Source organism: Primorskyibacter flagellatus (assembly GCF_048268605.1).
GTDB lineage: Bacteria > Pseudomonadota > Alphaproteobacteria > Rhodobacterales > Rhodobacteraceae > Primorskyibacter > Primorskyibacter flagellatus.
Window position 1 is genome coordinate 1 of sequence record NZ_JBLWVF010000001.1, and the last position, 55,676, is coordinate 55,676.

56 protein-coding genes, 2 tRNA genes and 1 riboswitch (1 of these 59 running past the window's edge) are annotated in these 55,676 nt (G+C 60.8%); of the genes, 32 read left to right on the forward strand and 26 right to left on the reverse strand.

Translation table 11 applies throughout. From position 1 onward, the window contains the following. Positions 1-753 precede the first annotated feature (753 nt). Positions 754-1,212, reverse strand: a complete 459-nt coding sequence (locus ACN0WV_RS00005; RefSeq protein WP_417602799.1) for a hypothetical protein — start codon at positions 1,210-1,212, stop codon at positions 754-756. 160 nt (positions 1,213-1,372) lie between these two features. Between ACN0WV_RS00005 and ACN0WV_RS00010 the strand changes: the two genes are divergently transcribed. Continuing rightward, a complete protein-coding gene (locus ACN0WV_RS00010) occupies positions 1,373-1,945 on the forward strand; it encodes an HdeD family acid-resistance protein (protein ID WP_417602801.1) in 573 nt (190 codons plus the stop codon). Positions 1,946-2,023: 78 nt separating this feature from the next. On the opposite strand, the gene ACN0WV_RS00015 is transcribed toward ACN0WV_RS00010, so the two are convergent. After that, entirely contained in the window at positions 2,024-2,200 is a 177-nt protein-coding gene (locus ACN0WV_RS00015; RefSeq protein ID WP_417602803.1) for a hypothetical protein, read from the reverse strand. Between ACN0WV_RS00015 and ACN0WV_RS00020 the strand changes: the two genes are divergently transcribed. From ACN0WV_RS00020 to ACN0WV_RS00070, 11 genes are all read left to right on the forward strand, one after another. After that, the gene (locus ACN0WV_RS00020; RefSeq protein ID WP_417602804.1) at positions 2,190-2,450 is read left to right on the forward strand and encodes an SDR family oxidoreductase; all 261 of its coding nucleotides are present in this window, start codon (positions 2,190-2,192) and stop codon (positions 2,448-2,450) included. The genes ACN0WV_RS00015 and ACN0WV_RS00020 overlap by 11 nt on opposite strands. A 62-nt stretch (positions 2,451-2,512) precedes the next feature. Next, on the forward strand, positions 2,513-2,818 hold the full coding sequence (locus ACN0WV_RS00025; RefSeq protein ID WP_417602806.1) for a hypothetical protein: 306 nt from the start codon (positions 2,513-2,515) through the stop codon (positions 2,816-2,818). Positions 2,819-2,965: 147 nt separating this feature from the next. Then, the gene (locus ACN0WV_RS00030; RefSeq protein WP_417602808.1) at positions 2,966-3,430 is read left to right on the forward strand and encodes a hypothetical protein; all 465 of its coding nucleotides are present in this window, start codon (positions 2,966-2,968) and stop codon (positions 3,428-3,430) included. A 106-nt stretch (positions 3,431-3,536) separates the two neighbouring features. Further along, positions 3,537-5,126, forward strand: coding sequence for a serine hydrolase (locus tag ACN0WV_RS00035; protein WP_417602810.1), 1,590 nt, complete (start codon positions 3,537-3,539; stop codon positions 5,124-5,126). 510 nt (positions 5,127-5,636) lie between these two features. Beyond that, positions 5,637-6,056 (forward strand): hypothetical protein, encoded by a 420-nt coding sequence (locus ACN0WV_RS00040; protein WP_417602812.1) that lies wholly within the window; start codon positions 5,637-5,639, stop codon positions 6,054-6,056. 56 nt (positions 6,057-6,112) lie between these two features. Further along, positions 6,113-6,583 carry a cupredoxin domain-containing protein gene (locus ACN0WV_RS00045; protein ID WP_417602814.1) on the forward strand — a complete coding sequence of 157 codons (471 nt, stop codon included), beginning with the start codon at positions 6,113-6,115 and terminating at the stop codon, positions 6,581-6,583. Beyond that, positions 6,580-7,278 carry an RNA polymerase sigma factor gene (locus tag ACN0WV_RS00050; protein ID WP_417602816.1) on the forward strand — a complete coding sequence of 233 codons (699 nt, stop codon included), beginning with the start codon at positions 6,580-6,582 and terminating at the stop codon, positions 7,276-7,278. The genes ACN0WV_RS00045 and ACN0WV_RS00050 overlap by 4 nt, the downstream gene beginning before the upstream one ends. 239 nt (positions 7,279-7,517) lie before the next feature. Continuing rightward, positions 7,518-7,592 (forward strand) — tRNA-Gly (locus ACN0WV_RS00055). A gap of 18 nt (positions 7,593-7,610) precedes the next feature. Beyond that, positions 7,611-7,685: transfer RNA gene (locus ACN0WV_RS00060), tRNA-Gly, on the forward strand. A gap of 646 nt (positions 7,686-8,331) precedes the next feature. Then, a complete protein-coding gene (locus ACN0WV_RS00065) occupies positions 8,332-10,635 on the forward strand; it encodes a sensor histidine kinase (protein ID WP_417602818.1) in 2,304 nt (767 codons plus the stop codon). After that, entirely contained in the window at positions 10,632-11,273 is a 642-nt protein-coding gene (locus ACN0WV_RS00070) for a response regulator transcription factor (RefSeq protein WP_417602820.1), read from the forward strand. The genes ACN0WV_RS00065 and ACN0WV_RS00070 overlap by 4 nt, the downstream gene beginning before the upstream one ends. 198 nt (positions 11,274-11,471) lie before the next feature. Here the strand turns inward: ACN0WV_RS00070 and ACN0WV_RS00075 are convergent, their stop codons facing one another. Continuing rightward, complete coding sequence (locus ACN0WV_RS00075; protein ID WP_417602822.1) at positions 11,472-12,800, reverse strand: NAD(P)/FAD-dependent oxidoreductase; 1,329 nt, start codon at positions 12,798-12,800, stop codon at positions 11,472-11,474. A 175-nt stretch (positions 12,801-12,975) separates the two neighbouring features. Next, positions 12,976-14,634, reverse strand: a complete 1,659-nt coding sequence (locus tag ACN0WV_RS00080; RefSeq protein WP_417602824.1) for an NAD+ synthase — start codon at positions 14,632-14,634, stop codon at positions 12,976-12,978. Positions 14,635-14,790: 156 nt separating this feature from the next. Between ACN0WV_RS00080 and ACN0WV_RS00085 the strand changes: the two genes are divergently transcribed. Continuing rightward, entirely contained in the window at positions 14,791-16,248 is a 1,458-nt protein-coding gene (locus ACN0WV_RS00085; protein WP_417602826.1) for an MORN repeat-containing protein, read from the forward strand. 75 nt (positions 16,249-16,323) lie between these two features. On the opposite strand, the gene ACN0WV_RS00090 is transcribed toward ACN0WV_RS00085, so the two are convergent. After that, positions 16,324-16,575 carry a hypothetical protein gene (locus ACN0WV_RS00090; protein ID WP_417602828.1) on the reverse strand — a complete coding sequence of 84 codons (252 nt, stop codon included), beginning with the start codon at positions 16,573-16,575 and terminating at the stop codon, positions 16,324-16,326. A 142-nt stretch (positions 16,576-16,717) separates the two neighbouring features. On the opposite strand from ACN0WV_RS00090, the gene ACN0WV_RS00095 reads away from it, so the two are divergent. Together ACN0WV_RS00095 and gltX are read left to right on the forward strand one after the other, a co-directional pair. Further along, a complete protein-coding gene (locus tag ACN0WV_RS00095; protein ID WP_417602830.1) occupies positions 16,718-18,289 on the forward strand; it encodes a 2-isopropylmalate synthase in 1,572 nt (523 codons plus the stop codon). Positions 18,290-18,572: 283 nt separating this feature from the next. After that, positions 18,573-19,901, forward strand: coding sequence for a glutamate--tRNA ligase (gene gltX / locus ACN0WV_RS00100; protein WP_417602832.1), 1,329 nt, complete (start codon positions 18,573-18,575; stop codon positions 19,899-19,901). A gap of 175 nt (positions 19,902-20,076) precedes the next feature. Here gltX and ACN0WV_RS00105 read toward each other — a convergent pair whose 3' ends face one another. Then, complete coding sequence (locus ACN0WV_RS00105) at positions 20,077-20,655, reverse strand: gamma-glutamylcyclotransferase family protein (RefSeq protein ID WP_417602834.1); 579 nt, start codon at positions 20,653-20,655, stop codon at positions 20,077-20,079. A 97-nt stretch (positions 20,656-20,752) separates the two neighbouring features. On the opposite strand from ACN0WV_RS00105, the gene ACN0WV_RS00110 reads away from it, so the two are divergent. From ACN0WV_RS00110 to ACN0WV_RS00130, 5 genes are all read left to right on the forward strand, one after another. After that, positions 20,753-21,238, forward strand: a complete 486-nt coding sequence (locus tag ACN0WV_RS00110; protein WP_417602836.1) for an RrF2 family transcriptional regulator — start codon at positions 20,753-20,755, stop codon at positions 21,236-21,238. 9 nt (positions 21,239-21,247) lie between these two features. Beyond that, positions 21,248-21,334, forward strand: a riboswitch (glycine riboswitch). A gap of 105 nt (positions 21,335-21,439) precedes the next feature. Then, the gene (gene gcvT / locus ACN0WV_RS00115) at positions 21,440-22,627 is read left to right on the forward strand and encodes a glycine cleavage system aminomethyltransferase GcvT (protein ID WP_417602838.1); all 1,188 of its coding nucleotides are present in this window, start codon (positions 21,440-21,442) and stop codon (positions 22,625-22,627) included. Positions 22,628-22,646: 19 nt separating this feature from the next. After that, the gene (gene gcvH, locus ACN0WV_RS00120) at positions 22,647-23,009 is read left to right on the forward strand and encodes a glycine cleavage system protein GcvH (protein ID WP_084352693.1); all 363 of its coding nucleotides are present in this window, start codon (positions 22,647-22,649) and stop codon (positions 23,007-23,009) included. A gap of 130 nt (positions 23,010-23,139) precedes the next feature. Further along, a complete protein-coding gene (gene gcvP / locus ACN0WV_RS00125; RefSeq protein WP_417602841.1) occupies positions 23,140-25,989 on the forward strand; it encodes an aminomethyl-transferring glycine dehydrogenase in 2,850 nt (949 codons plus the stop codon). A 58-nt stretch (positions 25,990-26,047) separates the two neighbouring features. Further along, positions 26,048-27,286 carry a lytic murein transglycosylase gene (locus tag ACN0WV_RS00130; protein ID WP_417602843.1) on the forward strand — a complete coding sequence of 413 codons (1,239 nt, stop codon included), beginning with the start codon at positions 26,048-26,050 and terminating at the stop codon, positions 27,284-27,286. A gap of 127 nt (positions 27,287-27,413) precedes the next feature. Here ACN0WV_RS00130 and ACN0WV_RS00135 read toward each other — a convergent pair whose 3' ends face one another. The 3 genes from ACN0WV_RS00135 to ACN0WV_RS00145 form a co-directional block, all read right to left on the reverse strand. Continuing rightward, positions 27,414-28,304 carry an inositol monophosphatase family protein gene (locus ACN0WV_RS00135; RefSeq protein ID WP_417602845.1) on the reverse strand — a complete coding sequence of 297 codons (891 nt, stop codon included), beginning with the start codon at positions 28,302-28,304 and terminating at the stop codon, positions 27,414-27,416. A 69-nt stretch (positions 28,305-28,373) separates the two neighbouring features. Then, positions 28,374-30,902 carry an ABC transporter permease gene (locus tag ACN0WV_RS00140; protein ID WP_417602847.1) on the reverse strand — a complete coding sequence of 843 codons (2,529 nt, stop codon included), beginning with the start codon at positions 30,900-30,902 and terminating at the stop codon, positions 28,374-28,376. Then, entirely contained in the window at positions 30,899-31,603 is a 705-nt protein-coding gene (locus ACN0WV_RS00145; protein WP_417602849.1) for an ABC transporter ATP-binding protein, read from the reverse strand. Before ACN0WV_RS00145 ends, ACN0WV_RS00140 begins: the two co-directional genes overlap by 4 nt. Positions 31,604-31,621: 18 nt before the next feature. Between ACN0WV_RS00145 and ACN0WV_RS00150 the strand changes: the two genes are divergently transcribed. Continuing rightward, on the forward strand, positions 31,622-32,293 hold the full coding sequence (locus ACN0WV_RS00150; RefSeq protein ID WP_084352687.1) for an arylesterase: 672 nt from the start codon (positions 31,622-31,624) through the stop codon (positions 32,291-32,293). A 151-nt stretch (positions 32,294-32,444) separates the two neighbouring features. On the opposite strand, the gene ACN0WV_RS00155 is transcribed toward ACN0WV_RS00150, so the two are convergent. From ACN0WV_RS00155 to ACN0WV_RS00165, 3 genes are all read right to left on the reverse strand, one after another. Further along, positions 32,445-32,651, reverse strand: a complete 207-nt coding sequence (locus tag ACN0WV_RS00155) for a cold-shock protein (RefSeq protein ID WP_084352686.1) — start codon at positions 32,649-32,651, stop codon at positions 32,445-32,447. A gap of 466 nt (positions 32,652-33,117) precedes the next feature. Continuing rightward, entirely contained in the window at positions 33,118-34,260 is a 1,143-nt protein-coding gene (locus ACN0WV_RS00160) for an NAD(P)/FAD-dependent oxidoreductase (protein WP_417602852.1), read from the reverse strand. A 27-nt stretch (positions 34,261-34,287) separates the two neighbouring features. Further along, entirely contained in the window at positions 34,288-34,845 is a 558-nt protein-coding gene (locus ACN0WV_RS00165; protein WP_084352744.1) for a L,D-transpeptidase, read from the reverse strand. Positions 34,846-35,088: 243 nt separating this feature from the next. Between ACN0WV_RS00165 and ACN0WV_RS00170 the strand changes: the two genes are divergently transcribed. Further along, entirely contained in the window at positions 35,089-35,565 is a 477-nt protein-coding gene (locus tag ACN0WV_RS00170; protein ID WP_084352684.1) for a DUF2938 domain-containing protein, read from the forward strand. A 50-nt stretch (positions 35,566-35,615) separates the two neighbouring features. On the opposite strand, the gene ACN0WV_RS00175 is transcribed toward ACN0WV_RS00170, so the two are convergent. Beyond that, positions 35,616-35,822 carry a cold-shock protein gene (locus ACN0WV_RS00175; protein ID WP_084352683.1) on the reverse strand — a complete coding sequence of 69 codons (207 nt, stop codon included), beginning with the start codon at positions 35,820-35,822 and terminating at the stop codon, positions 35,616-35,618. 632 nt (positions 35,823-36,454) lie between these two features. Here ACN0WV_RS00175 and ACN0WV_RS00180 point away from each other — a divergent pair. Further along, a complete protein-coding gene (locus ACN0WV_RS00180; RefSeq protein WP_417602855.1) occupies positions 36,455-36,832 on the forward strand; it encodes an acyl-CoA thioesterase in 378 nt (125 codons plus the stop codon). A gap of 188 nt (positions 36,833-37,020) precedes the next feature. Here ACN0WV_RS00180 and ACN0WV_RS00185 read toward each other — a convergent pair whose 3' ends face one another. From ACN0WV_RS00185 to ACN0WV_RS00195, 3 genes are all read right to left on the reverse strand, one after another. After that, positions 37,021-38,049 (reverse strand): glycosyltransferase family 2 protein, encoded by a 1,029-nt coding sequence (locus ACN0WV_RS00185; protein WP_084352681.1) that lies wholly within the window; start codon positions 38,047-38,049, stop codon positions 37,021-37,023. A gap of 3 nt (positions 38,050-38,052) precedes the next feature. Next, a complete protein-coding gene (gene guaA, locus ACN0WV_RS00190) occupies positions 38,053-39,621 on the reverse strand; it encodes a glutamine-hydrolyzing GMP synthase (RefSeq protein ID WP_417602857.1) in 1,569 nt (522 codons plus the stop codon). Between the two features lie 81 nt (positions 39,622-39,702). Continuing rightward, on the reverse strand, positions 39,703-40,338 hold the full coding sequence (locus tag ACN0WV_RS00195; protein ID WP_084352679.1) for a DUF2270 domain-containing protein: 636 nt from the start codon (positions 40,336-40,338) through the stop codon (positions 39,703-39,705). Between the two features lie 281 nt (positions 40,339-40,619). Here ACN0WV_RS00195 and ACN0WV_RS00200 point away from each other — a divergent pair, with 281 nt between their 5' ends. Continuing rightward, entirely contained in the window at positions 40,620-42,164 is a 1,545-nt protein-coding gene (locus ACN0WV_RS00200; RefSeq protein ID WP_417602859.1) for a trimethylamine methyltransferase family protein, read from the forward strand. A 6-nt stretch (positions 42,165-42,170) separates the two neighbouring features. Here the strand turns inward: ACN0WV_RS00200 and ACN0WV_RS00205 are convergent, their stop codons facing one another. Continuing rightward, positions 42,171-42,461, reverse strand: coding sequence for a DUF6477 family protein (locus ACN0WV_RS00205; RefSeq protein WP_417602861.1), 291 nt, complete (start codon positions 42,459-42,461; stop codon positions 42,171-42,173). A 246-nt stretch (positions 42,462-42,707) separates the two neighbouring features. On the opposite strand from ACN0WV_RS00205, the gene ACN0WV_RS00210 reads away from it, so the two are divergent. Continuing rightward, positions 42,708-43,823 (forward strand): DUF6456 domain-containing protein, encoded by a 1,116-nt coding sequence (locus ACN0WV_RS00210; protein ID WP_417603806.1) that lies wholly within the window; start codon positions 42,708-42,710, stop codon positions 43,821-43,823. A gap of 67 nt (positions 43,824-43,890) precedes the next feature. Here ACN0WV_RS00210 and ACN0WV_RS00215 read toward each other — a convergent pair whose 3' ends face one another. Next, on the reverse strand, positions 43,891-44,442 hold the full coding sequence (locus ACN0WV_RS00215) for a peroxiredoxin (RefSeq protein ID WP_417602863.1): 552 nt from the start codon (positions 44,440-44,442) through the stop codon (positions 43,891-43,893). A gap of 64 nt (positions 44,443-44,506) precedes the next feature. Further along, complete coding sequence (locus ACN0WV_RS00220; RefSeq protein ID WP_417602865.1) at positions 44,507-44,635, reverse strand: hypothetical protein; 129 nt, start codon at positions 44,633-44,635, stop codon at positions 44,507-44,509. Positions 44,636-44,762: 127 nt separating this feature from the next. Here ACN0WV_RS00220 and lipA point away from each other — a divergent pair, with 127 nt between their 5' ends. Further along, positions 44,763-45,713 carry a lipoyl synthase gene (gene lipA, locus ACN0WV_RS00225; protein WP_417602867.1) on the forward strand — a complete coding sequence of 317 codons (951 nt, stop codon included), beginning with the start codon at positions 44,763-44,765 and terminating at the stop codon, positions 45,711-45,713. A 71-nt stretch (positions 45,714-45,784) separates the two neighbouring features. Here lipA and ACN0WV_RS00230 read toward each other — a convergent pair whose 3' ends face one another. From ACN0WV_RS00230 to hpt, 4 genes are all read right to left on the reverse strand, one after another. Beyond that, positions 45,785-46,681, reverse strand: a complete 897-nt coding sequence (locus tag ACN0WV_RS00230) for a c-type cytochrome (RefSeq protein WP_417603807.1) — start codon at positions 46,679-46,681, stop codon at positions 45,785-45,787. An 11-nt stretch (positions 46,682-46,692) separates the two neighbouring features. Next, on the reverse strand, positions 46,693-47,154 hold the full coding sequence (locus tag ACN0WV_RS00235; RefSeq protein ID WP_417602869.1) for a c-type cytochrome: 462 nt from the start codon (positions 47,152-47,154) through the stop codon (positions 46,693-46,695). A gap of 203 nt (positions 47,155-47,357) precedes the next feature. Continuing rightward, positions 47,358-47,537: a hypothetical protein gene (locus ACN0WV_RS00240; RefSeq protein ID WP_417602871.1), complete on the reverse strand. Its 180-nt coding sequence runs from the start codon at positions 47,535-47,537 to the stop codon at positions 47,358-47,360. Position 47,538: 1 nt separating this feature from the next. After that, positions 47,539-48,087, reverse strand: coding sequence for a hypoxanthine phosphoribosyltransferase (gene hpt, locus ACN0WV_RS00245; protein ID WP_084352674.1), 549 nt, complete (start codon positions 48,085-48,087; stop codon positions 47,539-47,541). A 71-nt stretch (positions 48,088-48,158) separates the two neighbouring features. On the opposite strand from hpt, the gene ACN0WV_RS00250 reads away from it, so the two are divergent. Next, entirely contained in the window at positions 48,159-48,605 is a 447-nt protein-coding gene (locus ACN0WV_RS00250) for a type II toxin-antitoxin system RatA family toxin (RefSeq protein WP_417602874.1), read from the forward strand. A gap of 448 nt (positions 48,606-49,053) precedes the next feature. Next, entirely contained in the window at positions 49,054-49,305 is a 252-nt protein-coding gene (locus tag ACN0WV_RS00255) for a hypothetical protein (protein WP_417602876.1), read from the forward strand. Positions 49,306-49,414: 109 nt separating this feature from the next. Here the strand turns inward: ACN0WV_RS00255 and ACN0WV_RS00260 are convergent, their stop codons facing one another. From ACN0WV_RS00260 to ACN0WV_RS00270, 3 genes are read right to left on the reverse strand one after another with little or no spacing between them, the layout of a single operon-like run. Further along, a complete protein-coding gene (locus ACN0WV_RS00260) occupies positions 49,415-49,888 on the reverse strand; it encodes a CinA family protein (protein WP_417602878.1) in 474 nt (157 codons plus the stop codon). After that, on the reverse strand, positions 49,885-50,373 hold the full coding sequence (locus ACN0WV_RS00265; RefSeq protein ID WP_084352670.1) for a phosphatidylglycerophosphatase A family protein: 489 nt from the start codon (positions 50,371-50,373) through the stop codon (positions 49,885-49,887). The genes ACN0WV_RS00260 and ACN0WV_RS00265 overlap by 4 nt, the downstream gene beginning before the upstream one ends. Then, positions 50,370-51,509 carry a bifunctional 2-C-methyl-D-erythritol 4-phosphate cytidylyltransferase/2-C-methyl-D-erythritol 2,4-cyclodiphosphate synthase gene (locus tag ACN0WV_RS00270; protein ID WP_084352669.1) on the reverse strand — a complete coding sequence of 380 codons (1,140 nt, stop codon included), beginning with the start codon at positions 51,507-51,509 and terminating at the stop codon, positions 50,370-50,372. Before ACN0WV_RS00270 ends, ACN0WV_RS00265 begins: the two co-directional genes overlap by 4 nt. 180 nt (positions 51,510-51,689) lie before the next feature. Between ACN0WV_RS00270 and dusB the strand changes: the two genes are divergently transcribed. The 4 genes from dusB to ACN0WV_RS00290 all read left to right on the forward strand — a co-directional run. Next, on the forward strand, positions 51,690-52,676 hold the full coding sequence (gene dusB, locus ACN0WV_RS00275; protein WP_417602880.1) for a tRNA dihydrouridine synthase DusB: 987 nt from the start codon (positions 51,690-51,692) through the stop codon (positions 52,674-52,676). Next, entirely contained in the window at positions 52,673-53,755 is a 1,083-nt protein-coding gene (locus tag ACN0WV_RS00280) for a two-component system sensor histidine kinase NtrB (RefSeq protein ID WP_084352668.1), read from the forward strand. Before dusB ends, ACN0WV_RS00280 begins: the two co-directional genes overlap by 4 nt. Next, positions 53,755-55,128, forward strand: a complete 1,374-nt coding sequence (locus ACN0WV_RS00285) for a response regulator (protein ID WP_084352667.1) — start codon at positions 53,755-53,757, stop codon at positions 55,126-55,128. The genes ACN0WV_RS00280 and ACN0WV_RS00285 overlap by 1 nt, the downstream gene beginning before the upstream one ends. Before the next feature lie 121 nt (positions 55,129-55,249). Further along, on the forward strand, positions 55,250-55,676 hold the 5' portion of the coding sequence (locus ACN0WV_RS00290) for a sensor histidine kinase NtrY-like (protein WP_417602883.1). It continues 1,826 nt past the right edge of the window; 427 of the gene's 2,253 nt are visible here — the first part of the coding sequence; it begins with the start codon at positions 55,250-55,252; its stop codon lies off the right edge, out of view.

A 55,676-nucleotide genomic window follows, 5' to 3' on the forward strand; every position in this document is an offset into this window, starting at 1 on the left:
GACCCCGTAAAAAACCGCGACGCGCACTTGAGCCCGCCGCTCGGGCTACGCCCTCCCGGCGGGCTCAAGTGCGCGCATAAACGTGGCCTGCTTTTACGCCGCCCCGTGGCTGGTTTTTGCTCCGCCATTGACAGTCAATGCCCGTGAAACGCCCTGCGCATTTGTTGCAGCTACTTGCGGCGCGCGGTTTCTGATCTAGCGCTGAATAGCGCTGGTCCTGACCGAGGCAGCAAAGGGAAACTTCTAAGCAAGCTTTTTGTGCTTCCCTCGGTGGGGGCGATTTATGGCGCAGTTTGCGGAGGTCTTGGCTTGGTTGCACCGCGCTGTCTTGCAATTTGAGTTCGGCACAGATTTTCAAAACCGTGTCCGACTCGAGCACTCGCAACAAACTTTATAAACGATATCAGAGGAATGAACCCCAGGCCAATCAGTCGAAATTTTGCCCGTGTGTTCTACATCAACGCCACCTCAACGTTTGACGAGCCCTTCAGAGAATCGAAGGCTATCTGCTTCTGGCTATGGCAAGAGCCTTGTGGCTTTCGCTGGATCCACAAAACCCATCAACAACTGTTACGCCGCATAAGTGCGGCCCAGTTGGCCCAATACCGCCCAGTCCACCAGCGTCCCGTGCCGCCCGTGATACTCTTACTTGTCGGTGCGGGGGGTGTCGTGTCGAGAGCAGCTGTTTGAACCCCCCAATGAAGATTTTTCTGCGTTCGGACGACGATCCTGAAAATCGAACTTGATGTCTGACTAGTTGCCTTGCGTGATCGCACCGAGATACTTCAAGGTCGCGGCAGTGCCTTTTGCCAGATCGCTTGCCGCTTGCGGCGCGGGCGTGAGGTTTCCTTGTCCATCGCAGGTCACCCAACCTTTCTCGACAAGCTTTGCGACTTTTCTGCGCACGGTTTCACGGGGAATTTCTGCGTAGAGCGCAACCGAATGGGTATTGATAGCGGGTGTCGGGAGCGTCCCGGCAGGTGCTGCGGAGGCAGAGGTCGGGGCCTTGGGCTGGGGAAAACCGGCATAGTGGCGCTCTGCAATGACCGCCATTATCAACACCAGATCCAGATCGTTGCCCAGTTCGGCCCGAAGTTTGATCAGCAGTTCTGAAAAAGCCCGCACATGGGTCGGTATTTTATCAGCCTCGCCGCCCATTCCTGCCCCGAAACCTGTTGAAAAATCGCCCCGAATGGCATCGCCGTTGCTCACATTACCCGATCTGGGGAACGCTGTCACCGGCAGCGGTTGTATTTATCGCCTGGCAGGGCGACCTATCGAACAGAACGACGCATGTGCGCCCCTTGCGGTCCGGTTCGCGTATCAGCGACCGGGAATGGCAAGGGGTCGGACAGGTCAGATGGAGCAAGAGATGCAAGACTACATGAGTTTTCCGGAGCGCAATTGGTGGCTGCTTCTGGTTCGGGGCAGTGCGGCGCTTCTGTTCGGTGTCGCCGCGTTTGCATGGCCGGGGCTGACCGTGGCCGTTCTGGTTCTGATTTTCGGAGCCTATGTGCTGATCGACGGAATATTGGGTGTCGTGGACTCGATCCGGTATCGGGACCGGCTTGACCGTTGGTGGCTGTGGCTGCTGGACGGTATGCTTGGCGTTGCCGTCGGGGCGATGATGCTGTTCATGCCGGGGATCAGCGTCTTTGTGCTGCTGATGTTCATCGCTGGCTGGGCCATCGCGGGGGGCGTTCTTCGCATTATCGCAGTGATCCAGCTGCGCCGCGAGATCGAGGGCGAATGGCTGCTCGGTCTGGGCGGCGTCCTGTCGATCCTGTTTGGCGGTCTGCTGATTGCGATGCCGGGAGCAGGACTGGTGTCGCTCGTCTGGCTGATCGGCATTTGGGCGCTCGTATTCGGGGGGCTGTTCATCATGCTGGCTTTCCGGTTGCGCACACTCGGCGAGGATCGGCCTGCTCCGGCGGAGACCAAGTGAAGATCCCGCAACACATTACAACGTCACGACAATCAGCCCAAAGGAGCAATCGAAATGTATGACCCAGCGAATTTCACCCTAGAAGGGCAGGTTGCCATCGTCACCGGTGCGGGGGCAGGCATAGGCCGCGCCATCGTCTAGACATTCGCCGCAGCCGGGGCCGCTGTGATGGTAAGCGACCTGAAGGCCGAGACCGCGCAGGCGGTGATTGACCAGATCAGGTCCAGGGGCGACCAGCCATTTGGTGCGCAACATTGCCTTTGATCTGGGACCGATGGGCATCCGTGTGAACGGTGTCGCCCCCGGTGCCACGCGCACCGATGCGCTGAAATCCGTGCTGAACGACGAGATTGAAAAGACGATGCTGGCACACACGCCGGTCAACCGTCTGGGCGAACGCGATGACATGGCCAATGCCGCGCTGTTCCTGTGCTCGCCGGCTGCAAGCTGGATCAGCGGTCAGATCCTGACTGTCTCTGGCGGCGGGGTCCAGGAACTGGACTGACCCGAGCCACATCACCCGCTCTGCGAGGGCAAGCCACACAGGACTCACCGGGAGTGAAAACAATGACCGACAAGTTTGACGCATGCGCCGATTTCCACATGGACGACCACCATGTTGTCCTGACGGGCGGCGCACAAAATATTGGCGCGGGCATTGCGAGAACGCTGCCCGCTGCCGGCTGGGTGAGTGGCCAGATCGTCAAGATCCATGGCGGCGGCTCGACCGTTCGCCTGTTCGGCGAAGACGAGGCGCTTGGACGATGCGCGGTACAAGACATATCGGTGGGCACCTCACCGTGGCGCTCGCTTGCTGTGGTGCGGGCGTGCCTTCGCTTGCCTGAACCGGGGCGCACAAAGCACCCGGCATAAATCTTGCATCCCAGACCGAGGGACGCCCGATCGCCGGGATCAATGTGGTCCTTTCGCGCTCCAGCGGCAAAATCTGCGGCATCGATGTCTTCGGTGCGCATTTGATCCCCGTGTGGAGAGGCAGAGGCATTAATCAAGGGAAAAAGCATGACACAATTTCATCCAACCCCAACCCTCACGAACGAAAAGATCCTGCAAGGTGCCATATTGACCGGTGTCATAAACGCAGTCATCAACGGCGCGATCCAGATTTACTTTCTTTGGGGCAACACGACCATTCTGCTTTCGGTGGATGGAATCACGAATGACAGTCACACGGTTTTCGGCTCGGCCGTACCGCTGGCTGTTTCCCTGGCAATGATCCTGACTGTCGTCGCCTACATAACGATGAAAGTACCCAAGCAACCTTTCTTCCCTTCGGTTTTGTGGCTGACATTCAAGCATGGCATGTTTGCGCTGGGCCTGTGCGTCACGGGGGCGGTGATCTGGCAAAGGGCAATGGGAACGATGACGGTGTCGCTGCCGGCGGCGGTGATTGTCCTTGGCGTCCTCGCGGGACTGGTGGCGGGCATCGTCAATTACATGACAATTCGCGCCAGCCGACTAATTTGAACTGCAAATGAACCTGTCGGGAACACGACGGAAAAATAAGGATACGATGATGAATCCCATTATGAGCGCATGTCTCACGCTGTCCCTGACCTTGGGAGGAGCCGCAATGGCGCAGGACAAAACCCCACTTTCGGCGCAGGACTCCACGCCTGAGGCGCTTGGCTGGATGCAGGGGTTTCCCCCGGCTGCGGACAAGGCGATCCGCTTCACCGATCCCGATTATTTTGCGTTCCCGAAACTGCGATGGACGGTCTGCCATTTCCGCGAGATGATGCCGACCGTCGCGGTCCGCAATGGAAATGGCGGTGTCAGCAACCTGCCTGTCGATCTCGACGCAGGTCTGGATGCCGTCGAGTTCACGCCGCTGGGCGGTGGTGATCCGATGACATGGGATGCCGCCTTCGATGCCAACTACACCGACGGCATTCTGGTCTTGCACAAAGGCCGGATTGTCTACGAGCGTTACGATGGATGCCTGAATGACGACACGCTGCATGGGGCGATGTCGGTCACGAAAAGCCTGACCGGCCTGATGGCCGAAGTACTGGTGGCGGAAGGCAAGCTGGATGAAACCGCATTGCTGGGTGACATAATTCTCCAACTGGAACAAAGCGCGTTCGGTGATGCCACCGTGCGGCAGGTATTGGAAATGACCACGGCGCTGGATTACTCCGAAGATTATTCCGATCCCGAGGCCGAGGTCTGGACCTATGCAGAAGCGGGAAGTCCTCTGCCAAAGCCGGAAGGCTACGATGGACCGCGCAGCTATTTTGAATACCTCCAGACCGTTCAGAAAGACGGCGAGCATGGCAAAGCGTTTGGCTACAAAACCGTGAACTCGGACGCGGCAGGCTGGCTGATCGCGCGGACCACAGGCGTCTCTGCCGCCGACTATCTGTCCAACCGGATCTGGTCGAAGATCGGCGCGGAGCGTGAGGCGTTCTATACCGTCGATTCCATCGGCACGCCCTTCGCCGGTGGCGGGTTCAACGCGACCCTGCGCGACATGGCGCGTTTCGGCCAACTCGTGCTGAAAGAGGGTGAATGGGATGGCGAGCAGATCATCCCGGCCGAGGCCATCGCCCGTATCCGTCAGGGGGGCGACACGGACGCTTTTGCGAAAGCCGGATACGATCTGCTGGACGGGTGGAGCTATCGCGGCATGTGGTGGGTCAGCCATGACGATCACGGGGCCTTCGCTGCGCGCGGGGTGCATGGCCAGACGGTCTGGGTCGATCCGACCGCCGAGATGGTGATCGTGCGTTTCGCTTCAAACCCTGTCGCGGGTAACGCGGCAAACGATCCGACTTCTTTGCCAGCCTACCGGGCTGTCGCCGACTACCTCATGGCGCAAGAGGATTCGGCCCAGCTGGTGGGCCGCGAATGGTACATCGAGGACATTGCCGGCAAGGGCGTGATCGACAATAGCCCGGCAAATCTGCTGTTCATGCCGGATGGCCGCCTGGCCGGGAATGCGGGCTGCAACCGTCTGATCGCAAGCTACACGCAGGACGGCGATGCACTGGCGATAGACCAGGCTGGCACCACGATGATGGCCTGTCCTGAGGCACTTATGAACCAGGAGCGTAGCTTGCTGGATTTCCTGTCCATGGTGGAAAGCTATTCAATGGATGAAACCGGCGCATTGGTTCTCACTACATCAAACGGTGCGACAATCACCGCGCGCAGACGGTGACCTGATGGGGGAGGGGCTATGAAACATGGTAAGTAGGGACCGTTTGTGAACCGGCCCCCCCCCCAAGGCTGACACCGGTACGGTTGCGACTAAATCTCGCCTGGGGCCATCTTCGCGCTGTACAACTTTTTCTTGGTCACACGAAGGTGCGATAGCACCGTGCGTTACCTCGGGGATGACCTCGAAGATGCTCTAGGTGTCGCTGGGCGCATCGGCATCAGGAGCCTGTTGGCGGACGGTACCTGCCGTTCGCCGACCTGGAAAACACCTATGACCAAGTAGCAACGAAAGCGAAGTGCGAGCCCTCATTGCCGGCTTGGTCCGCCGTCGCGAAGGACCGCTTTGCAAGTTGTGCTTTCTGACGACACATCGTGCGCCGTCGTGCCGCCGTGCGATCGAACGAATGAAATAGAATTTCCACAAAATGCCGGGAACCTTTTCAAGCGCGCTGCATCCAAGGAGTTGAGCGCCCCAGAGATGGGACTGCTCATGACACTGAAAGGAAAAGAAATGTTAAGATCCTGTATGCTCAGCGCGACCTTGTTGACCATGTCCGCAGGCTTCGCGCTTGCGCACGATACCGAAGCCCTTATGCAATCTCCGCCGGGCGAACCTTATGTGCAGGTCAGCGATGTGTTGCCGCTTCCGGAATTTCTGCCGGGTCTTGGTACGCTCTTCGTAGTGCCGGACACGCTGCCGGCTGGTCCGTTCCTGGCCTATGACCACGACGGCAAGTTATCCGCGACGGTTTACATGACGCCGCTGGAAGCACTCTCAAGCGGCACGGCCTACAATGACCTGCACGTCGGATCGCATGAGGTCACATCGGTCGATGTCTATTACAATGCCGGCCATCCCGGCGTGGACGAACCGCACGCTCATGTTGTGCTTTATCACGATGCCGACGCCAAGGGACGTTTGGCGCAATGAGGCTCGCGCGCCGCAAAATCTTGGCATTGGGGAGTGGCATACTTGCCACTCTCTCGATGCCCGCGATCGTGCGTGCCGCGCCTGCGGAAGTCATTGAAATGCGCGGCACCGCGCGAGGTGAGCGTGTCTGGTTCCGCCCGCACGGCCTTGCGGTCGCCGCAGGCACGACCATCCGTTTCATCAACCACGATCCGGGCAACAGCCATACCGCCACCGCCTACCATCCCGATAACTTCGACCGCACCCGACGCATTCCGAAGGCCGCGCAGCCGTGGAACAGCGATTTCCTTCTGCCGGATGAAAGTTTCGAGGTAACGCTCACGGTGCCGGGCGTTTACGATTACTACTGCATCCCGCATGAGATGGCAGCCATGGTCGGCCGCATCGTTGTGGGAGATCCCGGCGACGCGGGCTGGGAAGGGCCCAGCACCGATACCGAGGATGTGTCGCTCGAAGTCTTTGACGCCCTGCCGATGGTCGAGGATATTCTTGATCTTGCGCGGATCGAACAGGAGGGTGACACTTGACCGTACGGCCACGCCACCAGGGTATTGGGCTTGCGGGGCCAACCACTCCGGAGGCCGAGCTTGTCACAAGCGCGACACAGGGGAACGAGGCCGCCGTGCGCGAGTTGATCCGGCGCATGAATCCGCGCCTGTTTCGAATTGCGCGCGGCATCGTCGCAAGCGACGCGGATGCCGAGGAAGTGGTGCAGGAAACATACCTGAAGGCTTTTACAAAGCTCGATACCTTTCGTGCCGAGGCCCGGTTTTCCACCTGGATCACCCGGATTGCCATCAACACCGCGCGGATGCATCTCCGGCGTGTTCGCTCGCAGGAGGAGTATGACACCGTGACCGAAGACCAAAAGGCATCCGATTCCATCCTCGCATTTCCCGGCCAGCACCCGGACAGGCCGGAGGCCGCGCTTGGGCGGGCACAGATGCGCGCCTTTCTGGAAGGCGCGGTGGCACAGCTGCCGCCGGATCTACGCTTGCCCTTTCTGCTGCGCGAGACGGAGAACATGAGCATTCTGGCCATCGCTCGCGATCTGTCGCTCAACCCGATCACCGTCAAGACTCGGCTGTTTCGCGCACGTCGTCGTCTGCGCATAGCGCTCGAAGAACGTATCCAGGGCGGTTTCGACGCAATCTTCCCGTTTGATGGCATGCGTTGTGCCGATATGTCAGATCGAGTCGTGGCGGAACTTAAACGCCTGTGAAACGGCTGGTTGTTGCCAGCTTATTATCTTTCAAGCTGATTTCACCAAACCCGACATTTGCGCGCAGTGCAGCCACAAGCCTTGGACACAGAAGACGTTGGAGGAGGCGCAGCTCGAAGCTGTTGATTTCCATCGGATCAGGTATTTGAGGCTGTTGAAGCGGGAAAACTCGGGGAACTTGCATTTTTCCCCTTGCAGCCGGCCGGGCTTGGTTCTACATGCCTGACACCCAACTGATTGCGGGCGTAGCTCAGGGGTAGAGCATAACCTTGCCAAGGTTAGGGTCGGGCGTTCGAATCGCCTCGCCCGCTCCAGTTGGAAATATATAGGAGGCGGGCGTAGCTCAGGGGTAGAGCATAACCTTGCCAAGGTTAGGGTCGGGCGTTCGAATCGCCTCGCCCGCTCCAATATATATCGCCGGTCACCCGCCGGCATCGCTGACAGGGTCGCCTTCGGGCGGCCTTTTTTGTTTTCTGTTTGCGCGGCATCGGTTGCCTGAGCTGCGATGCGCGGATGAAAGCGCATAAAGAACATGGGTGCAGTGGCCCGAGGGCGGTTGATCTGGCCGGACACAACGGGTTCGATGTGCAATACGACGCGCCTTTGATCGCGCCCCAAGGTCGCACGCCGTCTGCGCAACGAATTCCCGTCGTATCGCCCAACATCGGAAACACAGATCGCCTTGGCCACCCGATACGGTATTGCTCTGGAACGAGATGGCAGACTGCTGATCGGGTCGTTGGTCGCGAAAGATAATGGGTAATCTCCCCTAGGCAATCATACGAATAGTCTGAAAATTCCGCATAGGCTAGAAAGGACGTGTTCTGTCGTGCATCCCCAAGCCGACGCGCGCTTGTACCGAGTAATTTTGGCGCGTAACCAGTATTTAATTTATTTGAGTGCCAATCAGCGCTCTGCCCGTTGTGGCAGAGCGCGTTTTTACGTTTTGCGCCATGGCACTTTCTGGGTGTATATCTCCTCAATCCACGTTACTCCGGAAGGGCCTGCCATGAGCCTGGCCATTCGAAACGGATACGGGTTCGAACGAGACTGATGAAATCACTTGGTGTCATCCTTGCACTTGCGCTGGCCGGGCTCCAGCTTTTTGCCGTCACGCTTGTGGTGTTTTCGTCCTATTTCACGTCCGAACGGGCCTTGCTGGAACACGCGCGCAATCAATTGGCGGATGTCGGCACCAACGTGATCCAGCATACCAAGGGATTTTTGTCACCTGCCCGCAGTGCGGCGGAACTGTCGACCGCCTTGGCCGAGAATCAGATCGTGCGCCGCGAAGAAAGAGCACTTCTGGAAGGGCTTTTGTTTCAGCAATTGCGTTCAGCCCCGCAATTTGCCGCCGTCTATTATGGCGATGAGCAGGGCAACTTCGTTTTTGTGCAGCGCAATGGGCCGGACCAATACCAGACCAAGGTCATTAATGTCGCGTCGGAGCCCAGAACAGTGTTCATCCAGCGCAACGAGAATTTTGTCAAGAAAAGCGAAAGGATCGATCCGACAGATACCTTTGATCCCCGCGTGCGGCCCTGGTACATGTCAGCGCGCAAGGAACTGCTCAGTATCTGGACAGATCCGTATATCTTCTTCACCTCCAGATCGCCCGGTATCACAGCGGCGACGCCGGTTGTCGGTTTTGACGGCGTGGTTCAGGGCGCTGTAGGGGTGGATATCGAGATCAAGGAGATCTCGAACTTCCTTGCACAGTTGAATATCGGCAAGAATGGTGCCGCTTTCGTATTGAACCAGAACGGCGACGTGATCGCGCATCCCAACCCCAATCTTCTGATGACCGTCGGAGAGGGGGGAACGCTGACCTTCCCGTCAATAGATCAACTCAACGATCCGATCGCGCGCGCAGCCTTTGGCGATCGGCTGACCAAGGACGGTGTCGCCGTCGACCGGGAGATCCGGACAGATTTCGTGCATGATGGCGTCCCTTATGTATCCTTGCTGATGCCGTTTGGTCTGGGCGACATTCCCTGGACGATTGTCGTCTACGCGCCGGAAGATGACTTTATCGGCACGATCAAGGCCAACCGGTCACAAAACACGTTGATCGCGATCGGTGTGGCAGCCGCGACCGGGCTGCTGGGTCTTGCACTGGCCAACCGGATACACGCGCCGGTGCGTGCTTTCGCCGTGCGTTCCGCGCTGATCTCGCAAGGCGAAATAGAGTCGGACGCGCCTATGCCCAGCACCTACAAGGAGCTGGAGAATGCCAACACGGCACTGGTCAATGAGATCTCGCAACGAAAGCAGACGGAAACAGAATTTCGCCTGACCTTCGACATGGCGTCGCGGGGGATGGTGTATATTGATGCGTCCACCGGGCGGCTGTTACGGGTGAATGCGCGATTTGCCGAAATATTGGGATACACACAGGCAGAGCTTGACGGCATGGCATTCCAATCGCTGCTGAACGCTGACGAACCGGATATCATGGATGAATTCGGCAGGAATATCGCCGAACACACCGCATTCAGTTTGGAAGCGCAAGCGCAGCGCAAGGATGGAAAGCCCGTCTGGATCAGCTTCAGCGGGGTGTTCATTCCGTCAGGACATGCGGGCACGGATTATGTGGTTGCCACGATTGACGACGTCACGCAGGCGCGTGCCTATGAAGAAACCATCGAGGCGCTGAACCGCGAGGTGGCGCATGTGTCGCGCCAGCAGGTGATGGGCAAATTGGCAACCGGGCTGGCGCATGAGCTGAACCAACCTCTGACCGCGATCACCCAGAACACCGACGCTGCGCAGTTTCTGGTGGCGAACCGCAAGGAATGCGGCACCGAGGTGAGCGAGCTTCTGGCCGAGATTGAACAGCAGGCGCATCAGGCCGGGGATATTATCCGTGCGCTGCGCGGCTTCGTCCGGAAAGACGGTAACCGCACAACGACCTTCGGCATTCGTGAACTTCTTGAACAGGCACGTCGGCTGGTCCTGTCCGAAGCCCGCCAGCATTCGACCGAGATCGTGATCCGCAAAAGCCCGGAAGTCCGTGTAAATGCCGTCCGGGTGCAGGTCGCTCAGGTGGTCGTCAACCTGCTGCGTAACGCGATCGAAGCCATGGCCGAAGGCCACAGCCCGCAACGGCGGGTCACCGTTTTGACCAGAGAGATCGACGGTCGTTTGCAAATTGATGTCGAAGACACCGGGCCAGGGGTTGCGGAAGGTACTGAACTGTTTGCCCAGTTCGAGACGACAAAAGCCGGTGGAATGGGGCTGGGCCTGTCGATCAGCCGGTCCTTGATCGAGGCAAACGGCGGCACTATCTGGTATGAGAGGTCTGCGTCGGGGGCTCGTTTCAGCTTTACCTTGCCGCTAGAGGGACGAAAGCTATGAAAGAAGATGTGGTGCAGGCGGCCTGTGTTTTTCTTGTCGATGATGATGTGAATATCCGCACGTCTCTGGCGCGGGCGTTGGGGCTGCGCGGCTATCAGGTGAAGGCGTTCGAGTCGGCTCAGGCATTCCTGGACGCGTATGAGAAGACGTCCGCTGGCTGTTTGATCCTGGATTACGGGATGCCCCAGATGGACGGACTGGAATTGCAGCGACATTTGTCAGAACGCAATATCAAGTTGCCGATTATCTTTATCACCGGCCATGGCGGCATTCCCGAATCGGTTCAGGCAATGAAGATGGGCGCAATGGATGTTCTGGAAAAACCCTTCAAGCAGTCGGTGCTAATCGAGAGAATTGACGCAGCGCTGGAAATTGACCGGAAGCGGCGCGATGCCACCCAACGTTCGTCCGAAATGTGGATCCGCTTCGAAAGCCTGACCGACCGCGAGGACGAAATTGCCCGCCTGATCGTCAGCAAGCCGGGAAGCAATTCATCCAAGGACATTGCCCGCCATCTCGACATCAGTCCGCGCACCGTAGACCATCACCGCGCACGCATTCTGGAAAAGATGGACGTGACCTCTGTTGCCCAACTGGTCGAACTCGCCTTGAAAGAGGGGCTGTTCAAAGACCAGTAACGGACTTGGTTGCCATAGGAAGACAGGACCATTTGAAACCGTTCTTCCCGGTCAGTGTCCTCGGACAGAAATGCTCGCGACCACCCCTTCATCCCTTGTCCGCATGATGTGCGCGGGGACATCTGTCACCGTGAAAGGATTGCTTTCTAGCTCTTGCATCGCGCAAATATTAAATTTGGCATTGCCTGATCTTGGAGGTCAGAAGCCCGCATCCAGCATGACCGGGCTGCCATCGAAGAATCGCGACAGCCGGAACGGCGCGGGATCCACAAGTGGCGTGGTCCCGGTGACAAGATCCGCCGTCAACCGACCCGCGGCGGGGGCGATGCCGAATCCGTGGCCGGAATAGCCGGTCGAAATGAACAGCCCCGGCACGCTATCGGCCGCCGAGATCACCGGTATCGCGTCTGGCGTCACGTCGATCATCCCGGCCCAGCTTTGCACGACTTCGCAAGTTTCCAGTGCCGGAAAGGCGCTGCGCGCAGCGGCCAGCGCCCTTTGCAGGCTGCGATCGTCGGGAGCGGGATCCAGCATACGGTAATGTTCGAAAGGCGTGCGCTCGTTTCCGGCCCAGCGGCGCGGTAGGGAAGCCTCTTCCTGCCAGCGCCCCAATCGCAGCCGCAGTGATGACCACTCGGCCCGAACCGCGGGCAGGAACTGGCGGGCCAGCCGGAATGTATCGGGCGTGAGATGATGGAGCTTGTCCGACGCGCTGGAAACCGTATAGCCCCCATCCGCCCGCTTTCGCAGTGCGAATGCGTCGGCCCAGATGCCCTGTTCCGGCCCGTCCGAAACCGGCGTGGTCCGCAGGACAGAGTTCATTACCTTGAGTTGCGGCAACTCCACACCGGCATTGCCCGCAAACAGTCGCGACCATGCACCGCCGGCCAGCACGACGCTGGAGCAGGCGATGCGCCCGCGTTCTGTCGCCACGCCAGAGACGCGCCCGGCCGAGGTTTCGATCGACCGTACGGCACAGCGGGTATAAAGCGCTGCGCCCGCATCACGGGCAGCTTCGGCAATCGCGGGTGCCGCCAGTTGCGGCTCTGCACGTCCGTCAAAGGGCGTGTGCAGCCCTCCGGCGAGTTTCATTCCATGCTCGGGGATGAGGTTCCGCATTCCCTGATCGTCCAGCACATCGCTGTCGATCCGATATTCTGCCAAATTCCGGGAGAAGGCTTCGTAGCGGGCCATTTGCCGGGCGTTGCGGGCGGTGAACAGAATGCCGGACTGCACGAAGCCGGTCTTGCGGCCCAGTCGCGCGTCCAGACCTTCCCATCTGCGGATGGCCTCGATCATCAGGGGGATTTCACGCGGGTCGCGCTGTGACAGGCGGACCCATCCCCAATTGCGCGAACTCTGCTCGCAGCCGATCTCGCCCTTTTCGCACAACGCCACCGAAACGCCTTCTGACGCCAACTCCAGCGCGGTCATGGCGCCGATGATGCCGCCGCCGATCACGACCACATCCACCGCCGAAGGCAGGTTGGAATCCGGAGACACAGATATTGGCAGCGGGCCGGGCACAGCAGGGTCCGTCGATTGTTGGCAGCGCGCCGCAACAGCAGCGTGCGGCACGGCCACAGATTGGGAAGCGGCGCGCCTCCGGGTCAAGCCACACAGCGCTGGATCGTGCAAACGGCGGCACGGCGTGGCAAGCAAAGCACGCATTGCCTCATCCGCACCACCTTAACGCGAGTGCCTAGCTTTGGTCGCGCCAGTGATTGACCACGGGATAGCGCCGATCCAGCCAGAAGGCACGGGGCGACAGGCGCGGACCAGGGGCCGACTGAAAGCGCTTATACTCCGAAATGTAGAGCAGATGTTCGACCTTCTTGGCATCCGCGCGGTCAAATCCGGCCGCGACGCAATCCTCGATTGAGCCATCCGCGTCCACAAGGATTTGCAGGATGGCGTCCAGCACCGGGTAGTCGGGCAGGGAATCGCTGTCCTTCTGGTCCTCGCGCAGTTCCGCGCTTGGCGGCTTGTCGATCACGCGGGGCGGGATCACTTCGCCCGCGGGGGCCTTCATCCAGCCCCGGTGGTTTTCATTGCGCCAGCGGCAACAGTCGAAAACGCGGGTCTTGTACATGTCCTTGATCGGATTGTACCCACCCGCCATGTCGCCATAGATCGTGGCATAGCCCACCGCCACCTCGGATTTGTTGCCGGTGGTCAGCAGCATCTCTCCGAACTTGTTGGACAGCGCCATCAGCAGCAGCCCGCGCAAACGCGACTGGATATTCTCTTCGGTAAGGTCCGGTTCCGTGCCCTCGAACAGCGGCGCAAGGGTAGAGGTGATGGCCTGACGCCCCTCAGTGATCGGCACGAAATCGTAGCGGCAGCCCAGATTTTCGGCGACCTCCCTGGCGTCGTCCAGCGAGGCCTGCGAGGTGTATTCCGACGGCAACATCACGCAGCGAATATTCTCAGGCCCCAGCGCATCTGCGGCGATGGTGGCGACAATGGCACTGTCGATCCCGCCTGACAGGCCCAGCAGGACCTTGCCGAACCCGGTCTTGCGACAATAGTCGCGCAGACCCGTGACCATGACGTTATAATCCTGCTCCATCGCGTCCGGATGGGTATGTACCTTGCCGGGGATCGCCCGCCAGCCCGCATCCGTCCGCTCGAACTCTACCAGCGTCAGCGCGTCGTCGAGCACCGGCATCTGCACGGCCAACTCTCCACCGGGGTTGAGCACGAAGCTGCCCCCGTCAAAGACCTGATCATCCTGTCCCCCGGTCATGTTGAGATAGACCAGCGGCAGGCCCGTCTCGACCACGCGAGCCACCATGTGATTCAGCCGGACGACCATCTTGTCGCGGAAATAGGGCGACCCGTTTGGCACCAGCAGGATCTCCGCGCCGGTTTCGGCCATGGTCTCGGCCACGTCCTCGTACCAGGCGTCCTCGCAGATCGGACTGCCAATGCGCACGCCGTTCACCGAATACGGCCCGTTGAGGGGCGCGGGCGTGAACAGCCGCACCTCGTCAAAGACAGTGGTGTTGGGCAGATGGGACTTCAGGTTGATGGCGGTGAATTTGCCACCCTGACAGATGAAATAGGCGTTATACAGTTCTGTGCCTTCGATCCACGGTCCGCCGATGGCCAGCGCCGGGCCGTCGGCACAATCGGCCGCCAGCTTGCGCACGCTCTCAATCGCGTCGGTGTAGAAGGCGGGTTTCAGCACCAGATCCTGCGTGTTGTAGCCGGTGATGAACATCTCTGGCAGGGCGATCATGTCGGCACCCTCTATCTTGGCCGCCTCCCAGGCGTCACGCGCCTGAGACGCATTGCCTTCCAGATCGCCAACCGTCGGGTTGAGTTGCGCCAGCATCAGGCGAAAGCGGTCTGCCATGGGGTGTCCTCTCGAAGATGTGCCCTTGACCACCCGTTTAGCAGATAGACGCCCGAGGAAAAGTGCGTTCCGGAAAAGCCATTGTCTTGGCCGGGGGTGTCAACTAGTTTCTAGGCGATTTGAGGCAGCACGACACGCACCGGGGGCAAAAGCAGAATGACAGCCAATCACCGACGCCATTGGGGGCTGATCGCCACGCTTATCGTGCTGGGCGGCAGCGCCGCCGCGCAGGACGCCGAGGTCATCACCAAGCAATATGACGATGGCGGTGTCTATGAAGGCACATTCCAGAACGGGCTTCAGGACGGCACCGGCACTTACAGGCTGCCCAACGGATACGAATATACCGGCCAGTGGGTTGAGGGAGAGATCAAGGGCAAGGGCGTTGCACGCTTTCCCAACGGCTCGGTCTTTGAGGGCAGTTTTGCCAAGGGCAAGCCCGATGGCGACGGCAAGATCGTCTTCACCGATGGCGGCACTTACGAGGGCACTTGGGTCGACGGCCAGATCACCGGACAGGGTGTCGCGGTCTATGCCAACGGCGTGCGCTACGAGGGCAGCTTTCAAAACGCCATGCATCACGGGCGCGGCACCATGACCAGCCCCGGCGGCTATGTCTACGAGGGTGACTGGGTCAACGGCGTGAAGGAAGGCAATGGCACGATCACCTATCCCGATGGCTCTGTCTATGTCGGGCGCATCGCCAATGGTGCCCGCGAAGGTCAGGGCAAGCTGACGATGGAAGACGGGCTGATCTATGAGGGTATGTGGCGTGGTGGCCAGATCGAGGGCGAAGGCAAGCTGACCCAGCCCAATGGCGATGTCTACGAAGGAGAGCTGGTGGCCGGACGCAGGCAAGGGCAGGGCCGCGTGGACTACGCCAATGGCGATGTCTACGAGGGCGCGTTCCGCGACGACCAGCGTGAAGGGCAAGGAACGTTCATCGGTGCCGATGGCTATAAATATACCGGCAACTGGATCGCGGGGCAGATCGAGGGGCAGGGCGAAGTCGTCTATCCCGATGGCTCGGTCTACAGCGGCGAATTCAGCGGTGATCTGGCCAATGGCACAGGCCGTATCGTCTACCCCGACGGGTCGACCTACGAGGGCGACTGGGTCGATGGCGTCATTGAGGGCAAGGGCCGCGCAACCTATCCCAGCGGGCTGGTCTATGAGGGCGAGTTCAAGAACGCCCGCAATCATGGCTACGGGGTGATGACCTATGCCGACGGTTACCGCTACGAAGGAGACTGGCAGGACGGTCAGCGCCACGGGCAGGGCACGGCGACCTACCCGGACGGCACGGTGTATACGGGCCAGTTCGTCGATGGCCAACGCGAAGGCGAAGGCGCAATCGTGATGGCCGACGGGTTCAAATATGAAGGCGACTGGAGCGGTGGCGAGATCAGCGGCGAAGGTACGGCCACCTATCTGAACGGTGACATCTATGAAGGCACGTTCCAGGCCGGCAAACGTCAGGGCGAAGGCACGATGCGCTATACCACCGGCGAACAGGCGACCGGCAGTTGGGAAAACGGCGCACTGACCGATGGCGAAACACTGCCTGCCGAGGGGGCGGAGGACGCAACCGACAGCCCTGCCGACGGCGGCTGAACCAACGAACCGCACATTGCACGCAGGGCGTCAGCTTTGTCCAAAAGCAGAGCGTGGCCCATGCTGAAGCCGGGGCTACGCCATAACACACCGCTTGCAGGACGATTGTCTGGGCGGATCACTCGGCGACAGGCGCAGCGCATGTTTCAGCACCAGCGCCGCGCCGATCCCGCCCGACGCACCGATGATCACTGTGTGTTTCAGTCCCGGCGACGTCGCGACGCGGTGTTTCAAACAATTGCGGGCCATGATGATTTTCTGCGCCAAATAGGGGTTTTCCCCCACGACAAAACCCGTATAATCGCCGCCATGTTGACCCAAGGCCATATTGCGACCCGTGCCCGCCCTTCGGCGGCGCTGTCGGCTGGCCTGCTTCTCCTAAGTCGCCTCTGAGCGTGCCGTTCGGCGCGACCGCTCAGAGGAGGCTTCGTTCGCGCCCGAACACTTGGAGAACCAAAGGAAATACCCCATGACTGATAGCACCAAAGACCGCGTGGTGATCTTTGACACCACCTTGCGCGACGGCGAACAATCCCCCGGCGCCACCATGACCCATGACGAAAAGCTGGAGATTGCCGAGCTTCTGGACGATATGGGCGTGGACATCATCGAGGCCGGGTTCCCGATCGCCTCCGAGGGCGATTTTTCTGCCGTGTCCGAAATTGCGAAACGGTCGAAAAACTCGGTGATTTGCGGGCTTGCGCGGGCGCAATTGCCCGATATCGACCGCTGCTGGGAGGCCGTGAAGCATGCGGCCCAACCGCGCATTCACACCTTCATCGGCACCTCTCCCTTGCATCGCGCAATTCCGAACCTCACGCAGGACGAAATGGCCGACCGCATCCACGAGACGGTCAGCCATGCCCGCAACCTGTGCGACAACGTGCAATGGTCGCCGATGGATGCAACGCGGACGGAATGGGACTACCTCGCCCGCGTTTGCGAGATCGCCATCAAGGCAGGGGCCACCACGATCAATATCCCCGATACGGTCGGATATACCGCGCCGCGCGAAAGCGCCGATCTGATCCGACGCCTGATTGCCGAAGTGCCGGGCGGCACGGATGTTGTCTGGGCCACGCATTGCCACAACGATCTTGGCATGGCGACGGCCAACAGCCTGGCCGCTGTCGAGGCCGGCGCGCGGCAGATCGAATGTACGATCAACGGTCTGGGCGAGCGCGCTGGCAATACGGCGTTGGAAGAGGTCGTCATGGCGCTGAAAGTCCGCGGCGATATCATGCCCTTCGACACCGGCATCGACACCCGCAAGATCATGCATATCTCGCGCCGGGTGGCGACCGTGTCAGGCTTTGCCGTACAGTTCAACAAGGCCATCGTCGGCAAGAACGCCTTTGCCCACGAGAGCGGCATCCATCAGGACGGGATGCTGAAGAACGCCGAAACGTTTGAGATCATGCGTCCCGAAGATGTGGGCCTTGCCGGCACATCCCTGCCACTGGGCAAGCATTCAGGACGCGCCGCGTTGCGCGCCAAGCTGCGGGATCTGGGTGTGGATGTCGGCGACAACCAGTTGAAAGACATCTTTGTGCGGTTCAAGGAATTGGCCGACCGCAAGAAAGAAGTGTTCGACGAGGATATTCTGGCGCTTGTCACGGCGGCGACCGAGGATGCGGCTGACCGGCTTCAGATCGTGTCCCTTCGAGTGATCTGCGGCACCGGAGGCCCGGCCGAGGCGGTGCTGGAGATGGAAGTGGACGGCAAGGAACTGACGGCCACTTGCGAAGGTGACGGCCCGGTCGATGCGACCTTCAAGGCGATCCGCGCCGTGCATCCGAACATGGCGAAGCTGCAACTGTATCAGGTCAACGCCGTGACCGAGGGCACCGATGCGCAGGCCACGGTCAGCGTGCGTCTGGAAGAAGACGGCATGATTGCTACCGGCCAGTCGGCCAATACCGATACGGTCGTCGCCTCGGCCAAGGCCTATGTGAACGCCCTGAACCGATTGCTGGTGCGCCGCGACAAGGCAGGCCCCGGTGCGGACGCACGCGAGGTCAGCTACAAGGACGTCAGCTGATCGGCTTTCGGGCATCGCGAATATTTGGAAGATAGACGGCCCCGGCGATGCGCGGGGCCGTTTTCGCGCGATCAGGCGTGATATACGCGGTGGCTGATGTGGGAGCGAGGGGCCAGCCCCTCGCACTCCCCGGAGTATTGAAGCCAAGAAGAAGGGGCGGATTGGCATTTGTGGCAGACAGGAAAGGCGCGTGCTGGAACGTTGCCAGGAAAGGCGGGATCCTCCATGGATATGGACAAACCGCCGGGTCTGTGAAATTCCATCGCTCAACAGGAGAGACAGAATGACCACCACCCGTTTTGCCCCATCGCCCACCGGCTATATTCATGTCGGAAATCTGCGCACTGCGCTGATGAACTACCTGATCGCTCGCCAATCTGGCGGCAGCTTCATCCTGCGCATCGATGACACCGATCCGGAGCGGTCGAAGGAAGCCTATGTCGACGCGCTCAAGCAGGATCTGGAGTGGTTGGGCCTGACCTGGGACCGGGTCGAACGTCAGTCAAAGCGGCTGGACCGCTATGAGGCCGCTGCCGACAAGCTGCGCGAAATGGGCCGGTTCTACGAATGTTTCGAGACACCGACAGAGCTGGACCTCAAGCGTAAGAAACAGTTGAACATGGGCAAGCCGCCGGTCTACGATCGCGCGGCTCTGGCGCTTACAGAAGCCGAGAAGAACAGCCTGCGTGCCGAACGTGGCCAAGGCCACTGGCGGTTCAAGCTGGATCACGAACGGATCGAATGGCGGGACGGTATCCTTGGCGATATCTCGATTGATGCGGCCAGCGTGTCGGATCCGGTGCTGATCCGCGGCGACGGGCAGGTGCTCTACACGCTGGCCTCCGTGGTGGATGACACCGAAATGGGTGTGACCGATGTGGTGCGCGGGTCAGACCATGTGACGAACACCGCGACCCAGATTCAGATCATTCAGGCGCTTGGCGGCGCGGTTCCACAATTCGCGCATCACTCGTTGCTGACCGGGCCTCAGGGAGAGGCGCTGTCCAAGCGGCTTGGTACGCTGTCCCTGCGCGATCTGCGTTCTCAGGGGATCGAACCGGCAGCACTGCTGAGCCTCATGGCGCGGCTGGGTTCCGCCGATCCCATCGAGTTGAAAGGGTCGGTCGCGGAACTTGTCGAGGGGTTCGACATCTCGCGTTTCGGTGCCGCGCCCACCAAATTTGACGTGCAGGACCTGTTCCCGCTGACCGCGCATTATCTGCAACGGCTTGATTTGTCCGAGGTCGCCTCTGACATTGCGGCGCTCGGAGTGCCGGATAGTCTGGCAGAGCGTTTCTGGACCGTGACTCGCGACAACATCACCACGCGCGCCGATCTGGCACGCTGGTGGTTGATGTTCCGCGAAGGCGCAGAACCAGAGATCGCCGAAGAGGATCGTGACTTCATCGTTCAGGCGATGGCCTTGCTGCCCGAGGGACCGTTCGACGGCGAGACTTGGGGGAAATGGACCACGGAAGTGAAACAAGCCACCGGCCGCAAAGGCAAGAGCCTGTTCATGCCGCTGCGCAAGGCTCTGACCGGCCAGAGCCATGGACCGGAAATGGCCGACGTGATGCCTTTGCTGCAAGTGGTGCGCGCCCGCAGCCTCTAAGCCCACTTATAACTTCTTCTCGGCCAAAACACTCCGGGGAGCGCGAGGGGCTGGCCCCTCGCTCCGACATCGGCCACAATCGCCACGCTTCGGTTTCTGAATAATCGAGTTTCAAAGGTGTTGCGCGGGCGACAGCCCGCGCCGGTCGGATCGGCGTCAGCCGATCCGAAACCTTTCAGCAGGGCTGTGTGACGTCAAGAATATCAGCGCCGACCTCACGCAACACGCCGTCGACGAAGCTGCTTTCAATCGCGCTCAGGCGTTGATGGCGCGGATAGACCGGGGTTCTGCGGTCGTCCAAAATCGGGGTATTCCAGCCGGTTGTGGTCTCGACAAACATCTCGGCACCGGATCGGCCGAAGACCTTCAGATAGCCCTGCATAACCACGTCAATATAGCTCAGCAAAATGGGGCTCTCCGCGCTTGGCGGCGCAAACGTGTCAGGTGGGATCGCATAGATCGCCAATTCGCGCACATCCGTCAAAGCACCGGAGCCGATGCAATGGCGCGCATCCAGCCGGTCGTAACTTGCCTCCCGCGCGTCCAGCGCGCGCCAGTCCCGGCCCGGCACTTCGGCCACCAGCCCGTCAATACTCATGTCCGGAGCTTCGATCACCGTCAGAAACGTCGCCTTGCGACCGGCGACGCACCGCCAGGCGCGTTGCCATCCATGGGCTGTCGCCGGAAACTGTCCGGCATATGAATGGGTGGCGGTGTTGACCAGGCTGCCATAGCCGAAGAAAAATGCATTCATCAGGCATGTTTGTGCCACGCCCTTGACCTGTGTCAAACCGCTTTTCTGTTTTCCGGCGCAATGTGGCTGCCAACGGCTTCAGCAGGGAGGGCAGGTCTTGCGCATCACCAAACGAACCAACATCGCCATGCGGGTGCTGATGTTTTGTGCGGCCAATCCTGACCGGCTGGTGACGAAAGCGGAAATTGCGCAATGCTGCAATGCGTCCGAAAACCATCTCGCGCAGGTCATCAACCAATTGGCGCAGTTGGGCTATCTGTACACGCAGCGGGGCCGCAATGGCGGTTTGCAACTGGCCCATGCGCCCGGTCAAATCGTGATCGGCGAGGTGTTCCGCAAGCTCGAATCCCCAGTCCCGCTTGCCGAGTGTTTTGCTGATGTTGACAATACCTGCCCGCTGACGGCCTGTTGCCGCTTGCGGCAAGCGCTTGTTCGGGCGGCAGAGGCTTTTTATGAAACCCTTGATCCGGTCACGCTGGACGGGCTGATTTGCGACAATATCGCCTTGTTCGACATCCTGACCGCGCAATCCTGCAGCCGCGCCCGCCAAAGACCGCTTGCCTCGCCGGCATTGGTCAAATAGCTTCGGACCGAATCCGCGAAGGGAGAACCGGTCATGCCGGTGCCGAAGGAGCAACCGCCCCGGAAACTCTCAGGCCCAAAGGACCTTTGCGGGTGACAGAACTCTGGAGAGAGATGCGCGACAGCCGCATCCGCCGAAGGGATAACGATCTCAGGCGAAAGGACAGAGGGGGCATCCGAACCGCATCACACCGATGCGCGGATGCCGGTACGTTCTGACAAGGGCAATTCCGGGATCCTGAACACAGGGAAAGACGGGCCGTTGGATGAAGAACTGAAACATACACCGCTCTACGATCTGCATGTCGAACTGGGTGCCAAGATGGTGCCGTTTGCCGGGTACGAAATGCCTGTGCAATATCCCGCGGGCGTGATGGCGGAGCACAAACACACACGCACCAAGGCAGGGCTGTTCGATGTCAGCCATATGGGACAGGTTGTGCTGCGGGCCCGTGATCCGGATGACGCGGCGCTGGCGCTGGAAACTCTGGTGCCGGTGGATGTGCTGGGGCTGGCCGAGGGGCGTCAACGCTATGGGTATTTTACCAATGAAGATGGCGGGATCGAGGATGATCTGATGATCGCCAATCGCGGCGATCATCTGTTCGTGGTGGTCAATGCGGCCTGCAAGGATGCGGATCTGGCGCGTATGCGCGCCGCACTGGAACCGGAGATCACGGTAAAGCAGGTCCGGAACCGCGGGCTTTTGGCCTTGCAGGGGCCGGCGGCGGTCGAGGTTCTGGCAGAGCATCATCCCGGCGTGCGTGACATGCGCTTCATGGATGTCGAGACGTTGCCGATTGCGGGTGCGGAATGCTGGGTCTCGCGCTCGGGTTATACCGGCGAGGACGGGTTCGAGATTTCGGTGCCCGAGGCGGCCACGGCGGATCTTGCTCGCGCGCTTCTGGCGCATGAGGATGTGAACCCCATCGGACTTGGCGCGCGCGACAGTTTGCGGCTGGAGGCGGGGCTATGCCTTTACGGCCATGACATCGACAGCGCCACAAGCCCGGTCGACGCGGGCTTGACCTGGGCCATTCAAAAAGTGCGCCGCGGGGGGGGCGCGCGTGCAGGTGGATTTCCGGGCGCCGAACGGTTGCTGACCGCGATGGCCGAAGGGCCTGCGCGCAAACGCGTGGGGCTGCTGCCTGATGGTCGTGCGCCGATGCGCGAGGGTGTGCAACTTTTTGCCTCGAAAGAGGCGGATAGGCCAATTGGACAGGTGACATCCGGCGGATTTGGCCCGACCATCGGCGCGCCGGTGGCGATGGGCTATGTTTCGGCTGATCTGGCTGTGCCCGGCACGGCACTGTTTGGGGATGTGCGCGGCAAGCGCCTGCCGGTCACGGTGGCGACATTGCCGTTCGTGGCCCCCGGATTCAAAAGATAGCGATAAAGGAAAAAGCGCGATGAAATACACGGAAGAACACGAGTGGCTGGATCTTGACGGCGATGTCGTCACCGTTGGAATTACCGCCCATGCGGCCGAACAGTTGGGCGACGTGGTGTTCGTCGAACTGCCAGACATAGGCACCAGCGTTACCCGCGACGACGAGATCGTGGTGATCGAAAGCGTCAAGGCAGCGTCGGATATTCTGGCACCGATCGACGGCGAGGTGGTCGAGGTCAACGAGGTGCTCGTCGAGGAGCCCGGCAAGGTCAATGACGACCCCGAAGGCGATGCGTGGTTCTTCAAGCTGAAGATCGAGGATGCCTCGACGATGGATGATTACATGGATGAAGCCGCCTACAAGGCCTTTATCGCGGACTAAAAGGGGCGCTGCCCCCGCCGCCCCTTGGGCGTCTCCCCCGGAGTATTTTTGCCAAGAAGAAGCCGGGGGCGGCTAAGCGGGCGGCGTCGAAGTCTGAACTGTCTGCGCATTGCGTGAAAGAGGGTGCCGCATGAGCTATGAACCGATTGATTATTTGCCATATGATTTTGCGAACAGGCGCCATATCGGCCCGTCGCCTGCCGAGATGTCAGCGATGTTCGAGCGGCTGGGTGTCGAGGATCTGGAGGCGCTGATCGACGAAACCGTGCCGCGCGCGATCAGACAGGCGAAACCGCTGGATTTCGGCAAGCCGAAATCTGAGCGCGAATTGCTGCACCACATGCGTGAGGTGGCCTCGAAGAACAAGGTTCTGAAATCGTTGATCGGGCAGGGGTATCACGGCACCGTCACCCCGCCTGCGATCCAGCGCAATATCTTCGAGAACCCCGCCTGGTACACTGCCTATACGCCTTATCAGCCCGAGATCAGCCAGGGACGGCTGGAGGCGCTGTTGAACTATCAGACCATGGTCAGCGATCTGACAGGGCTTGAGGTCGCCAACGCGTCGTTGCTGGATGAGGCCACGGCCTGCGCCGAGGCGATGACCATGGCGCAGCGCGTGGCCAAGTCCAAGGCGGGGGCGTTTTTTGTGGATGAGAACTGCCATCCGCAGAATATTGCGGTGATGCAGACACGCGCAGCCCCCTTGGGGATCGAGGTCATTGTCGGTGCGCCGGAAGATCTGGAGCCGGAGGCCGTCTTTGGGGCGATCTTTCAATATCCCGGCACCCACGGTCATGTGCGCGATTTCACCGATGTGATCGCCGCTCTGCATGAGGCCAAGGCGATTGCCGTGGTCAGTGCCGATCCGCTGGCGTTGTGCCTGCTCAAGGAACCGGGTGCCATGGGCGCGGATATTGCCGTGGGGTCCACCCAGCGATTCGGCGTGCCAATGGGCTATGGCGGTCCGCATGCCGCCTATATGGCGGTCAAGGACGACTACAAGCGTTCCATGCCGGGCCGGATCGTCGGCGTGTCCGTCGACAGTCATGGCAACCGCGCCTACCGGTTGGCGCTGCAAACGCGCGAGCAGCATATCCGGCGCGAGAAGGCGACATCGAACGTCTGCACGGCGCAGGCGTTGCTGGCGGTGATGGCCGGGTTCTATGCGGTGTTTCATGGCCCTGAAGGTCTGCAGGCGATTGCGCAGCGGGTTCACCGCAAGACCGTGCGGCTTGCCAAGGGGTTGCAGGCGGCGGGGTTTGCCGTCGAGCCGGAGGCGTTTTTCGATACGATCACCGTCGAGGTGGGCGGCTTGCAGCGCGCGGTGATGAAATCGGCTGTCGATGAGGGCGTCAACCTGCGGGCCGTGGGCAAGACCCGCGTTGGCATCACTTTGGACGAGGCCACACGCTCGGACACGATCGAGGCCGTTTGGCGCGCCTTTGGCCTGACACAGCGGGATGAGGATGTGACGCCGGAATATCGCTTGCCGGAGGCGCTGATACGCAGTTCCTCCTATCTCGAGCATGACGTTTTCCACATGAACCGGGCCGAGACCGAGATGATGCGCTATATGCGTCGGCTTGCCGATCGCGATCTGGCGCTGGACCGGGCGATGATTCCGCTTGGTTCCTGCACGATGAAGCTGAACTCTGCCGCCGAGATGATGCCGGTCAGCTGGCGCGAATTTGCCATGCTGCACCCTTATTGCCCGACCGATCAGGCGGAAGGCTATGCCGAGCTGATCGGGGATCTGTCGGAGAAGCTGTGCGATATTACCGGCTATGACGCGATTTCCATGCAGCCCAATTCGGGCGCGCAAGGCGAATATGCAGGCCTGCTGACGATTGCCGCCTGGCACCGGGCGCAGGGCGAGGGCAATCGCAATGTCTGTCTGATCCCGACCAGCGCGCATGGGACCAACCCTGCCAGCGCGCAGATGGTGGGCTGGAAGGTCGTGCCGGTGAAGTCGGCGGCCAATGGCGATATCGATCTGGATGATTTCCGCGCCAAGGCAGAGAAACATTCAGACGCGCTGGCCGCTTGCATGATCACCTATCCCTCCACCCATGGCGTGTTCGAGGAGACCGTGCAGGAGGTTTGCGAGATCACCCATTCGCATGGCGGGCAGGTCTATATCGACGGGGCGAATATGAACGCGATGGTGGGTCTGTCGCGTCCCGGCGATCTGGGTGGCGATGTCAGCCACCTCAACCTGCACAAGACCTTTTGCATTCCGCATGGTGGTGGCGGTCCCGGCATGGGGCCGATCGGGGTCAAGCAGCATCTGGTGGCGCATCTGCCGGGACATCCCACGACCGGGGGCACCGAAGGCCCGGTGGCGGCGGCACCTTATGGCTCGCCCTCGTTATTGCCGATCAGCTGGGCCTATTGCCTGATGATGGGCGGGGAGGGGCTGACACAGGCCACACGCGTGGCGATCCTGAACGCCAACTACATCGCGCGGCGTCTGGAGGGCGCTTATGATGTGCTTTACAAAGGACCGACGGGGAGGGTGGCACATGAATGCATCCTTGATACCCGACCCTTCGAGAAAAGCGCAGGCGTGACTGTCGAGGATATTGCCAAGCGGTTGATTGATTGCGGTTTCCATGCGCCGACGATGAGCTGGCCTGTTTCAGGCACGCTGATGGTTGAACCCACCGAAAGCGAAACCAAGGCAGAGCTGGACCGCTTTTGCGACGCCATGCTGGCAATCCGCGAAGAGATCCGCGCCATCGAGGATGGCGAGATCGACCGCGAGAACAACCCGCTGAAACACGCGCCGCACACGATGGAGGATCTCGTCAAGGAATGGGATCGCCCCTACAGCCGCGAGCAGGGATGCTTTCCCCCCGGTGCCTTCCGGGTGGATAAATACTGGCCGCCGGTCAACCGCGTCGACAACGTCTTTGGCGATCGCAACCTGATCTGCACCTGTCCGCCGATGTCGGATTACGCCGAGGCGGCAGAGTAAGCCTTTGCGCTGGCCGTCGCGCGGCCTATGATCAGGCCAAAGCGACGGGCAGGGGACAATGATGAGGGTATTGGCATTGGTCGTGCTGCTTGTGGGACTGTGCGGACAGGCGTTTGCACAGGACCGTGCATCAGTGGAACGGCAGTATCAAGGCTGGCTGGAACAGCAGGTCTGGCCGCGCGCGCGGGCCGCGGGCGTCGCGCGCGCGACGTTTGACACGGCCTTTTCCGGCGTCACCTTGAACTGGGATCTGCCGGATCTGGTGCCGCCCGGCAGCAAGCCGCGCACGCCGCAACGCCAGCGTCAGGCAGAGTTTGGCAGTCCGGGCAAATACTTCAATCGCGGCTCTGTCGATGCGGCGACCTCTGTGGGGAAACAGATGGGGCGGCGCCATGCTGCTGCCCTTGCGGCGGCAGAACGTCGAACCGGTGTGCCGGGGCGGATCATCCTGGCGATCTGGGGGCGTGAAAGCGGCTATGGTCGGGTGAAGATCCCGCATAATGTCTTTGAGGTGCTGGGCACCAAAGGCTTCATGTCAATGCGGGCGGCCTATTTCACCGACGAGTTGATCGCGGCGCTGCGCATCGCGCAAGCCGGACACGCACCCGCCGGGGCAATGAAATCCAGCTGGGCCGGCGCGCTGGGACAGCCGCAATTCATGCCCTCCAGTTTTCTGGATTATGCCGCCGATGGGGATGGCGACGGCCATGCCGATATCTGGCGGTCCGAGGCGGACACGATCGCCTCGATCGCGCGCTATCTGCAACGGCATGGCTGGATCGCCGGGCGCGACTGGGGGTTCGAGGTAAGCGTGCCCGCGAGTGTTTCCTGCACGCTTGAAGGCCCCGATCAGGGTCGCAAGATCCGTGACTGGGTGGCAATGGGCATCACCCGGATCTCTGGCCGCGCGTTTCCCGACCATGAGAGCCGCGCCGAGGGGTTCTTGCTGATGCCTGCCGGGCGCAGCGGGCCTGCCTTCATCGTGACGCCCAATTTCTACGTCCTCAAGGATTACAACATGAGTGATCTCTACGCGCTTTTCGTCGGTCATGTCGGCGACCGGATCGCCTATGGCGTGGGCGATTTCACCGCGCGCTGGGGCAATGTCGGAGGGCTGAATCGCTCGGATGTGGCGGCGATGCAGCGCGCGCTGGAGGCGATGGGACACGATGTGGGCGGCGCTGACGGGCTGGCCGGGTACAAGACCCGCCGGTCCATCGGTCGCTGGCAAGAAGCCACTGGGCAGAGCGCGACTTGCTTTCCCGAATCTGTGATGAAAGCGGCACTGGCCCGATAGATCATCCACAACACATGCAGCGGATGCGATGCCCGCCCCGGACTTGATCCGGGGCCTTGCGACTGGCGCTGACCTTATGCACCGAGCTTGGCAAAAGGTCCCGGATCAAGTCCGGGACAGGTTGGTCCTAGTCGCCAGTGTCTTCAGCCGCCTTCGCTTCGATCAGAAAGGCAAAACGGTCGCGCAGGCGTCCCCAGGTCGCCGCATCGGGCGCGGCTAGCAGATAGCCGTTGCGCCGACCGGCTGTGTATTCGGAGCCGTCCAGCAGCGCCACATGCCCGCCGGCCTGACGGCAGATGATCACCCCGGCGGCGTGATCCCAGGGTGTCAGATGCCCGGTCACAAGGAAATCCATCTTGCCCTGCGCGAGCATACGGAATTCGTGGCAGGCGCAGCGGATGTTCTGAATGCGCACGAAATCGGGGAAGGTCGCGGCCATGGCGGCGCGCTTGTCCTTGGGCAGCATGGCCAGCGGCAAATAGCCCGAAAGCCCCTCGACCGGGCCGCCTTGCGAGACATGGATGCGGGCCGCGGGGCGGCTCTTGCGAACAAACTCAGCCGGCGATTCCTCATCCGCGATCACCCAATCGTCCAGGATCGGGTCGTAGAGCAGGCCAAAGACCGGACGGCCGAACCGTGTGACCGATACGATCACACCGAACACGGCCAGCCCGTTGGCAAAGTTCCAGGTGCCATCGACGGGATCGATGATGAACGCCAGTTCCGCACCGTCAACCTCGTCCCAGAGGTCGGGCTGCTTGGCCACGCTTTCTTCGCCAACGATCAGCGCGCCCGGAAAAGCGCGCGCCAGTCCGCGCGCGATCATCGCCTCGGCGCTGCGGTCCGCTTCTGTCACCAGATCGTCGGGGCCGGATTTGGTGTCGATCTCGTCGCCCCGCAAGGCCCGGAACCGCGGCAGGATTTCCGTCTTGGACGCGCGGCGCACGAGGTTCACAAGCTGGGTGCGCTGCGCGCGGGTCAGCGGCGCAGTGATCGGCATGGGCAAGGTTTGTGTCATCTGTTCATCCCGGGGCTGAGGTGACGGTTGCCTGTCACATGCCAGCCGGGGGCGTCGGGATCAAGGTGGCTATTCGCGTGACCTGAGAACACGGGCCGGGCTGGCGGCCATCGGGCGCAGCGCAAAGACCAACCCAGACAGAAGGGTCAGCACCACCCCACCAATGACGATGGTCAGGGCATTTCCGGGCAGGAAGGTAAATTCCGTCTCCATCACGAAGGTCAGAACACCCCAAGCCCCCAATCCACCCGCAATGACAGCGACAATGCCCGCGCCCGCGCCCAGAAGGGCAGACCGGAGGGCAAAGCTGCGCAGGATACGGCCTCGGCTGGCACCCAGTGTTTTCAGCAGGGCAGCCTCGAAACTGCGGGCGCGCTCGCCCGCTGCTGCGGCACCGATCAGAACCAGCAGACCGGTCAGCAACGTCGCCGCCGCCCCCCAGCGCGTGGCATTGGCAATCGCGATCAGCAGCGTGCCGACCTGATCAATCGCGTCGCGCACCCTTATGGCGGTGATATTGGGATAGGCCTGTGCCAGATCGCGCAGCATCGGCGCTTCGGCGGCTTCCTCAGCATAGACGGTCGAGATAAAGCTGTGCGGCGCGCCTTGCAGCGCGGCGGGGTTCAACGTCATCACGAACCCGATGCCCATGGTCGAAAAATCGACCTCGCGGAAGCTGGCGATCGTGGCGTCAATGTCGCGGCCAAGGATGTTGACGGTGATCGTATCACCCAACTTCAGACCGATTTCCTCGGCCTCTTCGGCGGCAAAGCTGACCAGAGGCGGGCCGTCATAATCCGGAGCCCACCATTCGCCTGCCGTCAGGGTCGTGTTGTCAGGCAGGTCTTGCGCGTATGTCAGCCCGCGATCACCGCGCACAACCCAGTGGTTGCCCGCCACCTCGCGGGCGGGCCGCCCGTTGATCCGGGTCAGCACGCCGCGCAGCATCGGCGCGGTTGCGACACGCGACACGGCTGGGTCATTTTCCACGCGGTCCAGAAAGCCCGGCATCTGATCCTGCTGGATATCGACAAAGAAATAGGACGGGGCAATCTCAGGCAGCTCTCCGTCGATGGCATTGCGCAGGTTGCCGTCGATCTGTCCGACAGCGGCCAGCACCGAAAGGCCCAGCCCGAGCGAGATCATCACAGAGGCGGCGGCCTCTCCCGGTCCGCCAATCGCCGAAAGCGCCCATCGCAGCACAGGGCGGCCACGGGCAAGCGCGCCGGACGCGCGCGCAAGACGCCGCACACCCTGCGCGGCCAGCGCCAGCACCACAAGTGCGCCCATGATGCCTGCGGCGGTCCAGAGCGTCAGGAAGGCGTTGCCGGAAAACGCGACAGCCGTGCCCAGAAGAACCACCAGCAGCATGGCGGTGGCCAGCAGAAAGCGCGGGCGGGGCAGTAATTTGGCCTGTCCCAACGCATCGCGAAACAGCGTGGCGGCGCGCACATCTTCGGTCCGCGCCAGCGGCCAGAGCGTGAACAGCAATGCCGTCAGCATGCCGTAGATCGCGGCCTCGACCAGCGGGGAAAGATGCAGCGAGAAGTCGGCAGGCACAGGCAGAGAGGCGGATATGATCGGCGCCAGCAGCAGTGGCAGGCTTGCGCCCAGCACCAGGCCGATGACAATGCCCAGCAGGCTGAGCGCACCGATTTGAAGAAAATAGGTCTGAAAGATCACCGCGCGGCTGGCACCCAGCGTGCGTAGCGTGGCAATCACGCCGGTCTTGGCCGACAGATAGGACCGCACGGCGGCAGAGACACCAACGCCGCCCACGGCCAACCCGGAAAGCCCGACCAGCACCAGAAACGCGCCCAGCCGGTCGACGAAGCGCGCGACACCCGGCGCACCGTTGCGGGCATCGCGCCAGCGCATGCCGCTATCCGCGAACCGCTGCTGCGCGGCTTGTTTCATGCTGTCCAAATCGCTGCCGGGGGGCAGGATCAGGCGGTAGTTGGTCTCGAACAGCGTACCGGGGGCGAGCAGACCAGAGCTTTCCAGCGCCTCTGCCCGGACAATTGTCCGAGGCCCAAGGCTGAAGCCCGCGCTGCCTGCGTCCGGTTCAAATGTCAGAAGCGCCGACAGGGTGAAGGCCTGCGTGCCAAGCCGGAAACTGTCACCAGCTTCCAGCCCCAGACGGGCGGCGAGCACGGGTGCCATGACCGCGCCGGGATTTGCCCCGTCGCCGTCCAAAGCATCCGCTAGGGGCATGGCAGGGTCCAGTTCCGGCGTGCCAAGCAGAGGGTAGGCGTTGTCCACGGCCTTGACCTGCGTCAGCGCGCGTTCGTCCTCTTCTGGTCCGGCAACCACGGCCATCGACCGAAACTCGATCACCTTGGACTGTTCGGTGGAAATATCCCGCATCCAGGCCAGCTCTGCTGGATTGGCATCGCGGTAGGTCAGCCGCAATTCGGCGTCGCCGCCCAGAATGACGGCCCCCTGATCAGACAGGCCCGCCTGAATCGCGGCGCGGACAGAGCCGACAGCCGCGATGGCCGCGACCCCCAGTGCAAGACAGGCAAGGAACACGCGAAACCCGCGCAAACCGCCGCGCAATTCCCGCGCGGCAAGACGAAACGCGACCGGCAGGCTCATTCGGCGGCAGCCTGCGATGTATCGCTGGCAGGGTCCGCCACACGCCCGTCATGCAGGCGGATCACCCGGTTACAGCGCGCCGCCAATGCGTTCGAATGGGTCACAAGCACCAGCGTCGCACCATGCCGGTCGCGCAGGTCGAACAGGAGCTCGATGATCGCATCGCCATTGGCGGCATCCAGATTGCCGGTGGGCTCATCGGCCAACAGCAGCCGCGGTCGCGGGGCAGAGGCCCGCGCCAGCGCCACACGCTGTTGCTCGCCCCCCGACAGTTGCGCCGGGTAGTGGTCGGCGCGGTGACCCAGCCCTACGGCCTCCAGCTCTGTCGCGGCGCGCTCGAACGCGTCCTTGTGGCCTGCCAGTTCCAGCGGAGTGGCGACGTTTTCCAGGGCCGTCATCGTCGGGATCAGATGGAAAGACTGAAAGACCACACCCATTCCGTCGCGGCGCATGCGGGCAAGCTGATCCTCGTCCATCTCGCTCAATTCCTGGCCCAACACGGTGACACTTCCGGCGCTGGCACGTTCCAATCCGCCCATGATCATCAGCAACGAGGATTTGCCAGACCCCGACGGGCCGACCAGTGCCAATGTCTCGCCTTCTGACACATCCATCGAGATACCGTGAAGAATCTCTACCGGCCCGGCATTGCCCTCCAGCGCCAGCGTGACATCTTGGAGGGAGAGAATAGGTTTGGTCATTACAGAAAGGTCCAGTCAATGCAGGTACAGGCTCAATATGGTCTCTTGAGGGCGGTGAGCAAGGTCGCGGTCGCGGTCTGGTTCACCTTTGCGACCGTTGCACAGGCGGCCGAGACGCAAATTCTGGCGCTTGGGGACAGCCTGACGCAGGGCTACGGACTATCGCAGGGCGACGGATTCGTGCCGCAACTGCGCAAATGGCTGGCCGCGCGCGGCCATGACGTCGAAGTGATCAATGCGGGCGTTTCCGGCGACACGACCGCAGGGGGGCTGTCGCGGGTCAAGTGGTCGCTGACGCCCGAAGTGGACGGCATGATCGTGGCGCTTGGCGGCAATGACCTGCTGCGCGGACTGCCGCCAGAGGCGGCGCGCGCCAATATCAAGGGCATCCTGGACGTCGCCAAAGCGCAAGGGGTGGAGGTGCTGTTGGTCGGGCTATACGCGCCCGGCAACTTTGGGGCCGAGTATAAAACCGCCTTTGACGCGATGTATCCGGACCTGTCGAAACAGTATGACACGCTTTATTTTCCGGATTTCTTCGAAGGGTTGCGGCAGGCCGGGGCCACGGCGTCGAATAACAGCGCCTTCATGCAGCCCGACGGCATACATCCCAATGCGAAAGGGGTCGGGCACATCGTCAACGAGATCGGGCCAGCGGTTGAACAACTGCTTGAGCGCACCGAAAACTAGACGCCTAGGTCGTGGCTCTGTCGTAACGCCAAGGCAGGCGCGGCGGACGCCCCTGCGACACCAGAAGATCCGGGAAACTCTTTGCCGCTGAAACAAGAATCCCGGGCGGCGGGGCCGTCCGGGGCGCATCTTTCGGCCATCTAGAGGCGGGTTATGCCAGTGAGATATTCACAGCCGATTCACGACCGTCACGGCCAGGTTCAATATCAAAAGTCACCTTCTGGTTGTCTGCAAGGCCGGTCAGACCGGACCGCTCGACCGCGGAAATGTGAACAAAAACGTCCTTGCTGCCGCCATCGGGCGCAATGAAACCGTAACCTTTGGTAGTGTTGAACCATTTGACGGTGCCAGTTGCCATCGTCGTATCTCCTGTCAAAGTCCTGCCCGCGGAACTGCGGCAGTTTGGCTAGTCAGTGCAGAATCGAGAACTGAGCCATTTAACAGCAACAGTGGGTCGATAGTGGTAACGTCGCGACACTATCTTTTCCTCATCTTTCGGCGGTTTTCAAGAAGTTTTACGCAAACTCGATGGCCGAAAAAGCCGGGGGCAAACTTGTGCCTATCGCTTGGAGCCCGGGGACAGCAATATCGCGGCCACGCAAATCCCGAGAGACAAGATGCTACCAATCAGATAGACCAGAAACGCATAGGAAAGTGACCACTCGAAGAATGCCCATCCAGTGCAGGCGGTGATGAAACCGGCAAGACTACCAAGTATAAGCGCGACGATTGCCAACACTTTCTCCTATAAGAATCAGGAACGTTTCCTTCCCTGAAAATCTTATTACCTGAAAATAGGGCAGAAGTAAGACAAAAGTTCGCCTTTAGCGTGTGTTGGCGATAGTGCGCCAAAAATACATCGGCAGACGACGTGAAATTGACCGGCTGAGTCCTGAATATTCGGTCTCTCCGGCCAATAGGCGCAGATATTCGTGGCGCAAGTGAGTGGAACGCACGAAACTATTTATAAAGACCCGGCGAAAAATCGGGCGAAACATCAACTGGCGCAGAAAACGTGCCTGTCCAATAGCTTTCGTGATGGCGCGCAAATCTTGCCGATACTGCGTCAAAGCCGTCTCTGGCGTCCCTTTGGCAAGCGATTGAATACCGGCCAGAGCCGCCATTTGCCCGCTTTTCATCGCATATGCAATGCCTTCCCCGGTGATTGGATCGACCAGCCCAGCCGCGTCACCAGCCAGCAGAACCCGGCCTTTTCCGGGCTGTTTGCGGGCGTGACCAAAGGGCAGGAATTGTCCTTTTACGGTGCTGTGACTCTCAAGTCCCGTTGCCACCAAATAGCGCTCAAGCAAGGATTTGAGGTCGGGATTCCTGCGTAACAGGCCCCCCACGCCTACGGTCACGCCATGTTGTTTGGGAAAGGCCCAGCCATATCCCCAATCGGCTGCGCCGAAATCGATTCGTACCGGCAATGTGTCGGGCGAGGTCTCGCATTCGACCTCCAGCGCAAAACCGATGTCATGGCGATTGAAGGCTGTGCCGAACAGAGACCGGGCTGTCGGGCTATTGACGCCATCAGCCCCAATCACAACCGGCGCTTTCAGCAACGTGCCGTCGACCAACGTGACCGCGCCATCCGGCGTCAGCGATTGCATGGCTCTGCCGGTGAAATCCTCGGCTCCGGCCGCGATTGCCCTTGCGCACAGCTCTGCGTCCAGCGAGCGGCGCATGGCAAGATACAGGGGCGGACAGTCTTGATACGTTCCGAGGTGCTGACCAAACGCGTAAAACGCCATTTCGTTGCGACAAAGCATCGGTGCGTCGGGACGGGGGGCGTCGAAAATCTGTTGAAAATAGCTTAGGCTGCGGCCGGTAAAGCCGCCTCCGCAAAGCTTGTCACGCGGAAATCGGGCCTTGTCCACAAGCGCCGTGCGCAGGCCTGCGCGCGCTGCCGTCACGGCGGCGCAAGCCCCGGCTGGCCCGCCGCCGATGACGATAACATCATGCATGTGACTGGCCGCAGCCGTGCACCGAGCCTAAAGGACCGTCACCTTGGTGCCGACGGGAACGCGCTGATACAGATCGATGACATGCTCGTTGATCATTCGGATACAGCCATTCGAGACCGACCGTCCGATGGACCGCGGCGAGGTGGTGCCATGAATGCGGAAATAGGTGTCCCGGCCATTCTGGAAAAGATAAAGCGCACGCGCGCCAAGCGGGTTTCCCGGACCGCCGGGCTGGACGTAATCATTGTCCTTGAACTTGGCGTAGGTCTTGGGTTCACGCTCGATCATCTCGTTTGTCGGGCGCCAGGTCGGCCATTCCTTCTTGACGTCGATCGACGCAGTGCCGGTAAATTCCAGCCCCGCCTTGCCAACGCCGACACCGTAACGCAGGGCGCGGCCCGGCTCTGTGACATAGTACAGGAAATGGGCGCGCGGGACGATCAGGATCTGTTGCGGTTGCAGCGTCTGTTTGATGCGCACGGCTTGTGGAAGGTAAATCGGGTCAAGTTGGAAGTTCTGTTGCGCCAGCGCCGGGGTGGCGAGGGCGGCAGCACCCGTCGCGAGAAGTGTTCTTCTGGAAATCATGGTCGTGCTCATACTCTCATCTGGACAGCGTATTTTCGCATTATTGAGGGAAAAAGCAACGTGAAGGGGGAAATGTTCCGGTAATTCATGGAATTGTTACCCGTCAATGTTGCCGGCTTGCACCGCGAAAGCAGGGTTGGGCCCTCGTGTCTGAATGTCTGGGAGCCGGGTCGACGATGACGCGTATTGTACTGCCGCCAATCCTGGGGCATCTCGATCTGGCGGATAGGGAAGAGGGCAGTCATGGAATTGATAGCAACAGGGGCTTTGATGGGATTGGGCGGCACTGTCGCAATGGATATATGGGCGGAGGTGCTGAACCGCTTCGCCGGGCAACCAAAGCCCAACTGGGCGAATGTCGGTCGGTGGTCAGGCCACACCCTGCGCGGCAAACTCTTTCACGACAGCATTGCAGAGGCCGCGCCGGTCGCGTCCGAAACAGCGCTCGGATGGGGGGTGCATTACGGCGTGGGTGTGCTCTACGGGGTGATGTTCGTGCTGATCGTCGGGACCGCCTGGGTGGCCGCGCCGACATTCCTGCCGGTGTGGATCTTTGCGCTGATCACGATTGCGGCGGGGTGGTTTCTGCTACAGCCCGGAATGGGGCTGGGCTGGGCGGCGTCGCGAACAGACACGCCCTGGAAGGTGCGGATCATGGGGCTGATCGCCCATACGGTGTTTGGTTTGGGAATGTATCTCACGGCGATCTTGCTGTCATAGCTGACGCGGTGAGGGTTGGGATGGGCCGGTGGCCCACCCCGCAAGCGGTCTTAGACCAGCTCGATATTCGACGCGCTTTCGCGGCCGTCACGGCCGGATTCCAGCTCGTACTCAACTTTCTGGTTGTCGGCCAGGCCGGTTAGGCCCGAACGCTCAACAGCGGAGATATGGACGAAAACGTCCTTGCCGCCTGCGTCAGGTGCGATGAAGCCGAAGCCTTTTGTGGTGTTGAACCATTTCACGGTGCCAGTAGCCATATCCGTGGTCTCCTAATCATTTGCTGCCCACTTTATTGCGGCAGCCCGGCGCGGTCGGTCTTGATCGAGGAACTGAGCGCCGTGTAAGGGAGACAGTAGAGCGATAGAGAATAACGTAGCGAGGCAGCGTATGGCAGGCTTTGTGATTCGTGGCAAGGACGGAGTTTGTGTCAAATGGTTTCGTGGCGAAACCTTGTTTGTTATCAATTAGTTAAATTGTTCCGCATGTAGGTCCTGACCGAATGGGAGCCACTTTATCAGGGTTGCGCAAGTGTGGATTCCACCGCGCGGTGGGTCATTAAGGGGGCGCAAAGACCGGCTGCACAGGCGGCTTCGCGCGGGGCGGGTCAGATCGCCGCCCAGTCAGTGAAACGGAAAGGTTTCGGCGGCTGCGGCGCATTTTGGGGTTGCCTGGATGTGTCGGGGGCGGGTTGGTCATGCTTGGTTGTCATGGGATCTTTCCTCCTGACCCCATCATGCCTGATCGCGGGGCTGTGCCACAGTCAGGTATTCCGGACCGGGTTTTGCCTCTGACGGCAAGGCCGTTTTGCACCGGCGGGGAAATCTCCGTCCCATGCAGGGTTGGCGTGGGGCCGCGCAGTGATATGGTGGTCGCAACCAAGGAGACTGCGATGAACAAGCCCCACCACAGCGACGTCACCTTGCGCACACTGGCAATGCCCGCGGATACAAATGTCTCGGGCGATATTTTTGGTGGCTGGGTGCTGAGCCAGATGGACATCGCGGCGGGCATCGTCGCGGGCGAGCGCGCCGAGGGACGTGTCGCCACTGTGGCCGTGGACGCGATGAAGTTCCTCCGCCCGGTCAAGGTGGGGGACGTGCTGTGCGTCTATTGCGAGATCAAGCGCGTCGGACGCACATCCATGGCCATAGACGTCGAGGCCTGGGTCCGCCGGGGCCTCGCCACGGGTCGCGAAAAGGTGACCGAGGCGATCTTTACCTTTGTGACGATTGATGATGAGGGCAAGCCTAGGGAGGTGCCGGGCTAGGGTGGTTTTCCCGCGTTTTCGACGGGAAGGTGCATTGAAAGCCGGATCATAGGCGCCGACGCGTAGGAAATCATTGTCAGCCTTCAGATGTGCCACCAATTGGAACGAAATCCGAGGTTATGGCTGCAACCAATCCTTGTCTGGACGGAACACCCAGGGGAGATGGCGGAAAGCTGCCCGGCCACAGGTCATGTCAGTCCGCGAGCATTTCTGGTCGCGACGAGATCTGTGTGGCCAGTGTATTCTTTCGAGACATCGCCCAGAAAGCTGCCTTTGGCTTCGTTCATCGCGCTGAGCAGCCGGTCGATCGTGAAATAATCCGAGTTGTTCTTGGAATAGCCGCCACTTTGCATGGCCCATAGGACTTTGGCTTGCAGCGCGGGAGTGTAGCGGTAGTGAAGCAGCGGTATCAGAACCCTATGGCTGAGGCGGAGCGTCGTTTCATGCGATGAAAGATACCACGCGCCGCGCCGCCACTTTTGCAGGAGCGGCTTTACGAACCGCCCGGCGGGCGATTTGCGCGCCCCCAGAGCGCGTAGTTTCCAGATCTCGAACGCAGAAAACTGACGAGCGTTTGGCAGGTAGGCGCGGTTGAGCCTGGACCGTGCGCCCGCATAGTGGTGCCGTGGCGGCCCGTTGCGCCGCAACGAAAAATGCCGCACGCCGTCGAAATACCACCGCCCGTTGCGCGGGTCATCGGCGGCAGGCGTGTCCTGTGCGAGGTCGTCGAAATGGGCGGGGTAGAGGTCGATCATGCCGCCCCATGCGCCCGCCGCGCCGTCCCGCTCTAACCGATTGGCAAGGCCATCCAGCGTCGCTCCCGAGGGCAGCGATGCAAACTCGTCAATGTCGCATTGGATCATCCACCTGCCGTCGCAAAGCCAGTTCGCCAGCGCGGTGCGCCACAGGTGAATCTGGCGATAGCCTGACACGCTGCGCACCGTTGGCGGGCGTTCGGTGTCGGCCACGCTGTCGCCGTAGCGCCGCGTGCTTTCCAGCACCATGACATCGGGTTGATCGTCAAGCAGATCGCGGCTGGTGTCATCCGACCGATCATCAAGCAGCACGAATCTGGACACGCCCAGCCCACGGTAGTGATCCAGAAAGGCAGGAAGCAGGTAGCTTTCGTTCCGGAAAACCGCGATCAGCGTCAGCCCGTCCCGATCAACCAGCGACCTGCCAGCGATCCGCACATCGTCGGGAAGCGGCGCATACATGGTTCATTCCCACTCGATCGTGCCCGGAGGTTTCGAGGTCACGTCATAGGTGACGCGGTTGATGCCTTTGACCTCGTTGATGATCCGTGTCGCCGTCTCGCCCAGAAATTCATGGGTGAACGGATAATAATCGGCGGTCATCCCATCGACAGAGTTCACGGCACGCAGCGCGCAGGCGAAGTCATAGGTCCGCCCGTCGCCCATTACGCCGACGGTGCGGACGGGCAGAATGGCGACGAAGGCTTGCCAGATCTCGTCATACAGACCGTGTTTGCGGATCTGGTCGATATAGACCGCATCGGCCTTGCGCAGGATCTCCAGCTTTTCGCGGGTGATCTCTCCGGGGCAGCGGATTGCCAGGCCGGGGCCGGGAAAGGGGTGGCGGCCGATGAAGCTGGCTGGCAGGCCAAGCTCGTGGCCCAACGCGCGCACCTCGTCCTTGAACAACTCGCGCAGCGGCTCGACCAGCTTCAGACCCATCTTTTCAGGCAGGCCGCCGACATTGTGGTGGCTCTTGATGGTGACCGAAGGGCCACCGCTGAACGATACCGATTCGATGACGTCAGGATACAGCGTGCCTTGGGCCAGGAACTCTGCGCCCTCGATCCCATCGGCGTATTTCTGGAATACGTCGATGAAAAGCCCGCCGATGATCTTGCGCTTGGTTTCCGGGTCGGACACGCCATCCAGCTTGCCAAGGAACAATTCGCTTTCATCGGCATGGATCAGCGGCAGATTGTAATGTTCACGGAACATGTTGACGACCTCGGTCGCCTCGTTCATCCGCAATAGCCCGTGATCGACAAAGACGCAGGTAAGCTGATCGCCGATTGCTTCGTGAAGCAGAACGGCGGCCACCGAACTGTCAACGCCGCCGGACAGCGCGCAGATGACTTTCGCATCGCCTACCTGCTGCTGGATCTTGCGGATCGCTTCCTCGCGATAGGCACCCATTGTCCAGTCGCCGGTAAAGCCAGCGTCCTTGACGAAATTCTCGTAAAGCGTCTTGCCGTTGGGCGTGTGATGCACCTCGGGGTGGAACTGCGCGGCATAAAACCGGCGGTCCAGATCGGCGGTGATCGCATAGGGCGCGCCGGGCGAGGTGGCGTAGACCTGAAAGCCGGGGGCAAGATCGGCGACGTGATCGCCATGGCTCATCCAGACTTGTTCGCGGCCCGATCCGTCCATGAACCAGCCTTGCAACAGGTCGATCCGGTCCGGTTCCGGCGTGACATAGGCGCGGCCGAATTCACTGGTGCCTTCGCCGCCGATAACGCGACCGCCAAGATCCTGCATCATGACCTGCTGGCCGTAGCAAATGCCAAGGATCGGCACGCCAAGGTCATAGACCGATTTGGGCGGGCGCGGGCTGCCTTCGCGGGTGACCGAATCCGGCCCGCCCGAGAAAATCACGGCCTTGGGCGCAAAGTCGCGCAGAAAGGCATCGGTGACATTCTGATAGGGGTGGATTTCGCAATAGACATTCAGCTCTCGCAGGCGGCGCGCAATCAGCTGCGTTACCTGGGATCCAAAGTCGATGATAAGGAGGCGGTCATGCGATATCTGGCTCATGCGCCAAGCTCGTAGCCCTTTGGCGCAAGCGAGGCAAGAGCGTGGATCGCGGATCGTGTGATTGCGTTCAGAACGGCGCGCTTAACCCATGGAACTGGCTTGTTCGGTGCCGCGGATCGCGCCCCGACGACTGTCCAGCCGGGCGCTCCAAATCGCGATGGCGGCCCAGGAGATGACATAGACAACGCCGATCGCGATCACCACTTCGCCGGGTAATGGACCGACATCGGCGCGTTGAATGACCTGTGACACGGATTGTGCTGGCGTTGGGTGCACCACGAGTTTGCCCGTATAGGCCAGCGCCTGGATCAACAGGATCCACAGATAGTTGCGCCGGATCCGTCGACCGACAGCCACCATAGACGAGACATGGTAGCGTGGGCGCAGATAATCATTTGCCAGTACCTTCTGCCAGTCTTCTTCAAGATGCAGGTCGCCATCGGCCAGCATGGGCGCGTAAAAATGCACCTCCATCCAGCGGGCGCGGGCGCGCCAGACGTTGAAATAGCGATAGCGCCGGGCCTCCAGCATCAGGAACAGGATGATCAGAACACCGACCAGAACAAGCGGCAGCGGCGATGCTTCGGGCGCGGCGTAAGAGATTGACAGCGCAACGCCCAACGTGACGACGGCCCAGTTGGTCGTGGTGTCCAGCCGGGTGCGCCAGATCGTGCTGCGATACACCTCGCCACGATAAAGATGTGCGACCGCGGTGATTTCTGACGATGTCAGGGTTTTGCGTTCCTGCGCCGGTTCCGAAATTGCTGCACCCTCCTGATTTCAAGGCGTTCCGCCGCTTTTTCAGGCATGATGCAACCTGCCTGTCGCGAGGTCAAAGAAAACCGGGCGAAGCTTGGGGTTGTGTCAGGAAAGGGGATGGATGTCGTTTTCGCCCCACAACTGCCGGAAACCGGAAAAACACTTCTGAGTCTGCGCGGTAAGACGCTTGGACAGGTGGGTCCATGATGGGCCGGAACGGCAATTTGCGAGGGCGGGATATGGTTGAAGCAGCAGGTCGCAGGCGCGCACGGGGCGGTGGCGGTGCCGCGCGCAGGGCAGAACGCACTGCAGTCAGCGTCGAAACCGCCCGCTATATCGAGCGGAACATCCCGAATTTCGAGGTTCTGACCACCGAAGCCCTGGAGATCATCGAGCATAACGCCGAAACAGTGCTGGAAGAAATCGGGGTCAACTTCGTCAACAACCCCGCAGCGCTGGAGCTTTGGCGCGAGGCGGGGGCCGATATTGATGGCGAACGTGTGCGCATTCCGCGTGGCCTTGCCCGGCAGCTTTGCAGCACCGCGCCGAAAAGCTACACCCAGCACGCCCGCAACCCGGAGCGCAATGTCGAGATCGGGGGCAAGTCGCTGGTGCTGGCACCGGTTTACGGCCCGCCCTTCGTGCGCGATGTTGCCGGTGGCCGCCGTTACGCCACGATGGAGGATTTCCGCAAGTTCGTGAAGCTGGGCTACATGTCGAAATGGCTGCACCATTCCGGTGGCACTGTTTGCGAACCGACGGACATTCCGGTCAACAAACGCCATCTGGACATGCTGCAAGCCCACATGACCCTGTCGGACAAGCCCTTCATGGGGTCCGTCACCGAACCCAGCCGCGCGCAGGATTCGGTGGACATGTGCGAAATTCTGTTCGGCAAGGAGTTCGTGCAGCAAAACACTGTGATGACCTCGCTCATCAACATCAACTCGCCGTTGACTTTCGACGATGTGATGATGGGCGCGCTGGAGGTTTATGCGCGCAACAATCAGGCGGCGATCATCTCTCCCTTCATCGTGGGCGGCGCGATGGCGCCGGTGTCGGTGACGGGCACGCTGACGCAAGTGCTGGCCGAAGTGCTGGCGGGCATCGCCTATTCGCAGCTGGTCCGCAAAGGCGCGCCGGTGATTTTCGGCGCTTTCGTGACGTCGATTGACATGAATTCGGGCGCGCCCACATTCGGCACACCCGAGGCCAGCCACATCACCTATGGTGCCGGTCAGCTTGCGCGGCGACTGGGGCTGCCATTCCGGTCTGCCGGATCGTTCTGCGGATCGAAACTGCCCGATGCGCAGGCCGCATACGAGACGGCGAACAGCCTGAACATGGGGCTTCTGTCGGGCGTGAACTTCATGCTGCATGCCTGCGGCTGGCTCGAAGGTGGATTGGTGTCGAGCTTCGAGAAATTCGTGATGGATGCCGATCAGCTGGGCGCGCTGCACAAGTTCGCGCAGGGCGTCAATGTTGACGAGGAAGCGCAGGCGCTGGATGCGATCCGCGAGGTCGGGCCGGGCGGACATTACCTTGGTTGCGCGCATACGCAGGCGCATTTCAAGACCGCCTTCTGGCGGTCCGAGACCTTCGATTACAAACCGTTCGAGACATGGGACGAAGAAGGCGCACGCGATTCCGAAGCGCTGGCCGCCTTGCGGGTCGAAAAGCTGCTGAACGATTATCAGCAGCCCGCGCTTGACCCCGCGATCAACGAGGCGCTGAACGCCTATGTCGTCGAAAAGAAGGCGTCGATGCCGGACGCCTTCATGTAAGTTTCCTCAGGTCTGGCCCGCGCTGCGCAGCACGCGGGCCTCGCCCATCATCGCCACCAGTAATTCGACATGGCGGGCGATGGAATAGCCTGCATCGCTTGCCTCGCGGCGGGCGTTCAGCTCTGCCTCTATCTCCATCAGACGCATGAGGGCAGGCCCGGTGCGCGGCAGCGCGCCATACCCCAGAAGTCGTGGAAGATGCGCGGTGCGTTGGTAATCCTGCGCACCGATTCGCGCTGCCCGGATCAACAAGCGAGGGCGTTTGAGCGCGTGCAGAAGGCTGAGAATGTCTTGCATGGCGTCGGGTCCTTTTCTCCAAATCCACGGAAACCATGACACAAGTTTTTCGGGTGTTGCGAAGGGCGCGCCTTCACCGAACGCTTGGTTCAGCGGCATTTATACTTTGGAAACAATGATGGTGAATTCATGGCCATGTTAACGAAGCAGAAATAAATACCCGCATAGGTTGTGAAAAATTTGACTCAAATGATCTGGATACCGGCCACGGAAATCCAGACGGGTAACGGCAATGCGAGGAAAGTCATGCGGTTGAACGTAGAGACAAGCACTGCGGGCGGGTATCCCGGATGGGTTCCTGATGCCGCACGCAACTATCTGCACCATATCGAAGAGGGCATAAGCATCAGACAGCTGGCTCGGGAAACAGGGTGTCATGCCTCGACGGTTCTGCGGCAGGTCCGCAAGGTCGAGACGCTGCGCGACGACCCGTTGGTCGATGCCGCCTTGCGAAAGCTTGGCCAGCATCACATCCCGAAATCGGCCATCTCGTCAGACAAGGACCGTCCAAACATGAGCAATTTACCGACAGAGCCCCACATGGCGCCCGACGACAAGACGCTGGAGCGCGAAGCCATGCGCATTCTGCGCAGGCTCTGTGAAACCGGGGCGGTTCTTGCGGTTGCGGCCGAGATGGACAAGGCCGTTGTCGTCCGCGACACCGGCGATGGCACATCGACCCGGACTGCGGTTGTGGATAGCGGGATCGCTCAGGCGATGGCGCTCAAGGACTGGATCATGTGCAGAGAGCCTGCACGGATCTCGCGCTACCAGATCACGGCTGCGGGGCGGGCAGAGCTGAACCGGTTGATCGCGGCCAGCGAAAATTCGGCGAGGGGGTTTGCCGAAGCGCAGGCGGGGTTTGACGGCGCACCTGTTTCGCAAGAGGCCGAAGGGGACCGCCGCAGCAAGCGCATGCGATATTCACTGGCGGAATCGCCGTTGACCGCCCTTGCGCGACGGCGAGACCATGACGGGCAGCCCTTCCTGTCGGAAAAACTGGTCTCGGCCGGGGAAAGGTTGCGCGAGGATTTTGAGCTTGCCCAGATGGGGCCTCGGGTCGCACAGAACTGGGACAGTTTTTTGACAGCAGGCGCGCGGGGAGGCGGCGAGGGCGCAGATCTGCGAGGCTATGGCCCGACTGCGGCGCGGGATCGTGTCGCGACCGCCCTGTCCGATCTTGGGCCGGGGCTTGGCGATGTCGTTCTGCGCTGCTGCTGCTATCTGGAAGGTATGGAATCGGCCGAAAAGAGGATGGGCTGGTCGGCGCGGTCCGGCAAGATCGTACTGCGAATAGCGCTGCAACGGCTGCGTCGGCACTATGACGAAGTGCTGGGGGCAGGGGGTGGCCTGATCGGGTAAGCGCCAAACATGCAAACGCCGCTGCCCCGATCAGAGCAGCGGCGTTTTTCTATCCGGGTATTGCGGATTATTCGGCAGCGATTCCCGCCGCTTCCTTTTGAAGATACTCCAGCAGGTTTTCCGGGCTGGACACACCATAGGGGTCTTCGGCGTGATTGTCGGATATGCCGGGCTCTTCGAACCAGGCTTCGACCTTGCCGTCCTTGACAATCGCGGCATAGCGCCAGCTGCGCATGCCGAAGCCCAGGTTGGACTTTTCGACAAGCATGCCCATCTTGCGGGTGAATTCGCCGGATCCGTCCGGGATGACCTTCACGGTTTTCAACCCCTGGTTTTCGGCCCATTTATTCATCACGAAACTGTCGTTCACCGAAAGACAGTAAATCTCGTCAATGCCGAAATTGGCGAAAGTTTCGGCGTTGTTTTCGAAGCCGGGCAGTTGATAGGTCGAACATGTCGGCGTGAACGCGCCAGGCAACGAGAAAAGCACAACGCGCTTGCCTGCGAAATAGTCGGCAGTGGTCATGTCCTGCCAGCGAAACGGGTTAGGACCGTCAACCGACTCATCCCGAATGCGTGTCCGGAAGGTCACTTGCGGAAGGGGAAGGCCTGCTTTCATCGGAACTCTCCTGATCGTCTAAGTAAAGAATCAGACAAGGACTAACGCGGATCGAGGGCCGACCTCAATCGCGAAATGCTGCAATTGCAGCATAGCGGGATTGCATGGCCGTCAGACCTGCGGAGAAGCGTTGAGATGCCTTGCCCAAGACGCATTCAAAACGGTGTGCAAGCGCTTTTTCCTTAATTTCCATCGAAAAAATGCAGGGGGCACTCGTTAAAACAAAGGCGCGACTGCATGGCAGCCATGCGGGACTGGTACTACCCCCTGCAAATACATATGCTAAGCGAAGCCCGAAACAGCTTCGCGGGGAATAAAACGTGCGAGATCTCAATATCCCAGCCGAACGGCATCCGGAAAAAGCGCATCGTCCGGATAATGCCCAGCCGAAGAAGCCTTCCTGGATCCGGGTCAAGGCTCCGGGCGGCAAAGGCTATGCCGACACTCAGAAGATCATGCGCGAGCATGGGCTTGTCACCGTCTGTGAAGAGGCCGGATGTCCGAATGTAGGCGAATGCTGGTCGCAAGGTCACGCCACGATGATGATCATGGGCGAGATTTGTACCCGAGGCTGCACGTTCTGCAATATTGCCACCGGGCGTCCCGATACGCTTGATGCGTTCGAGCCGGGCAAGGTCGCGGATGCCGTGCAGAAGCTGGGACTTAACCACGTTGTCATCACCTCTGTTGATCGTGACGACCTGACGGATGGCGGGGCAGAGCATTTCGCCCAGACGATTCGTGCCATCCGGCACCGCAGCCCCGGCACCACGATCGAGATCCTGACGCCGGACTTCCTGAAATGCGCGCCGTCGGTTCTGGAAACGGTCGTTGCCGCCAAGCCTGATGTGTTCAACCACAACCTTGAAACCGTACCGGGCCTTTATCCCGAAGTCCGCCCCGGTGCGCGGTACTTCCATTCACTGCGGCTGTTGCAACGGGTCAAAGAGCTTGATCCGGCGATGTTCACCAAGTCGGGCATCATGGTTGGACTGGGCGAGGACCGTCAGGCCGTCTTGCAGGTGATGGACGACATGCGCGCGGCAGACATCGATTTTCTGACTATCGGGCAATATTTGCAACCAACACCGAAACACCACGCGGTTGACCGGTTCGTGCATCCGGACGAATTTGCCGCCTACGAGAAATCCGCCTATGGCAAAGGCTTCCTGATGGTGTCCGCGACGCCTCTGACGCGGTCGTCCTATCATGCGGGCGATGATTTTGCGCGGCTTCAAACGGCGCGCAATGCAAAGCTGAACCGCGCCTGAGTTACGCACGGTTGCAACAAAAACGGTGCCTGCGATGATCGCGGCGCCGTTTTTTGTTTTGCGATGCCAGATTACTCTGACGGTTGCTCGGGCACGGATTTGAGATAGGCAGCAATTGCCTGTCTGTCGCCTTCGGTCAGTTCCGCCATGTTCTCGACCACGGCCACCATATGCCCGCCGACACTGTCGAAATCGGGGGTGAAGCCGGTTTCAAGGTAATAGGTGATTTCACCTTCGGTCCACTTGAAGGCACCGGGGGCGATTCCGGGAATGCGGCCTTTGCCGGACGGATTGGGGGCCCCGGCCAACCAGCGGGATGTGTCCATCCCACCCAGCATGTTGCGCGGGGTGTGGCATTCGCCGCAATGGGCCAGCGCCTCGACCAGATAGCGGCCGCGCGTGACCTGCTCTGACGGGGCATTTTTCAGCACCCAATTGTCATCCATGAACAGCAGTTTCCAACCACCCAAAGCGCGCCGTATATTGAACGGAAAGCCCACATCATGCGGCTGACTTGCTGTGTCCGAGGCGGGCAGGGTCTGCATATAGGCCCAGAGATCGGCAAGATCCTGCTTTTTCATCTTGGTATAAGCGCCGTAAGGGAAGGCGGGGTAGTAATGCTGGCCCTCGGGCGAAACGCCTTGCGTCACCGCACTGGCGAACTCAGCCGCTGTCCAGTCGCCGATACCCTCGGTCGGATCGGGCGAGATGTTGGGCGCAATGAACGTGCCGAAATCCGACGGGAATTTCTGTCCGCCCGCGAGCACCAGCTTGTCATCGCCCTTGGTGTCCGGGGCGGCGTGACAAGAGGCGCAGCCTGCCGCCGTAAATACGCGTTGGCCGTTTTCCACATCTCCTTCGACACCCGCCAGCGCATCTTCGTCCAGCGGAACGGCGCGGGTCATCCAGAACGCGAAACCGGCCGCGACAAGCGCGGCCAGCAGCAAAAACCTAATGAAGCGACGTATCAAATCGTATCCTAATCGTCGGACTGTTGATACTTTTCATGGCAGGCCTTGCAGGCATCACCAAGTCCACCCATCGCCGGGCCAAGCGCATCCTTGCCGGTGCCTGCGGCGGACTGCATGTCGTTCGCGGCTGTGACATAGGCATCCCACTTGGTCATGAAATCGGCATTGTCTTCCCAGATCGCCGGCAGCGCTTTGGTGCCCTCGCGATCAGCGTTCGACGTGCCTTCAATCCACAAGGTCGGCTGGTGGATCATCGCAACCCCTGCCAGCGAGTCAGCGGCGTTTTGCGCGGCTTCTGCATCGTAGTCGATTTTGCCCTGCGCCATGCCACCCAGGACACCCAGGTTCAGCGCAATGACACGCATCTGACCCTGTCGTGCCTTGACCTGAGCCGATCCGTCATTCTGGGCCAGCGCGGCCGATCCCGCAAGAACGCCTGCAATCACTGTAGCGGTAACGATATTTTTCATATGTCGGGCTCCTTGAAACTGCGAACTATGGTTCGAGGCTAATGTAGTTTCACACGACCGCAACAATATTCTTGCAAAGGTCGAGATGGAACCGCCTCTGATGCGTGCACAAATTCGTGACCTTCGGCGTGTTGGCGGGGCGTGTCGGCGGGGCGGGCGGAATGGATGAAAGTCGCGCGAACGTTCTGCGCGGGGCCCGGCGCTTAACGCATGATGCGCCGGGGGATGCGTTCCGGGGTCAGGGCCTCTGGCCAGCCGAAGAAATGCTCGATTCCCCACAGCACGATTGCGGCGACAAGCACGGTGCCCACGATGATCTGAAGCCGCCGCCCCGGAGGTCTGCGCGCCCATCGGGTCAACCGCAGCAGCCAGATCGGGTTCATCTCAGCCCTCGGCGTCGGTAAAACGAACCTTGCCAATGAAGGGCAGGTTGCGATTGCGTTGCGCAAAATCAATTCCGTAACCCACGACAAATTCATCCGGGATCTCGAAACCGATCCAGTCGGACCTGAAATCGACCTCGCGCCGCGAGGGTTTGTCCAGAAGCGCGATGGTGCGCAACCTGGCGGGGTTTCGGGATCGCAACATTCCAGAAACGTGGTTAAGCGTGTGCCCGGTATCGACGATGTCTTCGACCACCAGCACGTCGCGGCCTTCAATAGCACCGCGCAAGTCTTTGAGAATGCGCACTTCCCGGCTGGATTGCATGGCGTTTCCGTAAGAGGATGCTTCAAGGAAGTCGACCTCGATGGGCAGGTTCAATTCGCGCACGAGGTCGGCGATAAAGACGAACGATCCACGCAAAAGACCCACCACAACCAGCTTGTCGGTATCGGCGAATTCGTGACGAATCTCACCCGCCAATTCCTCGATCCGCGCGGCAATCGCCTTGGCAGAGATCATCTCGTCGATGACATATGGACGCTCTGGCATGATATCCCCTTGATTTTTCCGCGCCACAATACGACATGCACCGCCACTGTCACGACCCAAACCGGAGCGACATGCCGACCCATAGTGAAACCCGCAGGCTGCCTTATACCGCCCAACAGATGTACGATCTGGTGGCCGATGTGGCGTCCTATCCTGAATTTCTGCCATGGTGTGCCGCGGCGCGCATCCGGTCGCGAAACGACATCGGCGGTGGTGCCGAAGAGATGCTGGCCGATCTGGTGATTAGCTTCAAGGTGTTCCGCGAACGCTTTGGCAGCCGTGTGGTCCTTTATCCCGACGACATGAAGATCGACACCGAATATCTGGACGGGCCGTTCCGCTATATGAAATCCAACTGGGCCTTTGCCGATGCTGAAGACGGCTGCGACGTGACATTCCATGTGGATTTCGAGTTCAAGAACGCGGTGCTTCAGAAAATAATCGGTGTGGTTTTCAACGAAGCGATGCAGCGCATCGTCCGCGCCTTTGAGCGACGCGCCGCGGCACTGTACGGCTGACGCCTGTTCCGTTTGCCGCGGTCACAACAACCTGTTCTGTTAACCTTGATGTGCGGAACTTGGCTATCTGCCCCGATATCGTCTCATTTCGACGCAAAAATAAACGTGTTCGAAACGATTTCAGGAGACAGAGGCAGATGCAACTTACGCAGATTCTATTTGGCTCGGGAACGGGTCTGAATCCGTCCATCGGGCCAGGTGGCGCGGCACCGCCAGCCGAAGAAACGGCTCAGTCCGGCGGACCACCCGCCATCAGCGAAAGCTCCGATAGCGATAACACGGATACAAGCACGAGGGGCGGTGGGACAGGAACGACCAACGGCTACGCAGGGCAGGCTGCCACGCCGCCGGTCCCGGCGGGTCAAATGGCGACGAGGCAACGGGCAACGGCCTCGTAATCAGTTCGAGGGCAGACAGGTCCGAACTGCAATCAACCGGGCTGGAGATTGTGCAACCGGACGAGCGTTCCGCCGATGAGGCACAACTCAGCCGGGCACGCGCGCAGGCGCGGGTCGATTCGCAGCAGCAGGCAATGATCGAATCCATGGGCAATGCACCAAAGACGATCGTTCTCGCCCCCACTGAAGAGGATCAGTCGAATCACGGCACATCAGAACTGAGCGCTGCGGCAGAGCGTGGCTATGCCCAGATCCAGCAGGATCAGCCACAAGCCGAACAGCGATTCGAAGCATGGACCTGACGCTTATCGGGCAAGATGCAGCGCCGCTCCGGGTCAGTCGGTAGTGCCTGACTTGTCATGGAGGTCAAGCATGCAAGGGCGTTCAGCGCCGCCAAAGCACGGTTCCGGCCTAGGCTGCCTGAATGGCGTTGAGGATCAGCGACAGCGCGTGATCGCGTGCGGCTGCGCGGACCTCACTCCGGCCCGGCGCGCCGTATTCGATGGTTTCGACAAAGCTATCCGTTGCGGTCACAGTGGCAAAGCACACGCGCCCTTCAGGCTTGAACTCTGACCCGCCCGGCCCGGCAATGCCCGAGATGGCGACCGCTATATCCGCATGTGCGGCGTTGCGGGCACCAAGCGCCATTTCCTGCGCCACGGGTTCTGAAACCGCACCAAAGCTCTCCAGCGTTTGCATCCGCACAGCCAACATGTCTTGCTTTGCAAGGTTGGAATAGGTCACGAAGCCACGCTCGAATATCGCCGATGATCCGGCGATATCGGTGATCGCGGCGGCAACCATCCCGCCGGTACAGCTTTCGGCGGTGGTGATTGTCAGGCCTTTGGCAACCGCTTCTTGCAGGATTTTTTCGGCAAGGGTCACATCAGAAACCCATGCGCCACGGCTGCCAGCACGATAGTGATGACTGCAGCGAATACCCCGGCAACCACATCGTCCAGCATGACGCCCATCGCGTCGTTGCGCCGGTCGGCCCAGCCAATGGGGCCGGGCTTCCAGATGTCGAACAGGCGAAACAGCACAAACGCGGCGATCCATCCCGGCCAAAGCCGCAAGACGTCCACCCCCATCATGCCCGCGCCGTAGGCAACGGGCATCAGGGCGATCCACTGACCAGCGACCTCGTCGATCACGATCTCTGAAGGGTCATGATTGGCGGCACCGCGCGTCTCGACCTCGGTCGCGCGGTATCCGGCCCAGAAAACCAACGCCGTGGCCAAAGCCAATCCCCAGAACCCCGTCAGCTGAATGATGGCCCATGCAACCGGCAGCGCCGCAAGCGAGCCCCATGTACCGGGGGCAGGGCGCATGTGGCCGATGCCGAAGAAGGTGGCGATCATATGGTTCATGTTTTCACCAGTGTAGCAGTTGCAAGGGCGGCAATGCCTTCTTCGCGTCCGGTAAAGCCAAGTTGCTCGCTTGTCGTGGCCTTGACCGAAACGCGTGATGCCTCGATCCGCAAGAGATCGGCCATCGCCGTCTGCATGGTAGGCGCGTGTGGGCCAATCTTTGGCCGCTCGCAGATCAACGTGCAATCGACATTCGCGATTGCAAAACCGTGTTCGCCCGCAAGATGAACCGCATGGCGCAGGAAAATGGCACTGTCTGCGCCTTTCCATTGCTCATCCGATGGCGGGAAGTGACGGCCGATATCGCCCATCGCCAGCGCACCATAAATTGCGTCGGTGACTGCATGCATGCCCACATCGGCATCGGAATGACCCAGAAGGCCGCGATCATGGGGCACTTGCACCCCGCAAAGCGTGACGTGATCGCCCGCGCCGAAGCGATGCACGTCGAACCCGTTCCCCAGTCTGATATCCATTTGACCTGCCAACAGTTTTTCGGCCCGGACGAAATCTCCGGGGGTTGTGATCTTCAGATTGTCGTCCGAGCCGGGGAGGATGGCAACCTGCAATCCGGCGGCGCGGGCAATCTCGACATCATCGGCGGCGGGCGTTTTCCGTGCGGCATGGGCGTCCCGGATCGCGACATAGTGAAAGCCTTGCGGCGTTTGCGCCCGGAAGAGTCCGTCGCGCGACTGTGCCCCGGTGACGAAGCCCTCTGTGCCGGTCCAAAGCGCATCGCTGACCGCCAATGCCGGGGCCGCGCCGGGGGCTGACTTCAGCGCGCGACAGACCTCGGCAATCAGGGTTTGTCGCACACATGGGCGCGCCACATCGTGAATAAGCACGCGGTCCGGAGGCGTGGGCGCAAGAGCCTCCAGCCCGGCACGCACCGACGCGGCCCGGTCGGCACCGCCGACGACCAGCATCACGCCCTCCGCCTCGGGCAGGCTGCGGGCGCGGGTCATATCGTCCTCATGCACGACCAGCACGATCTCATCTATATCGGGGGCATTTTCAAAAGCTCGAAGAGTCCAACCCGCGACGCTGCGCCCGGCAATGGTCTGCCATTGCTTGGGCAGCGGGCCACCCGCCCGGACGCCGCGGCCGGCGGCTACGATGATTGCGGCTGTGCGCATGACGGACCTCTTTGCCAAGTCGCGCCTGTCTAGGCTCTGACCCTGCACTGTGCAATCATTCAGGTCACACTGCACAAAAAATGAGCAGTGGCGCGCCGGTTTGGCGGAGGCGGGACCGCCGAGATTGCAGTATTGGCATCGCTGCGATACTTCAAAGGTGACTGCACAAGGATTAAGCAAGTGGCCATCGAACTGGCAGATATTACTGTCGATCCCCCGATATTGCTCGCGCCGATGGCGGGGATCACGGATCTGCCGTTCCGCGAGCTGGTTTCAGGTTTTGGGGCGGGTCTGGTGGTCAGCGAGATGGTGGCGAGTCAGGAAATGGTGCAGGCGAAGACCGGCGTTCGGGAGAAGGCAGAGCTTGGTTTCGGCCGGGCCAATACCTCTGTGCAACTGGCGGGCCGCGATGCCTATTGGATGGCAGAGGCTGCCCGGATGGTCGCCGCCAACGGCGCGCGGGTCATCGACATCAATATGGGCTGCCCCGCAAAGAAGGTGGTGGGCGGCTATTCCGGTTCGGCGCTGATGCGCGACCCGGATCAAGCGCTGCGCTTGATCGAGGCGGTGGTGGAGGCCGTTAACCTTCCGGTGACGCTGAAAATGCGGTTGGGCTGGGACAGCGACTGTCTGAATGCGCCGGATATTGCCCGAAGGGCAGAGGGTGCGGGTGTGCAGATGATTACCGTGCATGGCCGGACACGCTGTCAGTTTTACAAGGGCCGCGCCGATTGGGCTGCGATCCGCGCGGTCAAGCAGGCCGTGGCAATCCCGGTGATCGCAAATGGCGATATTGTGGATCTGGCAACTGCCCGGCAGGCAAGGGCGCAATCGGGCGCTGACGGGGTGATGATCGGACGCGGCGCGCAGGGTCAGCCATGGTTGCTGGCTCATGTCGCATCTGCGCTGCACGGGCATCCCGCGCCGCAAATCCCGCATGGGTCGGCGTTGGTTGCCTTGGTCGCGGGGCATTACGAGGCAATGCTCTCCTTCTACGGCGTAGATCTTGGTCTGCGTGTCTCTCGCAAGCATCTGGCCTGGTACATGGATGTGGTCGGAACCGCGGCACCGATGCGGCGTTGCATCCTGACCGCCAAAACCCCCGCAGAGGTGCTGGACGGGCTGGAGCCGGCCTTGCTGTACGGGCAGGGGGTCGCGGCAGCATGACCCCCGAGTTGAGCAATGCGATCTGGTCCTCGTTGCCCGTTCCGGCAATCCTGATCGACGAGGATGAGAATATTGCCGATCTCAACCCCGCCGCCGAAGGGTTTATGAACAATTCGTCCAAATCGCTGGCCGGGCAGCCGATCTGGGACCGCTTGATGATCGACGCGCCGCTGGAAGACAGCATCGAACGGGCGCGCAGGAACGGCACCCCGCTTTTCGTCAATGATGTCGATGTGGGACCGGGCAACCGTGCGCCCTTGCAGTGTAATCTGTCGCTTGCGCCCGTGGCGGGCAGGCCGGGCTGGATGATAATGCTGATTTCGCCGCGCGAGTTGGCCGGACGAATGACGCAAAGTCATTCGGTGAAATCCGCAGCGAAATCCGCCATCGGCATGGCCGAGATGCTGGCCCATGAAATCAAGAACCCGCTGGCGGGCATCACCGGTGCCGCGCAACTTCTCAGCATGAACCTCGCGACGGAAGACCTTGAACTTACAGACCTTATTGTCGAAGAAAGTCGAAGGATCGTAAAGCTGCTTGAACAGGTCGAGCAATTCGGAAACCTGTCGCCGCCGGAACGCCGCGATGTGAATATCCACGATGTTCTGGATCGCGCCCGTCGTTCTGCCTTGCTGGGGTTTGGCGCGCAGATGCGGATCGTCGAGGATTACGACCCGTCCCTGCCGATGGCCTGCGGCGATCCGGACCAATTGTTGCAAGTCATATTGAACCTGCTGAAAAACGCAGCGCAAGCAGCAGGGCCGAAGGGCGGCACGATCCGTCTTCGCAGTTTCTATGAACACAGCTTTCGTCTGCGCCGGTCGGATGGGTCAGGGCAGGCGCTGCCGCTGCAAATCGAAATCACGGATGACGGTCCCGGCCTGCCGGAGAACATCAAGGGCGATATTTTCGATCCCTTCGTTTCGGGCCGCGAAAATGGCACCGGGCTGGGATTGGCGCTGGTGAACAAGATTATCTCTGACCATGACGGGTGGATTTCGGTCACCTCTGTGCCTGGCCGCACCGTTTTTCAAATCTCGCTTCCGCGAGCGGCGCGGGAACTCAAGGAGAAAGATTGATGGATGGCACGGTTCTGGTCGCCGATGACGACCGCACGATCCGAACGGTTCTGACCCAGGCGCTGACGCGTGCCGGATGCAAGGTCCACGCGACCAGCTCGCTGACCACGCTGATGCGATGGGTGGCAGAGGGCAAGGGCGACGTGGTGATCTCGGATGTGATGATGCCTGACGGGAACGGGCTGGAGATGCTGCCCCGGATTGCGCAGGACCGGCCCGGATTGCCGGTGATCGTGATCTCGGCGCAAAACACCATCATGACGGCGATTCAGGCGGCCGAGGCCGAGGCCTATGATTACCTGCCCAAACCGTTTGACCTGCCGGATCTGATGAAGCGCACCGCCCGGGCGCTGGAAAGCAGACGCCATGTGCCGCAGTCACCGCGGTCTGATGATCTGACGGACGCGCCGGATGATCTTCCGCTGGTTGGCAAGACCGCGGCAATGCAGGCGCTTTACCGGTTGGTCGCGCGGGTGGTGAACACCGATCTGTCAGTTCTGATCTGCGGGGAAAGCGGCACCGGCAAAAGCCTGATCGCGCGGGCGGTTCACGACTTCTCCGACCGCCGCACATTGCCTTTCGTGACGGTGGCTGCGGCCGATTTGCAAGAGCTTGAAGGCCCGATGCGCGTTCTGGCGCGGGTCAAGGGCGGCACGCTTCTGATCGACGAGATCGCCAATCTCGACGATGAGATGCAGGCGCGGCTTGTCCGCATGATGGATGTCCCCGGCGATCATGTCCCGCGCTTCATGGCCACCAGTCAAAGCGATCTGGCGGTCGCGATGGAAGAGGGCCGCGTGCGTCCCGATCTGTATTACCGTCTGTGCGGTGCAACGCTGACTGTGCCCGCGTTGCGCGAACGTGTGGACGATATTGCGCTATTGACCGAACATTTCCTGTCCCGTGAAGAACGCGACGGTGCCCCGAAGCGATGGCTGTCGCGCGAAGCCGAAGAGCTGTTCCGCGCCTATAGCTGGCCGGGCAATGTGCGGCAGTTGGAAAACGCCGTGCGTCGGTTGGGACTGACCAGCCGCTCGGACGAAATCAGCCGGACAGAGGTAGAGATGGTGCTGGGCAATCAGCCCGAAATGGGCCCTGTTCTGCGCGGCGGTAGCGATGTCGAAAAGCTTTCGGCCAGCGTGGCGCGGCACTTGCGGCGCTATTTCGATCTGCACGACAACATGCTGCCGCCGCCGGGCCTGTATTCGCGCATTCTGCGTGAAGTAGAGGCCCCCCTGATAGAGATTGCGCTGGATGCAACGGGTGGAAATCAGGCCAAATGTGCCGATCTACTGGGGATCAACCGCAATACGTTGCGCAAGAAAATCACCGATCTGGATATTAGCGTGACACGGCGCCGAAAGTTGATGTAAAAGGGCAACATAACAGTGGCCCCGGTGCTTCGGTTCCGGAACGGACCACTAGATATGGCGGTTGGCTGCCTTGGGCAGCACATCAAGAAGAGGGCGACCTGTGGCCTTAAAGGCACGAGCCTTGACCTGGACCCGGTTCAACCGGCTGCGGCGGCAACGCCGTATCCAGAATGCGGCAACGCTGGGGCTGGTCTTGCTGGGGCCGGTGCTGGCGGCGGCGACATTTGCGATTCTCGGGCCGCTGGATCAGGGGGCCGCATCCATGCCGTTGCGGCTGATCCTGCTCGCGGATTTTGTCTATGTCCTGCTTGTTGCGGCATTGGTGTTGCAGCGCGTGGCGCGCATGGTGTCGGCGCGGCGGGCCAAATCGGCGGGCTCGCGGCTTCACCTCAGGCTGACCGGTGTGTTTGCGCTGATGGCGTTGTTGCCGACGGTGACTGTCGCGGTCTTTGCGGTGCTGACCATCAATATCGGGCTGGAAGCATGGTTTTCGGACCGGGTGCGCGCCGTTGTAGGCGCCTCGCTTGAGGCGGCGGAATCCTATGAGG

Excerpts from the sequence above, each read along its gene's own strand:
- ACN0WV_RS00010 (WP_417602801.1), top strand. The coding sequence starts at position 1,373 with ATGCAAGACTACATGAGTTTTCCGGAGCGCAATTGGTGGCTGCTTCTG.
- ACN0WV_RS00015 (WP_417602803.1), bottom strand. The coding sequence starts at position 2,200 with ATGTTGCGCACCAAATGGCTGGTCGCCCCTGGACCTGATCTGGTCAAT.
- ACN0WV_RS00025 (WP_417602806.1), top strand. The coding sequence starts at position 2,513 with ATGACCGACAAGTTTGACGCATGCGCCGATTTCCACATGGACGACCAC.
- ACN0WV_RS00030 (WP_417602808.1), top strand. The coding sequence starts at position 2,966 with ATGACACAATTTCATCCAACCCCAACCCTCACGAACGAAAAGATCCTG.
- ACN0WV_RS00035 (WP_417602810.1), top strand. The coding sequence starts at position 3,537 with ATGGCGCAGGACAAAACCCCACTTTCGGCGCAGGACTCCACGCCTGAG.
- ACN0WV_RS00040 (WP_417602812.1), top strand. The coding sequence starts at position 5,637 with ATGTTAAGATCCTGTATGCTCAGCGCGACCTTGTTGACCATGTCCGCA.
- ACN0WV_RS00045 (WP_417602814.1), top strand. The coding sequence starts at position 6,113 with ATGCCCGCGATCGTGCGTGCCGCGCCTGCGGAAGTCATTGAAATGCGC.
- ACN0WV_RS00065 (WP_417602818.1), top strand. The coding sequence starts at position 8,332 with ATGAAATCACTTGGTGTCATCCTTGCACTTGCGCTGGCCGGGCTCCAG.
- ACN0WV_RS00070 (WP_417602820.1), top strand. The coding sequence starts at position 10,632 with ATGAAAGAAGATGTGGTGCAGGCGGCCTGTGTTTTTCTTGTCGATGAT.
- ACN0WV_RS00080 (WP_417602824.1), bottom strand. The coding sequence starts at position 14,634 with ATGGCAGACCGCTTTCGCCTGATGCTGGCGCAACTCAACCCGACGGTT.
- ACN0WV_RS00085 (WP_417602826.1), top strand. The coding sequence starts at position 14,791 with ATGACAGCCAATCACCGACGCCATTGGGGGCTGATCGCCACGCTTATC.
- ACN0WV_RS00090 (WP_417602828.1), bottom strand. The coding sequence starts at position 16,575 with ATGGCCTTGGGTCAACATGGCGGCGATTATACGGGTTTTGTCGTGGGG.
- ACN0WV_RS00095 (WP_417602830.1), top strand. The coding sequence starts at position 16,718 with ATGACTGATAGCACCAAAGACCGCGTGGTGATCTTTGACACCACCTTG.
- gltX (WP_417602832.1), top strand. The coding sequence starts at position 18,573 with ATGACCACCACCCGTTTTGCCCCATCGCCCACCGGCTATATTCATGTC.
- ACN0WV_RS00105 (WP_417602834.1), bottom strand. The coding sequence starts at position 20,655 with ATGAATGCATTTTTCTTCGGCTATGGCAGCCTGGTCAACACCGCCACC.
- gcvT (WP_417602838.1), top strand. The coding sequence starts at position 21,440 with ATGCCGGTACGTTCTGACAAGGGCAATTCCGGGATCCTGAACACAGGG.
- gcvH (WP_084352693.1), top strand. The coding sequence starts at position 22,647 with ATGAAATACACGGAAGAACACGAGTGGCTGGATCTTGACGGCGATGTC.
- gcvP (WP_417602841.1), top strand. The coding sequence starts at position 23,140 with ATGAGCTATGAACCGATTGATTATTTGCCATATGATTTTGCGAACAGG.
- ACN0WV_RS00130 (WP_417602843.1), top strand. The coding sequence starts at position 26,048 with ATGATGAGGGTATTGGCATTGGTCGTGCTGCTTGTGGGACTGTGCGGA.
- ACN0WV_RS00135 (WP_417602845.1), bottom strand. The coding sequence starts at position 28,304 with ATGACACAAACCTTGCCCATGCCGATCACTGCGCCGCTGACCCGCGCG.
- ACN0WV_RS00140 (WP_417602847.1), bottom strand. The coding sequence starts at position 30,902 with ATGAGCCTGCCGGTCGCGTTTCGTCTTGCCGCGCGGGAATTGCGCGGC.
- ACN0WV_RS00145 (WP_417602849.1), bottom strand. The coding sequence starts at position 31,603 with ATGACCAAACCTATTCTCTCCCTCCAAGATGTCACGCTGGCGCTGGAG.
- ACN0WV_RS00150 (WP_084352687.1), top strand. The coding sequence starts at position 31,622 with ATGCAGGTACAGGCTCAATATGGTCTCTTGAGGGCGGTGAGCAAGGTC.
- ACN0WV_RS00155 (WP_084352686.1), bottom strand. The coding sequence starts at position 32,651 with ATGGCAACTGGCACCGTCAAATGGTTCAACACTACCAAAGGTTACGGT.
- ACN0WV_RS00160 (WP_417602852.1), bottom strand. The coding sequence starts at position 34,260 with ATGCATGATGTTATCGTCATCGGCGGCGGGCCAGCCGGGGCTTGCGCC.
- ACN0WV_RS00165 (WP_084352744.1), bottom strand. The coding sequence starts at position 34,845 with ATGATTTCCAGAAGAACACTTCTCGCGACGGGTGCTGCCGCCCTCGCC.
- ACN0WV_RS00170 (WP_084352684.1), top strand. The coding sequence starts at position 35,089 with ATGGAATTGATAGCAACAGGGGCTTTGATGGGATTGGGCGGCACTGTC.
- ACN0WV_RS00175 (WP_084352683.1), bottom strand. The coding sequence starts at position 35,822 with ATGGCTACTGGCACCGTGAAATGGTTCAACACCACAAAAGGCTTCGGC.
- ACN0WV_RS00180 (WP_417602855.1), top strand. The coding sequence starts at position 36,455 with ATGAACAAGCCCCACCACAGCGACGTCACCTTGCGCACACTGGCAATG.
- ACN0WV_RS00185 (WP_084352681.1), bottom strand. The coding sequence starts at position 38,049 with ATGTATGCGCCGCTTCCCGACGATGTGCGGATCGCTGGCAGGTCGCTG.
- guaA (WP_417602857.1), bottom strand. The coding sequence starts at position 39,621 with ATGAGCCAGATATCGCATGACCGCCTCCTTATCATCGACTTTGGATCC.
- ACN0WV_RS00200 (WP_417602859.1), top strand. The coding sequence starts at position 40,620 with ATGGTTGAAGCAGCAGGTCGCAGGCGCGCACGGGGCGGTGGCGGTGCC.
- ACN0WV_RS00205 (WP_417602861.1), bottom strand. The coding sequence starts at position 42,461 with ATGCAAGACATTCTCAGCCTTCTGCACGCGCTCAAACGCCCTCGCTTG.
- ACN0WV_RS00210 (WP_417603806.1), top strand. The coding sequence starts at position 42,708 with ATGCGGTTGAACGTAGAGACAAGCACTGCGGGCGGGTATCCCGGATGG.
- ACN0WV_RS00215 (WP_417602863.1), bottom strand. The coding sequence starts at position 44,442 with ATGAAAGCAGGCCTTCCCCTTCCGCAAGTGACCTTCCGGACACGCATT.
- ACN0WV_RS00220 (WP_417602865.1), bottom strand. The coding sequence starts at position 44,635 with ATGGAAATTAAGGAAAAAGCGCTTGCACACCGTTTTGAATGCGTCTTG.
- ACN0WV_RS00235 (WP_417602869.1), bottom strand. The coding sequence starts at position 47,154 with ATGAAAAATATCGTTACCGCTACAGTGATTGCAGGCGTTCTTGCGGGA.
- ACN0WV_RS00240 (WP_417602871.1), bottom strand. The coding sequence starts at position 47,537 with ATGAACCCGATCTGGCTGCTGCGGTTGACCCGATGGGCGCGCAGACCT.
- hpt (WP_084352674.1), bottom strand. The coding sequence starts at position 48,087 with ATGCCAGAGCGTCCATATGTCATCGACGAGATGATCTCTGCCAAGGCG.
- ACN0WV_RS00250 (WP_417602874.1), top strand. The coding sequence starts at position 48,159 with ATGCCGACCCATAGTGAAACCCGCAGGCTGCCTTATACCGCCCAACAG.
- ACN0WV_RS00265 (WP_084352670.1), bottom strand. The coding sequence starts at position 50,373 with ATGAACCATATGATCGCCACCTTCTTCGGCATCGGCCACATGCGCCCT.
- ACN0WV_RS00270 (WP_084352669.1), bottom strand. The coding sequence starts at position 51,509 with ATGCGCACAGCCGCAATCATCGTAGCCGCCGGCCGCGGCGTCCGGGCG.
- ACN0WV_RS00280 (WP_084352668.1), top strand. The coding sequence starts at position 52,673 with ATGACCCCCGAGTTGAGCAATGCGATCTGGTCCTCGTTGCCCGTTCCG.
- ACN0WV_RS00285 (WP_084352667.1), top strand. The coding sequence starts at position 53,755 with ATGGATGGCACGGTTCTGGTCGCCGATGACGACCGCACGATCCGAACG.